A 57,671-nucleotide genomic window follows, 5' to 3' on the forward strand; every position below is an offset into this window, starting at 1 on the left:
GGATTAAATGATAAAAGCCCTGGCGTACGACGCACAGCAGGTGATTGCCTTAGTGATTTAGGCTTTAAACAAGCATTACCAGAAATGGAAAAGGCACTAGATGATCCACAGAAAATAGTACGCTGGAGAGCGGCAATGTTTTTATTTGATGAAGGTGGACCAGAACAGTTAGATAGCTTGAAAGCACACATCGATGATAATGCCTATGAAGTTAAATTACAGATTGAAATGGCTATTTCTCGTATCGAAAATGGCGATGAGGCACTTGGTTCTGTATGGAAGCAGATTGCCAATAGAAACAATAAATAGCACGCAAATCTTATTATTATTTTAAACTTAGGAGTGTATTAATATGAACGCTTATGAAGCATATATGAATGAGTTAGCGACACAAATGCGAGAAGAATTAACTTCTCATGACTTTGTTAGTTTAGAAACACCAGACGCAGTTAAAGAACATATGGATAATGTACCAGAAGATGAAACGACATTTGTCGTAATCAATTCAACTTGTGGTTGCGCAGCGGGATTAGCACGACCTGCAGCAGTTACTGTTGCTGAGCAAAATGACAATAAACCTCAGCACAAAGTTACTGTTTTCGCCGGTCAAGATAAAGAAGCGACTCAAGAAATGAGAGATTATATACAACAAGTACCTTCAAGTCCATCTTATGCACTATTTAAAGGGACTGAACTTAAACATTTTATTCCGAGAGAACATATTGAAGGTCGCGACATACAAGATATCTGCATGGATATTAAAGATGCATTCGATGAACATTGTTCATAATAATTAAAAAATTAAATTATTATAATAATTTTTCGCGATTGGCAAGTAAAGTCAATCGCGTTTTCTATATAATTACTTTAAATCGATGACAATATGCAATATTATTAATACTAAGTAGCTTATTATTGAGAGGAGCGTGAATTTAAATGTTAAATGCTTTTGACAAAGCTTATCATGATTTGTGTGAAGAAGTATTAGAAATAGGAAAATCAAAAGATGATCGAACACATACGGGTACAATTTCTAAATTTGGACACCAGTTACGTTTTGATTTATCAAAAGGTTTTCCGTTATTAACAACAAAAAAAGTATCATTTAAATTAGTTGCTACCGAATTATTATGGTTTATTAAAGGTGATACGAATATAAAATATTTACTACAATATAAAAACAATATTTGGAATGAATGGGCATTTGAAAAATACATTAAGTCAGATGACTACCATGGTCCAGATATGACAGATTTTGGGCATAGAGCTCAAAGTGATGAAAACTTTAACGCGCTCTATAAAGAAGAAATGGCAAAATTCAAACAACAAATATTAGAAGATGATACATTTGCTGAAAAATACGGGGATTTAGGTAACGTGTATGGTAAACAATGGCGTGATTGGCAAGATAAAGATGGGAATCATATTGATCAATTAGCTAATGTTATCGAGCAAATTAAGCAAAATCCTAATTCACGTAGACACATTGTTTCAGCTTGGAATCCTGCAGAGATTGATACAATGGCCTTACCACCATGCCATACAATGTTCCAGTTTTATGTGCAAGATGGTAAACTGAGCTGTCAATTATACCAACGAAGTGCCGATATCTTCTTAGGCGTACCATTTAATATAGCAAGTTATAGTTTATTAACACATTTAATTGCAAATGAATGTGGTCTCGAAGTAGGCGAATTTGTTCATACTTTCGGTGATGCACATATTTATTCTAATCATATGGATGCAATAGAAACACAACTCGAGCGTGATAGTTTCGCTGCACCAACGATTAAAATTAATAGCGATAAATCTATCTTCGATATAAATTATGAAGATTTGACGCTTGAAAATTATGAATCACATCCTGCAATAAAAGCACCCATAGCGGTTTAACAATAGTAATTAAACATTTATAAAGGAGGATATTATGACACTTTCGATATTAGTAGCCCATGACCAACAACGTGTTATAGGTATAGACAATCAATTACCATGGCATTTACCCAACGATTTAAAGCATGTTAAAAAATTGTCTACTGGCCATACACTCGTAATGGGTAGATCAACATTTGAATCTATTGGCAAACCGTTACCAAATAGAAAAAACGTTGTATTAACTAGAAATACTTCATTTGAAGCTGAAGGTGTAGACGTTATACATTCCATTGATGAAATCTATGATTTAACCGGTCATATTTTCATCTTTGGAGGACAAACTTTGTTCGAAGAAATGATTGATGTCGTTGATGATATGTATATCACCGTTATAGAAGATAAATTTAATGGCGATACATTTTTCCCTCCATACACTTTTGAAGACTGGGAAGTTGAATCTTCAGTAACAGGTACACTAGATGATAAAAATACAATACCACATACATTTTTACATCTAGTTCGTAAGGCACAATAAGGAGGATAAACTATGGCAAAATTAAAAATTGTGACAGATTCGACTTCTGATTTATCTAAGCAATATCTTGAAGACAATGATATACACGTTGTCCCACTTAACTTGACGATTGATGGAGAATCTTATATTGATCAAGTTGATATATCCTCCGAACAATTTATTGAAAAAATAGAGGCTGATGCTGATGTTAAGACAAGCCAGCCTCCTATCGGTAAATTTATAGAATTATATGACGAACTTGGTTCAGACGGTTCTGAAATTATTAGTATCCATATGACTTCTGGTTTGAGCGGAACGTATCAAACTGCTGTGCAAGCAAGTCAAATGACAGAAAGTAAAGTTACTGTCATTGATTCAAAATCTATCTCTTATGGCCTAGGCTATCAAATTAAACAAATAGTAGAGTGGAAACGTGAACAATTAGCCGTTGCAGATATTGAAAAACAAGTCATTGAATTACAAAAAAATATTAAACTCTATGTAGTCATTGGCCAATTACACCAGCTAATAAAAGGTGGTCGAATAAGTAAAACAAAAGGTTTAATCGGAAATATGATTAAAATCAAACCAGTGGGTACTTTAATTGATGGCAAAATTGAATTAGTCCATAATTCACGCACACAAAATTCAAGTATTCAATTCTTAAAAAAAGAAGTTGCGCAATTTGTTGAGAATCATAATATTAAAGCAATTGGTATAGCTCACGCTAATATTATGCAATTTGTTGATAAAATAAAAAAACATTTTTCAGAAGAATTCGATTTTAGTGATTTTGATGTAAATACCACTACACCTATTATTTCTGCACATACAGGACAAGGTGCAATTGGATTAGTCGTATTGAAATCTTAACTATTATATATTGATTAAAGGCTATTTCTTCAAACATTTTAATAGCAAATTTCTTAATTTATTGTTAATTTTATGACAAGATATATTTTAGGAGGCTTATTATGGCATATGCAACATTAGCCGGAGGATGTTTCTGGTGTTTAGTTAAACCATTCACATCATACCCAGGCATAAAAGATGTAGTCTCAGGATATAGCGGTGGAAACATTGATAATCCTACCTATGAACAAGTAAGTACAAATCAAACTGGTCACGTAGAAGCAGTGCAAATTACTTATGACGCAGACATTACAACATTTGAAAATATTTTAGATATATATTTCAAAACATTTGATCCAACGGATAATACCGGCCAGTTTTTCGACCGTGGTGAACATTACGAACCCGTTATTTTTTATCATGATGAGGAACAGAAAAAGGCTGCAGAACATAAAATTCAACAATTAAATGAGCAGCAAATTTTCGATAAACCGGTTATTACACCAATCAAACCATATAAAAACTTTTATCCAGCAGAAGATTACCATCAAGATTATTATAAAAAGAACCCGTTACATTATGAACAATATCAACGCGGTTCCGGTAGAAAAGCGTTTATAGAAAAGCATTGGGGGGAACAAAATGATTAAGAAAAGTAAAGATGAATTAACAGAAATGGAACATTTAGTAACACAAGAAGATGGTACAGAACCACCATTTCAAAATGAATATTGGAACCATTTTGATAAAGGCATTTATGTAGATAAATTATCTGGTAAACCATTATTTACTTCTGAAGAAAAATTTGAGTCGGATTGTGGTTGGCCAAGCTTTTCAAAAGCTTTAAACGATGAAGAAATCATCGAACTCGTTGATAAATCAATGGGCATGATTAGAACTGAAGTTAGATCAGAAGATTCTAATAGTCATTTAGGTCATGTCTTTAATGATGGACCTAGAGAGTCTGGTGGTTTGCGCTACTGCATTAACTCTGCGGCAGTACAATTTATCCCTTATGATAAATTAGAAGAATTAGGCTACGGAGATTTGTTACCACATTTTAAAAATTAAGGAGCGGATTAATTATGTTTAAAAAATTATTTGGTAAAGGTCAAGAAGCTAAAAAAGAAATTGAAATTTATGCGCCTATTACAGGTGAATATGTAAAAATAGACGATATTCCAGACCCTGTTTTCGCACAAAAAATGATGGGTGAAGGTTTCGGCATTAAACCAAGCGAAGGTGAAGTTGTATCTCCAATCGATGGTAAAATCGACAATGTATTCCCAACAAAACACGCAATTGGCTTAAAAGCTGAAAACGGCTTAGAGTTATTAGTGCATATCGGTTTAGATACAGTTCAATTAGATGGCGAAGGTTTCGAAATATTAGTCGAAAGTGGCGACACTGTAAATGTAGGTGACCCAATTTTAAAATTTGATAAAGACTTTATCCAAAACAATGCTAAATCTACAACATCTCCTATTATTATTACAAATTCAGATCAAACAGCATCTGTTAACTTTGCAGAAGCTACGAACGTAGTAAAAGGTGACACTAAAATTGTAGATGTGACAATGAAATAATGAAAAATTATTCATTTTACCAATTCGCATTAACAGTTAGAGGACGTAAAAATGATAAAGGCGAATTAGCAGAACAAATTTTTGATGATTTGTCTTTTCCAAAACACGAAAAAGATTTCAATATTCTTTCGGAATACATTGAAACTCACGGGGATTTTACAGTATCTATGTCTGTTTTTGATGATTTATATGAAGAATATTTAGAATGGTTACAATTCTAAATAGCGATATTATTTGAGATTTACATTATATTTATACTATTATATTACAGTAGAATAATTGGGGCTGGGGTAAATCTATTTAGGTTCTATCCCAGCCACTTTTATTTTTTAGCAAATTTATGTTTAATATACATAAGCCATTAGGAAGTGATGAAATGACAGAAAATAATGAAGAACAACAATCTGCTAAACAGCAAAAGAAAAAGGTTAATTTTAAATTAAGTTCTTTTATATTAATGTTAATAGGTATAGTCGTATTAACAGTCGTTATTACTGTTTTTGCCACGATAGCTATAAGTCATTGGGCAAGTGGACTAAATAGCGAACAGCGTGCTTCTGTTAAAAAAATAGAGCAAGCATACAAAACATTAGATAAAGAATATTATAAACCTACAGATTCAAAGAAACTTTCAGATGCAGCCATAAAAGGAATGGTAAGTAAATTACATGATCCATATTCTGAATATATGACGAAAGAACAAACCAAATCATTCAACGAAGATGTATCTGGTGACTTTGTAGGTATTGGTGCAGAAATGCAAAAGAAACATAATACAATACAAATTACAAGTCCGATGAAAGATTCACCTGCAGAAAAAGCTGGTATCAAACCAAAAGATGTCGTTACTAAGGTCGACGGTAAATCAGTTGAAGGTAAACCATTAGAAGATGTAGTAAAGAAAGTACGCGGTAAAAAAGGTACTACTGTAACGTTAACGGTTGAACGTAACGGTCAATCACATGATATTAGTATTAAACGCGATACGATACATGTTAAAAGTGTAGAATATAACAAGCATGGAAATGTTGGCGTATTTACTATTAATAAATTCCAAAGCGGTACTGCTGCAGAACTTAAATCGCAAATTATTAAAGCACATAAACATGGTGTGAAAAATATCGTGTTAGATTTAAGAAATAATCCTGGTGGTTTACTTAATGAAGCAGTTAAGATGGCTAATATCTTTATTGATAAAAATAAAACTGTAGTTTCTTTAGAAAAAGGCAAACATACTGAATCGATTAAAGCACCTAATGATGCACTAAAAGAAGCAAAAGATATGCACGTAGCTATTTTAGTGAATAAAGGTTCAGCCAGTTCGTCTGAAGTCTTTACAGGTGCGATGAAAGATTATCATAAAGCCAAAGTTTATGGTACTACGACGTTTGGTAAAGGTATTGTTCAAACAACGAAAGAATTTAAAGATGGTTCTTTACTCAAATACACAGAGTTAAAATGGCTAACACCACACAAACATTATATTCATGGAAAAGGTATAAAACCTAACGTTGAAATTAAAGAACCTGCCTATCAGTCTCTTACTGTAATTCCAAATAATACTACTTATCAACTTAATGATGATAATAAAAATGTAAAATCATTAAAAATTGGTCTCCAAGCTTTAGGTTATAATGTAGATAATAAATCTACAAAATTTGATTCTGAGTTACAACAAGCTGTTAAATCATTCCAAGAAAAGAATAATTTATCTACGACAGGTAAGTTTGATAAATCAACCAATGATAAATTCACGCAGCAATTAGTTCAAAAAGCTAATAAAGATGATTCTGTATTAGATAAAGTAATCAAACAATTGAAGTAAAATATATAATAGTGAGGTGTAACAATATGATTAGAACTGCAACAAAACAAGATTTAGATAGTGTTATGTTACTAGTAGAGGATGCTAAATCCGTGATGCAACAAGATAATAATAATCAGTGGGATGAACATTATCCTTTATCCGAACATTTCGTTGACGATATAAATAATGAATCATTGTTCGTCCTTGAATCAAACGATAAAATATATGGCTTTATTGTGGTCGACCAAAATCAATCTGAGTGGTATGATAAAATTGAATGGCCAATTAATAGAACGAATGCATATGTTATACACAGATTGGCGAGCTCTCCCGATTATAAAGGTGGCGCCACTGAATTATTCGATTTTGCCGTTAATTTAGCTGAAGACCACGGTGTTCATATGTTAATCACTGATACTTTTGCATTAAACTATCGTGCACAAAGTTTATTCAGAAAATTTGGCTTTACTAAAGTAGGAGAAGCAGAAATGGATTATCATCCTTTTAATAAAGGCAAACCATTTTATGCATATTATAAAAAATTAGAAGAATAGAGGTTGTATTATGTCAAAGATTGCATTTACCGGTGGCGGTACTGTTGGACACGTTTCAGTCAATTTAAGTTTAATTCCAACTGCAATTGAAAAAGGTCATGAAGCCTTTTATATCGGTTCTAAAAACGGTATTGAAAAAGAGATGATCGCATCACAATTACCTAATATTACTTATCATAGCATCTCTAGTGGTAAGTTAAGACGCTATATTTCTTTAGAGAATATTAAAGACGTATTCAAAGTATTAAAAGGTGTGCTTGATGCTCGTAAAGTATTAAAAAAAGAGCAACCTGATTTATTATTTTCGAAAGGTGGATTTGTATCTGTACCTGTTGTAATAGCAGCTCGTTCTCTTAAAATACCCACAATAATCCATGAATCAGATTTAACACCAGGATTAGCGAATAAAATCGCCTTAAAATTTGCCAAGAAAATTTATACTACATTTGAGGATACAGTTAAATATTTACCTCAAGATAAAGCAGATTTTGTCGGTGCAACAGTGCGTGAGGATTTAAAAAGTGGTAATAAATCAAGAGGTTATCATTTAACTAACTTTACTAATGACAAAAAAGTGTTACTTGTTATGGGTGGCAGTTTAGGTAGTAGAAAGTTAAATGACATTATCCGAGGCAATTTAGACGGTTTATTAAAAACTTACCAAATTATTCATTTAACTGGTAAAGGATTACTTGATGAACAACTACAAGACCGTGAAGGTTACTGTCAATTTGAATTTGTTAAAGATGATTTAACTGATTTGTTAGCTATTACTGATACGGTTATTAGTCGTGCTGGAGCAAATGCGATTTATGAATTTTTAACATTAAAAATACCAATGTTATTAATACCACTTGGTTTAGATCAATCTCGTGGCGACCAAATCGATAATGCGAAAAACTTTGCCAAAAAAGATTTTGGTAGCTACATTATGGAAGATGAGTTAACAGAAGATAAATTAACTAAACAATTAATTAATATTGAAAATAATAGAGCTACAATTATAGAACAAATGAATTCCTATAAAGAAAGTTACACAAGACACGACTTATTTGATAAAATCATCAAAGATGCATTGCAATAACTCAGGGAGGGAAGGTGCATAACAATGTCACGCTGGAAACGTATTTCATTACTAATTATTTTCACTTTAATATTTAGCGTGATTGCATTTTTCCATGAATCACGACTGGGTAAATGGATTGATAATGAAGTTTATGAGTTCATTTATTCATCTGAGAGCTTTATTACAACGACGATATTATTAGGATTTACAAAAGTCGGCGAAGTTTGGGCAATGGTATGCTTATCATTATTATTAGTAGCATACTTAATGTTAAAACGCTACAACATCGAAACGCTATTTTTCGTTATAGCGATGAGCTTATCTAGTACTTTAAATCCACTACTTAAAAATATTTTTGACAGAGAACGTCCAACGTTATTACGTCTAATTGATATTTCTGGTTTCAGTTTCCCAAGTGGACACGCTATGGGGGCAACAGCTTTTTTCGGTAGTGGCATTTATATCGCTAATCGTGTCATGAAAGATAAAGCAAAAGCTTTTACAATTGGTTTATGCGCTTTATTTATAATTATGATTTCGGCATCACGCGTGTATCTAGGCGTGCATTATCCTACTGATGTAATAGCTGGCATAATTGGTGGGACTTTCTGTATAGTATTAAGTACACTTATATTAAGACATAAACTGCAAATATAATGTTATATTATTAACACGCACACAGATGATTGAAAATCTGTATGCGTGTTTTTTTATAAAACTATATACAATAGAAAATAACTAAAGACAATACAAAAAACCGGTTTTACCGAGGTAAAACCGATTATATGTTACGTTGACTCGCAACGTTAGTCTTTTACGGGCATATAAAAGGGGATATTTCTGAAAATGATCATTCCATCAAAGAACGAAATGTGTGGGGGGAATGTCTTTTCGGAATTGATAATCATTTTCAATTACATTATACATCATTGAGAATCATTGTCAATTAAATTTCAGTAATTTTTTTAAAACTTTTTATCACTATAATGGCTAGTCGTAATTCACCTTCATTGAAATTAATAAGTTACTTCAAATTAAGTTCATAAATTGATAATATATGATAGATATAACCTATTATTAAATAACAATTTTCCTAATATCATAGATAAGGAGTTAGTTGCATGACAAAAATTTTAATTGTTGAAGATGAGCAAAATTTGGCACGTTTTATAGAATTAGAACTACAACACGAAAACTATGACGTTGACATCGAATATGATGGGCAGCAAGGCTTGGATAAAGCTTTGAGTAATACATATGATTTAATTTTATTAGACTTAATGCTACCTAGCATTAACGGTTTGGAAATTTGTAGACAAATAAGACAATCTCAAAATACACCCATTATTATTATTACAGCCAAAAGTGATACCTATGATAAAGTAGCTGGATTAGATTATGGTGCAGATGATTATATTGTAAAACCTTTTGATATTGAAGAGTTACTTGCTCGTATACGTGCTATGTTACGACGACAGCCTAAAAAGGACGAAATTAATATAAATGGTTTGGTTATTAACAAGGAGGCTTTTAAAGTTACAGTAAATGGTGAGCCATTAGGCTTAACAAAAACTGAATATGATTTACTGCTATTGTTAGGAAATAATATCAATCATGTGATGCAACGTGAACAAATCTTAGACGATGTTTGGGGTTATGATAGTGAAGTTGAAACAAATGTCGTAGATGTCTATATTCGCTATTTGCGTAATAAATTAAAGCCTTATGGTATGGATAACTATATTGAGACGGTTAGAGGCGTAGGTTACGTGATAAGACGATGACTAAAAGAAGACTAAAAACCCAATGGATGATAATAACGACGACGATTACTTTTTCAACAATATTAATCTTTAGTATCATCATCATATTTTATGTCAGCAATGCACTAAGACAAAATGAGATTGCAGAAGCCGAACGCAGTTCTAATGACATCAATAATTTATTCGAAACGAAACCCATTGATCATATTTCACCTTTAGATCTAAACGCTTCTTTAGGAAATTATCAAAAAGTTATGCTTTTTAATAATAATGAAAAATTAAAACTAGAAACATCTAATGATAATTCGATTAATTTTTCACCCGATTTACATGTACATAGTTTCCATCATCAAGAAATAAAATCTGACCACGGTGTCAATTATTTAATTATTACTAATAAAATTGATTCTCAAAGCTTTAGCGGTTATAGTGTCATTGTTCATTCATTAAAAAATTACAATGCCTTGGTGAATTCATTATATTTATTCGCTCTAACATTTGGCATTATTGCTACTCTATTAACTGCGATGATCAGTTACATTGTTTCTTCACAAATAACAAAACCACTGATAACTATGTCTAATAAAATGAGACAAATACGCCGTGATGGTTTCCAAGAAAAATTAGAATTACCGACTAGTTACGAAGAAACCGATCACCTTATCGACACATTTAATGCCATGATGGCGCAATTAGAAGAGTCATTTAACCAACAGCGACAATTTGTTGAAGATGCTTCACATGAATTGCGTACACCGTTACAAATTATTCAAGGGCACTTAAACTTAATTCAAAGATGGGGCAAAAAGGACCCTGCAATTTTAGAAGAATCATTAGATATCTCACTAGAAGAGATGTCACGGATTACAAAATTAGTAGAAGAATTATTATTATTAACGAAGGAAAATAATTCAGTTAATGATAGAGAAATTGAAAGTGTCGATATTAATAAAGAAATCTATTCTAGAATTAAGTCTATGGAACACTTACATCCAGATTATACTTTTAACTTCGAACCTTTTGATAAACCATTAAATATTAAAATAAATCGTTACCAATTCGAACAAATATTAATAATTTTTATTGATAACGCCATTAAATATGACCAAAATAATAAATTTATTCAAATTCAAACTAATTTAAAAAACAAACAAATTTCTATAGAAGTCACCGACCACGGTATGGGTATTCCAAAAGAAGATATTGAATTTATCTTCGATAGATTTTACAGAGTTGATAAATCACGCGCGCGTAATTTAGGCGGCAATGGCTTAGGATTATCAATAGCTAAAAAAATAATTGAATATTATAACGGTACGATACAAGTTGATAGTGAAGTAGGAAAATATACTACTTTCAAAATCACTTTTTAGTTTAGACAATAATTGTTACAATACAAATATAATGTTGTGCACTAGTTATAAGCAAAGCTTGTAAGTACAAAAATGTTAAATAAACCATTATTTATTAATAATTAATGGTTTATTTTTTATGACAATTTTATAGGTGTTATAAAATTATATCTCAAACTATTTTTTTATATTTTACAGGCTTTTGGTGCTTTTATTTCAATAGATTTAATGCTATTATTGGTGTGTAAGCGTTTCAACTATTTTGTGGAGGGTGTAAAATGAGCAACGAAAGACAGGTTTCCGAGGCACCTGTAAATTTCGGGACAAATCTTGGCTATGTACTTGATTTGTACGACATCTATTTAGAAGATCCATCTGCAGTTCCTGAAGATTTGCAAGTCCTTTTCAGTACAATTAAAAACGGTGAAGCAGACATCGTAACGAAAGCAAGCGCCGATCGAGGCGATGCAAAAGGTGATAGCACGATTAAACGTGTTATGAGATTAATTGATAATATTAGACAATACGGGCATTTATTGGCAGATATTTATCCGGTTAATCGTCCTGAAAGAAAACATGTACCAAAGCTAAACATTGAAGATTTTAATTTAGACCAAGAAACATTAGAATCTATCTCGGCCGGTATTGTTTCAGAGCATTTCAAAGATATTTATGACAATGCATATGAAGCAATTGATCGTATGGAAAGACGTTATAAAGGGCCAATAGCTTTTGAATACACGCACATTAATAACAACAAAGAACGTGTTTGGTTAAAGCGTCGTATAGAGACACCTTATAAAGCCACACTAAATGAAAACCAAAAAATTGAATTATTCAAAAATCTTGCACATGTTGAAGGTTTTGAAAAATATTTACACAAAAACTTTGTAGGTGCTAAACGTTTCTCTATAGAAGGCGTTGATACACTAGTACCTATGCTACAACAAACTTTAAGATTAGCTGGCGATGAAGGAATTCAAAACATTCAAATTGGTATGGCACACCGTGGTAGATTAAATGTGCTAACTCACGTGTTAGAAAAACCATATGAAATGATGATTTCTGAATTCATGCACACTGATCCAATGAAGTTCTTACCTGAAGATGGTAGTTTGCAACTAACTAATGGTTGGTCTGGAGACGTTAAATACCACTTAGGTGGCGTTAAAACTACAGACTCATATGGTATCGAGCAACGTATATCATTAGCTAACAACCCAAGTCATTTAGAAATTGTTGCACCAGTAGTCTTAGGTAAAACGAGAGCAAGCCAAGATGACACTGAACAAGCAGGGTCTGTAACGACAGATTTCCATAATGCGATGCCAATTCTTATTCATGGTGACGCTGCTTATCCAGGTCAAGGTATTAACTTTGAAGCAATGAACCTTGGTGGTTTAGAAGGCTATTCTACAGGTGGTACTTTGCATATCATCACGAATAACCGTATTGGATTCACTACTGAGCCAGAAGATGGCCGTTCAACTACTTATTCTTCTGATATTGCTAAAGGTTACGATGTGCCAATTATGCATGTTAATGCCGACAATGTAGAAGCAACTATCGAAGCCATCGAAATCGCTATGGCATTCAGAAAAGAATTTCATAAAGATGTAGTAATTGACTTAGTAGGTTACCGTCGTTATGGCCATAACGAAATGGATGAGCCATCAATTACTAATCCAATACAATATCATGAAATTCGCAAGCATGATCCAGTAGATGTATTGTACGGAAAACAATTAGTTGAAGATAAAATTTTATCTGAAGATGAAATGAATTCAATTATGGATGAAGTACAAAAAACATTACGTTCAGCTCACGATAAAATTGATAAAAGCGATAAAATGGACAATCCTGATATGCAACGTCCAGAAAGCTTGGAAAATCCATTACAAGGTGACGACAAAGAATTTAGCTTTGACCATTTAAAAGAAATCAACGATGCAATGTTAAATTATCCATCTGGTTTCAATGTGATGAAAAAGTTAAATAAAGTTTTAGAAAAACGTAGAGAGCCATTCGAATCAGAAGAAGGCTTAGTAGATTGGGCACAAGCTGAACAATTAGCATTCGCAACAATTACACAAGATGGTAAACCAGTACGATTAACTGGACAAGACAGTGAACGTGGTACATTCAGTCATCGACATGCAGTATTACATGACCCTGAAACTGGTGACACTTATACACCATTACACAATGTTCCAGATCAAAAAGCGACTTTTGAAGTGTATAATTCACCACTATCAGAAGCAGCTGTCGTTGGATTTGAATATGGTTACAACGTACAAAACAAAGACTGTATGACTATTTGGGAAGCACAATATGGTGACTTTTCAAATATGGCACAAATGATTTTTGACAACTTCTTATTTAGTTCAAGAGCTAAATGGGGTGAAAGATCAGGATTAACTTTATTCTTACCTCATTCATTTGAAGGTCAAGGTCCTGAACACTCTTCAGCAAGATTAGAAAGATTTTTACAACTTGCTGGTGAAAATAATATGACTGTTGTTAACTTATCTAGTGCTAGTAACTATTTCCATTTATTACGTTTACAAGCAGCTAACTTAGGTACACAATCAATGAGACCACTTGTAGTAATGTCACCTAAAAGTTTATTACGTAATAAAACTGTAGCTGACCCAATATCAAAATTCACTTCTGGAAAATTCGAACCAATCTTACCAGAGGAACATGATAAATCAGCTGTTAAAAAAGTTATTTTAGCATCTGGAAAAATGTTTATTGATTTGAAAGAATATTTAGCTGATAATCCAAACGAATCCATTTTAATCGTTGCAGTAGAAAGACTATATCCTTTCCCTGCTTCAGAAATTGAAGCGTTATTAGACGATTTACCAAACTTAGAAAATGTCGCTTGGGTACAAGAAGAACCGAAAAACCAAGGCTCATGGTCATTCGTTTATCCTTACTTGAAAGAGTTAACAATTGATAAATATGATTTAAGCTACCATGGTCGAATTCAACGTTCAGCACCAGCTGAAGGTGATGGAGAAATTCATAAACTCGTACAAAATATGATATTAGAACAAAGCACAAATAATAACTAGGGGGAAGTTAGGCATGCCAGAGGTAAAAGTTCCAGAATTAGCAGAATCAATCACAGAAGGTACCATTGCAGAATGGTTAAAACAAGTAGGAGATAGCGTAGATAAAGGTGAAGCTATCTTAGAATTAGAAACAGATAAAGTTAACGTAGAAGTAGTTTCAGAAGATGCGGGCGTACTTCAAGAAACTCTTGCTAACGAAGGCGATACTGTTGAAGTAGGTCAAGCAATTGCTGTTGTAGGCGAAGGTGAACCTTCAAATAGCGGTAGTAGCGAATCACAAGGTTCTTCAGATAAAGAGGCAAGTGCATCTTCAGATGACAAAGCTGAAGCTTCTAACGATCAACAACCTGCAACTTCTGAAGTTTCAGAAAGCAGTAGCAGTGACAATGGCCAACGCGTAAATGCGACACCATCTGCTAGAAAATATGCACGCGAAAAAGGTATTGATTTAAACGATGTTGCTTCTAATTCAGGCGATGTTGTGAGAAAAGAACACATCGACCAAAGTCAAAACAAACAAGCTTCATCAAGTAATGCAGCTGATTCAAGTAAAAAAGAAGAAGCAAAAGCACCAGCAAATCAAAACCCTTCAAAACCAGTTAGAAGAGAAAAAATGTCTCGTCGTAAGAAAACAGCTTCTAAAAAATTATTAGAAGTATCTAACAACACTGCAATGTTAACTACATTCAATGAAATCGACATGACAAATGTTATGAACTTACGTAAACGTAAAAAAGAACAGTTTATTAAAGATCATGACGGTACAAAACTTGGATTTATGTCATTCTTCACAAAAGCAGCAGTAGCAGCATTGAAAAAATATCCAGAAGTTAATGCTGAAATCGATGGCGATGACATGATTACAAAAGAATTCTATGATATCGGTGTAGCAGTTTCAACTGACGACGGATTACTAGTACCTTTCGTTAGAGATTGTGACAAGAAAAACTTTGCTGAAATCGAAGCTGAAATTGCTAACTTAGCAGTTAAAGCTCGCGACAAAAAATTAGGATTAGATGATATGGTTAACGGATCGTTCACGATTACTAATGGTGGTATCTTTGGTTCAATGATGTCAACACCAATTATTAACGGTAGTCAAGCAGCAATCCTAGGCATGCACTCTATCATCACACGTCCAATTGCAATTGATGCAGACACAATCGAAAACCGTCCAATGATGTACATTGCATTAAGCTATGACCACAGAATTATCGACGGCAAAGAAGCAGTTGGATTCTTAAAAACAATTAAAGACTTAATCGAAAACCCAGAAGATTTATTATTAGAATCTTAATTCACAAATAAAATAGTTTATTAATCGAAAACACAACGGCGCGCAACGTCGTTGTGTTTTTTATGTATTTATTCATTTATCTTAATTTCTCCCAAAATCCCCCCAAAGCATGATTTTTAATAAAGAAGAAATTTTAACCCAAATAAAAAACCGTTATACGGTATACTGCAAAAATGTTATATAATGTGGCACTTATTCTTTTATAAGATATGACAATACACTTATGTATCGTCATAACGTATTAAAGTTACTGAAAAAACAGTAAATTCATTCTGAAAATGGTCAGAGTATATAGCTATTAATCAAAAAAGACTAATAGCAATAAGGAGGGCTGAATATGAAAAACAACGGGACGTTAGAAAATATTAAAGTAGAATTAAAAAACGGTAAGTGCTTATTTTATAACGTACGCTTATACGATACTGAAGTAGGACGCGTAAACCACAATGAAGCTATCGAAGTTTTACCGTATCTAAAAAAATTAGACGAAAATATAATGATTTGTTTAGATATTAGCAATAGAGATTTAAGACAATTAGGACTTAACGCAAGACCTATGGTAGAGCCAATGCCTGCATTTGCAGAGCATAAAAAACGTAAGTAAGGAGTGTTTGTTTGTGGCAAGAGGTAAAACCAATTCCGAAATATTAAATAACAAAGCGTTTAATGAGCCTATCGAAGTATCTTATGGCAAAGATATAGATAACACGAAAATAAAACTGAATCACAGAACGCCTATAAGTCCACCTACAATATTGGATAATAGCAATCAAACGCAAGTCATTTACGATAAATAAAAAAGGCGAATAAATGGAATATATTAACGCCCTCAGAAGAAGCAACGTTACGCAAACGTTTGCGAGAGCAAAGCCGTAACACACGCCAACAAGAAAGCGCGAAAATAGAGCGTGGCAATGGTACAAAAAAGCAAATTACGACTCGTAAGATATAAGTTATTGCCCTGCATTAAAAATTAGTGCAGGGCCGTTTTGTCACTATATTTTATATGTGAAAATTAATTTATCCAATAAATGACAATTAATGAATTCTTACCTATATTATATTATTAATTAAAGAATTTGGTTATACTAATATTAGAATAGATGCTAAAGGAGCTTATAAATGATCCAAGAAACATTAGAAATATTTAAGCGAGGAACAAAAATTTTAAATATCCTTCAAGATGAAAAAAGACAACAAATTCTTGTTTTATTGTGTAGAGAAAAACAATTAACAGTTAACCAGATTACTTTATTATTACCCATTTCACGTCCAGCTGTTTCTCACCATTTGAAGTTAATGTTAGATGCAGGTATTTTATCTGTCAGTCAAGTAGGACTTGAGAGATACTATAGTTCAGATTTAGAAGATACTTTAGATTGGTTAAAAGAATTAACTTCTTCTCTCGAAGCAGATCTTGCAGATTAGTTTAAAATTTTGAGCATTATGTTTAAATGTTTAAACATATGGATATATATATTAGTATTATTCCTTATTGGAATGTAAACTTAGCAGTAAAGGAGATTTATTATGAATAAAAAAATAGTTTTAGAGTCTGCCGCACAAAAATTTAGTGATGCTAACAAGCCACATCCACGCATTTATGAATTAGCCCCTGAAGATGGTCGAAATTTACTAGAAGAAGTACAAACATCCCCAGTGGAAAAATATGATGTAGATATTGAAGATACAAATTTTTCAACTGAAAAATGGGGGGATATTCAAGTCCGTTTTATTCGCCCGAAAGGAAATAAAGATAAGCTTCCAATAATATATTATATACATGGAGCTGGTTGGGTTTTTGGCAGTGCAAAAACACATGACAAATTAGTAAGAGAATTAGCTGTAAGAACAAACTCTGTAGTAGTATTCCCAGAATATACACGCTCTCCAGAAGCTAAATACCCAACAGCAATTGAACAAAATTATGATGTATTGCAACAACTAAAAGACGTATCTGAAAAGAAAAATTTTGATATCAATAAATTAACAGTTGCAGGTGATTCAGTTGGCGGTAATATGGCTACTGTAATGACTATCATGACAAAACAATACGGTGGATTGCCAATAAAACAGCAGTTGTTATATTATCCTGTAACAAATGCAGAATTTGATACAGAATCATATAACCAATTTGCTGAAAATTACTATCTTACTAAAGAAGGTATGCAATGGTTTTGGAATCAATATACAGCGGATTCTAAAGAAAGAGCAGAAATCACTGCATCTCCGTTACGTGCTTCTATTGAAGATCTTAAGGGACTACCGCCTGCTATGATTCTAAATGCAGAAGCTGATGTATTACGCGATGAGGGCGAGGCTTATGCAAATAAATTAAGAGAAGCTGGCGTTGAAATAGCTCAAATACGTTTCCAAGGAACAATTCATGACTTTGTTATGGTGAATGACTTGGATCAAACCAGTGCAACTCGAGAAGCTATGGATATTTCAACATCTTGGATTAATAAGAAAAACAATTATTAATATTTCTATTAAAACAAATGATTAACGTGCATTCCTTGCATTATCATTTAGTGAATCAACAATATGTTGATTCACTGTTTATATAAAAATAAGAGATTAAAGGAAAGAGTATATAGTGCAGACAATACTAGGAAGTAATGGACAAATTGGACAAGAAATTGCTAAAGAAATTTATAGTAAATATACTAAAAACATACGGTTGGTAAGTAGAAAACCTAAAAAAATACACGATACTGATGAAGTGGTCCCAGCAGATTTGATGAAATATGAGGATACTTATAAAGCTATTGAAGGCAGCGATATTGTTTACTTTGCTGTTGGTTTACCATCTAATTCAGAAATGTGGGAAAAACGGTTTCCTATAATTATGGAAAATGTTATTAAAGCATGTCAAGAAACGAACAGCAAATTAGCGTTCTTTGATAATACTTATATGTATGAAAAAAATGATAATGTGCAAGTAGAAAGTAGTCCATTTAAAGCAAAAGGACGTAAATCAAAAGTACGCGCTGAAATGGCTAACATGTTATTATCAGCTATGAAAGATGAAACAATTGATGCAGTCATTGGTCGCGCACCAGAATTTTATGGGCCAGATTTAACTCAAAGTATAACGAACTCTATGATTTTTAATCGCGTTAAAGAAGGCAAACGAGCAATTGTTCCATTGAGTGATTCTGTTCTACGTACACTTATATGGACGCCTGATGCTAGTCGCGCATTAGCATTGCTTGGTAATACACCTGATGCTTATGGAGAAACTTGGCATTTACCTACAGATTCTAGCATTACCTATAGAAATCTTATAAATAAAGTTGAAAATATTATTAATAAAAAAGTTAACTATACTGTGCTTCCAATGTGGATGTTTAAAGTAGGAAGCCTATTCAATAAACAAGTTAAGGAACTTGTTGAACTTTTACCTAGATATAAGTATGACAATATATTCAAATCACAAAAGTTTAAAAAACAATTTCCTGATTTTAAAACAACAACATTTGATGAAGGTATCAATCAAGTATTTTCCAAAAAGTAATTTTGTTTAAAAACAAAGGATTTTAATAATGAAAAAGATAATGATTGTAAACACAAGTAGTAATCAGTTTAGGGATAGCAAGAAATCTACTGGATTGTGGTTTGGAGAACTCGTTCATTTTTATGACTGTTTTAACAATAACAATTATGCAATTGACATATTTAATATAAAAGGTGGCGACACTCCTATTGACCCAGTGAGCTTAAACACATTCATGTAAGACCGTGTAACCAAAAAGTATTACAAAGATCAACATTTTATGAATTTGTTAAAAAATGCGCAGTCAATTGCTTATGCAAATTCTAAAGAATATGATGTTATTTATTTTACTGGTGGTCACGGTGTTATGTTTGACTTTCCTGACAACCAATTTATACAAGCTGCAATAAATGAAGTATATAATCATGATAGTATATATTCTAGCTAAACCCAGAAGATTTATTATTAGAATCTTAATTCACAAACAAAATTGTTTATTAATCGAAAACACAACGACGTGCAACGTCGTTGTATTTTTATATATTTATAGTAGTGTTATTATTTTAATTAAGGATTTTAAGTAGTCATTAGACTTTAAAATGCTATAAATAAGATATAATAATTTTGATTTCTTTGAAGTGAATTTTCATTAATTAACAAAGGGGATTTGACGATGAACGAAATAAAAGTTGTTTATGGCTTAGTTAAAAATGAAAATGGTGAAATATTATCAGTTCATAACATAAAGCATAATACATGGAGCTTACCAGGTGGCGCTGTTGAAAAAATGAAAGTTTGAAGGATGCAGTAATTAGAGAATTTTTTGAAGAAACAGGTTTCGATATAGAGGTGGAAAATATAGTTGCAATTAACGAAGGTAAAATCTTGAACCATAATAATCATGCTTTATTTATAACATTTAGTTGTAAAATAGTAGGTGGGACTTTAACTAATAATTCCCCAGAAGAAATATCAGAAATAAAATGGCTAAAAAGTAATGAAATTGATAATTATATCAAATATTATCAATCTAATATTATAGAGTTATTTAATAATAAAGCTGATTATTTTTATGAAGGTGAATTCGAAATATAATATTTCGAATTCAAAAATTTTGTAAAAAAATGACTGAGTTTTTAAATTTTTTCTGTGTAGAATCTCTATCTGATACTAATCCCAGGAAAGTATCCGCATAAAAAAACTGCCCACAAAGTTCAATACTTTGTCGACAGTCTGAGACAACGAGTGCATCGACTCACTGTCTTTTATATATTAACCAATAAAAATTAAAACAATACCTGCAATAAGTAATATAATAGAAAGTAACTTTTGACTTCGTTGAACTAAATCACTTAATAATACTAAAGCGATACCGACAACTAATAACTGATTATTAAATGTTGTTATTCCCATAAAATCACCGATCATCATAATAACACCGTAGACTAATACACCGACTAGTAATACAGTACATACTATTGATAAAACCTTTGCGAATTTCATAATAAAACTCCTTCATATTTATAAAAGACAAAAACCAATATTTACAAACAATATTATAACTTAATTACTATCGATACTTCTAATCATTAGATTAACATTTGGAAGTTCATAATTTGTTAGATATACTCAATACATAATTCGATAAATGATAGCAGAGAAGGTTTAATATGACACAACATTTAATAGCATTTCACAATGTTTCTAAAACAATAAATCGTACTACGATAATTAAAAATTTTTCATTAACCATTCCGCCAAATTCCACTACCTACATACAAGGAACTAATGGCATCGGTAAAAGTGTAACTTTAAAATTAATCGCTCAATTAATTAAACCAACTAAAGGAAAATTAAAAGTACACGGTACAATAAGTTATATGCCAGATGTTTTTCCTAAAAATAACAAAGTTACAGTTAATGAGTTTTTAACTACAATCTACAAAATCGAAAACGCTAAAAGCGTACATAATATGGATAAAGCACTCGCTTTCTATTATGACAAATTGAATTTAAGTCAGTTTAAAAATAAAAAGTTAATCGACTTATCAAAGGGGACATTACAAAAAGTAAATATAATCCAAACCTTATTAAAAGATGCTGATATTTATATTTTTGATGAACCATTTAATGGATTAGACCAGCAAACGCTAAATAACTTTGTTCAATTACTTAAAAAATTAAAGGCAAATAAGGCTCTAATATTAACGTCTCATGAATATGACATTGCTAATGACTTAGCAACACATATTTTAAATTTAAATAACGCTACATATACTGCAAATCAATCATTTCATCAATCTAATGTTAAATACGTAACAATACCTTATGCTAATCATTTACCACAAGAGTCACTTCAATATATTGAATTTAGCGAAACCTACGACAATAAAATGACGCTCACAGTAAAAAGTGCTGATAGTAATACATTATTAGATATATTGATAAAAAATAATCACACAATACTAGAAGTTAGGGAAGAAAGCTTATGTTAATGTCTTTTTTATCGTATCAAAACAAAAAATTTTTACGTTCTTATCATTATATTGCTCCGTCACTTTGTTATTTTATTTGGTTAATGATCAACTATATGTATCGTAATTTACCAATTTTACCAAGTTATGCAATAAGCATGATTGTCTTAATGCCGATTATGACATGGATTACCATAGTCTGTTTTAACAAAGATTCAATAAATGAGCGTTATTTATTTCAAATTCATTTGTCTTCAAAAATAAAATATATACTGTTTAAAAGTATTTATTTGTTGCTATTTAGTTTAATATTTATCATTATTGCCATAATTTTACCAATTATTTTAGGTTCATTTATACATAAGATTACTGTAACTATAATTGTAATTAGTTTTTTAGTACATATATGGGCAGCTGTCTTTGGTATTTTGATAGGTCTAATAGTCCAAAATTGGTTTTTAATGGGGAAAAAATATGCATGGCTCATAACTATTTTTATATTACTAATTACCATACTTAAAACTACATTAATAGAAAAATTTTCTGCACTTAAATGGGTCTTATGGATTTTCCCACCCCTCAATAGCTTTATGACACAATTAAAGAATGGCACGTTAAATTTATTTGAACCACATTTTATACTATTAAATATATATTGTTGTGTATATACTTTGATAGTAACCTTAATCATTGTATTCACTTATAGAAAGAACGGCTGAAACAATTATTAATTAAACAGGAGTTTTAACACTGAAACATATAATTTGTAAAGATTTTGCTTCGTGCTGACGCCTGAGGGAATCGTATGAGTGAGAGACTACAGGCTCGAACCGTACTATACTAAATCAAGGCAAGCATGCACGACAAAATCGTAGATTATAAAAAATAACACCTCATTTTTACTAAATAAATCAGTAGAATGAGGTGTTACTTAATTTGAGTTAAGAATTATGTCCAAACTCTTATTTCGAGAATAGATATTATGAATTTGCAAATACAATAATTTCTATAATTGCTATGACTAAAAACACTACGAAAATAATGCCATATACTTTTTTGTTAGAAGCTTTATTAGCATCATTAGTGCGTTTTTGAGACTTGTTTGGAGAAGCCGTTATTAACACAATGAATGAGTACACGGCTATTAATACCGTTATACCGAATAGAATCCAAAAGCCCATGCTAAATACCTCCCTAGACTTATAAATGCTCAATTATAAGTTCTTATACTTTATTCATAACTATATTTTAATACAATTATTCTATATAGCCAATTTGTTTATTAATATTTTTAAAAGAACTAAAATCAAAAACACTTGACCGTATAAATCAGCGTTAAAATGCGTTATAATAAAATGAAAACAATTGTATAGAGGTGTCTTATTAATGAATGGTCTTAGAAGTGTTACTACAGGTACTAATGATTTACAAAAAACCAAAACATTATTTAGCGATATACTCGGACTTAGCGTAGAAGAAAAAAATGGCGCATTAAGATTTGGTGACGCTGAACTTAATTCGGGAACACGCATACATTTTGTAGAAATTCCTAACTATCATTGTACAAATAATCATATTGATAGTATTGGCTTACGTATACCTACTGATGAAGGTATTGCAGAATATCAATCAATATTAGATAATGCAAACATTGACTATAGTGCTACGACAGATTTAAATGGACACCAATATTTTCAATTTAAAGACCATAATGGTCAATCATTTGAAATTTATTCAAATGAGCATAATACGGGCACTCCACTTGGTATGCCGACATTTGACAGTGTTGTTAATCCTTTACACCAAATCCAAGGCTTAGGACCTGTTATAGTAAAAGTAAACGAGCTTGTTTTAACACAATCTATTCTAACTAAAGTTTTCAGTCTAGAACATTTTGCTGAATATTTACCTTATGACGATGCACCACAAAAGATTCAAGTCTTTAAAATTGGTGATGGTGGCTTAGGTGGGGAATTGCACATATATTCAGCCGAAGATGATGTTAAAATGCCGGAACACGGTATAGTAGAACAAGTAGAATTTGCAACTGAGTCGCCAGAAATATACCAAAATGCAGTTCAACAATTAGAAATAATTGGTATTCCGTATCAAACTCTAGATCAAGGCGAATCAAAATCTTTAAGAATATCAGAAAATAGCGGTATTACATTTATCTTAACGCTAGAAAACATTAAATAATGAAAGGAACTTTTTTATGTTACATGAAACTTGGAAAGACAATACACCATTAAAAACTGTAGAGGTTGTTCATACTGATGCACAAAAATTTAAAGTTTCTAATATGTTAACTATCGGTAAACAATACGATGTAATCAATGAAACAGAAGAATATTATCAAATCGTTGATAATTCAGGTCTTGTCGGTGGTTATTACAAAGAATATTTTAAAGAAGTGTAATCTCAACACTATCAATTTATAAATTTATACAGACTAGGGCAGAACATTCATGTATTTGCCCCAGTCTATTTTTAATTTTTAAAGCTATTTAAGAAAGGAAGGAACAACATGACAAATATGCAATATATCAATGCAGACGAAAGTGTATATAACGACGCATTATCATTATTGAAATTAAATAAAAATTTATTATTAAAAGGACCAACTGGTTCTGGTAAAACAAAATTAGCCGAAACATTAAGTGAAACGTTAGAACAACCAATGTATCAAGTGAATTGTTCCGTTGACTTAGATGCTGAAAGTTTATTAGGTTTCAAAACGATTAAGACAAACGATGACGGCCAACAAGAAATTGTGTTTATTGATGGACCAGTAATTAAAGCGATGAAGGAAGGTCATATCTTATATATAGATGAAATCAACATGGCTAAACCTGAAACTTTGCCCGTATTAAACGGAGTATTAGATTATCGTCGTAAATTAACAAACCCATTTACTGGTGAAGTGATTAATGCAGCGCCTGGTTTTAATGTAATAGCAGCTATAAACGAAGGTTATATTGGTACATTGCCAATGAACGAAGCATTAAAAAACCGCTTTGTAGTTATTCAAGTTGATTATATTGATGGTAATATTTTAGGTGATGTCATTAGACAACAAAGTCAATTACAAGACGAAAAATTGATTACTCAAATCATAAAATTCAATGAAGATTTACGTACGATGACAAAGCAAGGCCAAATATCTGAAGAGGCTGCGAGTATTAGAGCTTTAATTGATTTAAGTGATTTGGCAACGGTTATGCCTATCGAAAGAGCAATTAAACGTACAATAATAGATAAATTAGAAGATGAACGTGAACAACAAGCTATTATCAATGCGGTAGAATTAAATTTTTAGTGAGGGATAAATATGAGCGAGCGTTTTATTAAATTTAATGATGAACAATTAGACGCAAAGCAAGTCATGATGCTACAAGACTTAGCACGTTTACTACTTAAAAGTGAACAAACGCAAGTTAAAATACAAAAGTTCCCTTATTATGATCCACAAAATGACACGCTAATTACGAGTTCATTTTGGTCGCATCGACCTAAACAAATTGAAACTACAGGCTTAAAAACTGACGTCATATTAGCGGCATATGGTTATAAGCTGATGGATATAGACGTAGTAAATGATGTCATCCGTGATACAAACTTTACTCACACTAAATTTTATCAGCAATTATTTAAATTGTTAGAAGATAAACGTGTGATAAGTGAAATAGTGAAACAACGGCCTACTACAGAAAAAGCATTGTCATTAAGAAATGAGATTCGTACAAATTATATAAAGTCTCAAATCAATGTCTATAAAACAAAAACAACTTATACCGATTTGTTATTTTTAAATCTAACTTATTCAATACTTACGGAGAATTTTTATGATGTTCCTCAAATACATCCTTCTATAGATGATATTTTATTAAATATGTATCAATACTTGCCTAATGTATTTAATTGTGAAAGCTCTGAAGATAATCAATTTTTAGCACAGCGTATTATGTTTCAAATCGATGATATTTTAAAAGAAGATATGTTAAATGAATATTATCATCTACCTAAACAAGTATATGCGGCAATGGAAACGATGACTTTCGATGAGTTGAAAAGAACTGATGCGAGTAAAGTAGATGGAAATAATAATGAGAGCGATGAAGAACCTGAAAGTGAAGAAATTGAAAACAAAGCAGCAGATAGTCAATCTTCAGGTGGTGCTTATTTAGAAATGGAGCTGCACGAAGGTGAAAATAGCGACACTGCAAGCGACAATGACACCGATCGTGAAGGTGATGCTAGTGATGATATGACAGATATGCAAACCAAAAAGGGTAAAGGTACAAATAACACTATAGATAATTCAGAAGGAAGTGCTTTAGGTGCTAAGAGTCCATTTGCTTTAACTGGTATTAATGAGAACGTTGAGATTGATTGGCGTGTCCCAGATATTAGACCAGAATACGTAAAAACTTATCATGATGTAGAACAATCAGTGGGTATTGAGACAAAAGATTTAATTCAAATTATCAAAAAAGCGATTGATCGTGAATATACTGATGAGCGAAACAACCTGACTAAAGGACGATTACAAAAGAATTTATTAAATTGGTTTGTCGATGATCAATATAAATTATTTTATAAGAAACAAGATTTAAGTCAGACATTTGATGCTACATTCACATTACTCGTTGATGCGTCCGCAAGTATGCAAGATAAAATGGAAGAAACGAAAAAAGGCGTCGTATTATTTCATGAAACATTAAAAGCATTGAATGTAAAACATGAAATATTAGCATTTAATGAAGATGCTTTTGAAGCTGATGATAGAAACCAACCAAATATTATCGATGAAATCATTCATTACGATAAGTCTACTTATGTTAATGATGGACCTAGAATTATGGCTCTAGAACCCCAAGACGATAATAGGGATGGCGTCGCAATTAGAATTGGGAGTGAGCGATTACTACAACGTTCACACAAGCAGAAATTTTTAATCGTCTTTTCTGATGGTGAACCTTCTGCATACAATTATAGCCAAGATGGTATTCTTGATACTTATGAAGCTGTTGAAACAGCTAGAAAACTGGGCATTGAAGTCTTTAACGTCTTTTTAAGTCAAGACCCAATTACAGAAGATATAGAACAAACTATCCATAACATTTATGGTCAATATTCTATCTTTGTGGAAGGGGTAGAACACCTGCCTAGTCACCTTTCACCGTTACTTAAAAAATTATTATTAAAATCATTTTAAACATATCTACTTATAATTTAAAATATTCTGAAAGTTATATAGACTAAATGTCTACAACCATGATAGAATAATGAATATTATATTTTTGGTAAACTGAAGGAGTATTAATTATGAACAAAAATACATGGATAATAGGTTTCACGTTATTTGCAATGTTTTTTGGTGCGGGTAACCTTATTTTCCCCCCAAACCTAGGTTTGGATAGCGGTCATTACTTTTGGCCATCAATTTTAGCATTTTCACTAACTGGTATTGGTTTACCACTATTGGGAGTAATCATTGGAGCTGTAGATAAGCAAGGTTATATCGGCTCTTTAAATAAAATATCACCTAAATTTTCTGTTATCTTTTTAATTGTCATTTATTTAACAATTGGACCGTTATTTGCAATACCACGTACTGCATCAACGTCTTTTGAAATGACAATTACACCGATCGCACATACAAGTAGTAATCTAGCATTATTTATTTTCACTGCTATTTATTTCTTAGTCGTTTTATATTTATGTATCAATCCTAATAAAATGGTTGACCGAGTTGGTTCATTATTAACACCAATACTATTACTAACTATTTTAGCGATGATTATTAAAGGCTTTGTTGATTTCGGTGGAAATGGTCCAAGTAAACCAGCTGAAGCTTATACTTCAAATCTTGCAGGATTCTCACAAGGTTTTACAAATGGTTATTTAACGATGGATGCTATAGCTGCTATCGCATTCTCAATGATCGTTGTAAATGCTGTAAAAGCAACAGGTGTTACGCACGCTAACAAAATTTTAAAACAAACTGTTATGGCTGGTGTTATCGCTGCCGTTGCATTACTATTTATTTATATCTCACTTGGTTTCATTGGTAACCATATGGATGTATCTCAAGCTAAATTAGACAGCTTGGCTGCTAAAGACCAAAACGTCGGTACATACTTATTAACTACAATTGCAGGCGTAGGTTACGGTGTATTTGGTAAATATTTATTAGGTATTATTGTTGCACTTGCTTGTTTAACTACAGCATGTGGATTGATTGTATCAGTATCTGAATACTTCAATCGAATTTTCCCAAAAATTCCATACAAAGCTTATGTAATTATTTTTACAATCATTAGTTTTATATTAGCAAACCAAGGATTGAATTCAGTAATTAAGATGTCAGTACCAGTATTGAGCGTTGTTTATCCGATTGCCATTACTTCTGTACTTTTAATCTTACTTGCTCGACTATTCCCAACAAAACCCATCGCTCAACGTATACCAGTTGCAGTGGTAACAATTGTAGCTATATTAAGCATAATAGACAGCCAAGGTTGGATTAAAATAGGCTTTATCCAAGCATTGCCTCTTAAACAATATTCATTAGAATGGTTCCCAGTAGCCGTAGTATTTACAATTATTGGTTATATTGTTGCTGTATTTGTTAAAAATGAAAAACAAATCGTTTACGAAAAAGAATAATGTAATATGCTTTTATATAACAAACTAAGAGAGTTAAGCCATATTATGGTTTAACTCTCTTTTTTATAATTGTATTTAATTAATTGACATGTAACGTAAGGGGAGAGTGAGTTAAAAAATAAATTATAGTCGCACAATATTGAATAATTTGTTAAGATTGCAAACCAAAATTAATTACCACATTAAAAAGCCATTCGAAAATATAAATATCGAATGGCTTTTATATTGCTAATATATTATTGCTGTTTATTATCTTTTAAGTCTAACAACTGTTGTTTTAATTCGCCTTCAAGTTCAGATAGTTCACCTTCAGCTTGTTGGCGTTTTTGACGTCCTTGTTTTTGAATTTGTAAAGTTTGTTCAATTGTTTCTATAATGTCGCTTTGCGTTGTTTTTAATGTTTCAATATCTACCACGCCACGTTCATTTTCTGTAGCAGTGTCTACAGCGTTTTGTTTAAGCAATGAGGAGTTCTTAAGTAATAAATCATTCGTAGTATCAGTAACAGCTTTTTGAGCCGATACAGCGTTTCTCTGACGCATGAGTGTTAAAGCGATAGACATTTGATTTTTCCATAAAGGGATACTCGTTAATATTGAACTTTGAATTTTTTCTGCCAGTGCTTGGTTCACATTTTGAATCATACGAATTTGTGGTGCGGTTTGGAGCGCAATTTGGCGCGATAGTTGTAAATCATATATACGTTTATCAAGTCGTTCGACAAATTGACTCAAATCAGCTGCTTCTTGAACATCCATTTGATTCGTAGATTGCTTTGCTTTTTCTTGTAATTTTGGTAAATCATGCTGTTCAATTGCATGCTTTTTCTGTTTTGCTGCTTCAATATATAAGGTTAAATCATCAAAATAGTCTTTGTTTTGATTATATAATTCGTCTAACATCTCAATATCTTTTTTAAGATTACCTTTATGCTTATCTAATTCAATTGAAATACGATCTATTTGTGAGCCCACAGACTGCATTTTTGAAAAGACTTCGTTTATAGACGCTTTTGTTCTTTTAAAAATTCGTTTTAATTTGGATTGATTTTCAGGATTCAATTCATCAGGGTTCACTGATTTCAATTTAGACATTAAACTATCTAATGTATCACCTACAGGCCCTACGTCAGAAGTTCGCACATCGTTTAATATACGATGTGAAAACTGTGACATATTGGATTGCGCTTCCGTTCCAAAATTTAATAATGCGTCATTATCCATAGGCGTAATCGATTGGCTTAACTTTTGAATTTTCTGTTGTTCTACTTGAGAAAATTGTTGTTGTTTACTAGTGAGGATTTCATGTTCATTAGTTGTTTGCTCATCGATATATGAGTCAAACGGATGAGCATTAATATAATCTTGTTCTCTAGACATAATAGTTCGCTCCGTTTCTAAATATTACAGTCATTAATTATTTGCGTCTTTTTTGTTCCATTTTATTTAATTCCATCTCTATATCTAACTTTTGATAATCATCTTCATTAATTCTTTTCAAATCTGCTATCAATGTACGATTAACTTCATCCAATGTGATACGTGTTTGTTCGAGTTTTTGCTTTTCTTCCTGTGATTTTTTAGGAGATTTAGATAGTCTTGTATAAGATTCTATTAAGTTTAAAGCATTATCTATATGAGAGTAAAAGAAACTTTCTACCAAGAAGAATTTTGCTGGTTGTTGTTTGACAGCAAAATAAATTGCTCTCGAGATGCGATATATATCACTGACTTGTCGGAAGTCTTTAATAGATCTTACGTTAATAAAAACCTTTAATATACGTCTAATTTTATCCTGTGCATGGTTTAGTTGATTATTGACATAATGATAATCTCTGCGAGACAACCCAATTTCATGCAAGTATTTTCTAGAAGAGATGCGTTGGGTAGGGAAATAAATCCCAAAGAAAGCAGCAATTGAAATTAACAAGTCAAAAATAAATTGTATATCTAGAGCAAAGATACAAACAAACCATACAATAACAGCAATCGGAAAAGCGACAACAGTCCCCAAGACACGAGAAATATTGTATCTCAAATTTCATCTTCCTTTTTAATTTTATATTGTTTTAAATTTTTTCAAATCATGATCTATATCTAAGTCTTCAATGTTGTAGTCATCAACTTGGGAAGAAGGGGAAGCACCTTTAATTACAGCTTCTGTAAATGCTGCAATATCTTCCTCATCGCCTTGAGCATAGATGTCTACAAAATCTTCGACATTTTGAACTGTACCGGTAATATTATATTTTAGTGCTATTCGTTCTGTATAAAAACGAAAACCAACACCTTGTACTATCCCAAATACTTCAATGTGTTTACGTTGCATACAAAATCACCTCTTAATGCTATTATACGCAATTTAAGCTCACAAAACTAATATTTAACATGCACGCTCATATCTTTATCGGTCAAAAGTATGAGACGTAAAACTTGATTTTAGACGTGATAAAGTTAGAATATTACACACGAGATAATTTTCTGGAAGTATACTTATTTACTTTTGGTTAATAAATCATTCAGATAATAAATTCATTATATTTACAAGCTTTGTTTAAGTTTGTTGTAATTATAAATGTATTAAAGTCATCGTAATGGGAGGGATGCATGACATGTGGTCGATAACTAAAATAAGGGCTGATTATGAAGGTTGGTGGCTATTTAGTGATTGGACTGATAATATAGTAGAACGTGATGATTTTGAAACTTATGATGAAATGATAAATAAATATCAACATACAATTCGTAAATGCAAAGAAGATTATGATAATTATTTAATAGGTAAATACAATATACATGCATTTTATAATAATTGTGATTTAGGTTTTTGTGAAGATTGTGATGAAAACTTACAAATATTCTATAGTTTTATTGTATTAAATAATAATAATGTTTATTATGATCTTCCAATAATTCATTGAATCGATTTTTTCAATAATGTATTGCATTTTAAATTAAATTCACGTATACTAGCAATTAAGCAATAGTTTTATTCCATATTGCAAAGAATATTGTCTGTACAGCAACAACTGTGAAACCGTATTTTTTGTAATATGCGAATAACGCATATTGAAAGAATTTTAGTCTTGGAGGTTTCACAATTATGAAACAAGGTACAGTTAAATGGTTTAACGCTGAAAAAGGATTTGGTTTTATCGAAGTTGAAGGAGAAAACGACGTATTCGTACACTTCTCAGCTATTAACCAAGAAGGTTACAAATCATTAGAAGAAGGTCAATCAGTAGAATTTGAAGTAGTTGAAGGCGACCGCGGTCCTCAAGCTGCAAACGTTGTAAAACTATAATCATAGATTTAGTTTATTGACTAATTAAAGAACCTTGTTGATAAGGTTCTTTTTTTTGCTATTTTTATATAAAAAAGAGTTAAAAAAACCGTTACTTTTAAATTAAAAGTAACGATTTTTTTATTATTTAGTATCATTAATAATTAATTGTCTTAATGATTGTCTTTTTATAACTTCTCTTGCTTTCCCATCTTTTAAGAAAAATACAGAAGGTTTTTGCATTTGATTATAATTTGAAGCCATAGAATAATGGTAAGCACCTGTTGATAAAATGGCTAAGTAATCTCCTCTTTGAACAGAAGAAGGTAATTTGGCATCTTTAATAATGATATCTCCAGATTCACACAATTTGCCTGCAAGCGTTACTGTTTCATCTGCCTCCTCATTTCTATTTACTAACAATGCTTCGTAACTAGCGTCATATAAAGCAGTTCTAATGTGATCGCTCATACCTCCATCTACAGAAACATACTTATTTACATTAGGTATATCTTTAATAGTACCAACTTCGTATAATGTAATACCCGCTTCACCAACGATAGAACGACCAGGTTCTATACCAATTTCAGGAATAGGGTAGTTTACTTCTTTAGCAATTGTTTTAATTGCAGTCGTAATTTCTGCGATACCGTCTTCAATAGGGAAGCTTACATCTCCCTCAACGTATTTAATACTAAAACCGCCACCTAAGTTTATTAGTTCAACTTTAATATCTTGTTCGCTTAACCAATTTATAACCATTTTAGCAGTTTCAATCATGGCTTCGGTACCTTCAATTTGAGAACCGACATGGAAGTGAACACCTTTTAAATTTAACTTATCAGCATTATTTACCGCTTCCACACCTTTAATTGCTAAGCCATGTTTAATAGATAAACCAAATTTACTATCTTCTTGACCAGTTTGAATAAACTCGTGTGTATGAGCTTCTACACCAGGATTTAAACGTAATACTACATTGACTGTTTTAGAGGCATATTTATTAATAATATCAATCTCATCTAATGAGTCAATAACGATATAACCAACTTTATTTTCTAGTGCATATTGAATTTCTCGCTTTGTTTTATTATTGCCGTGAAAATGAATATGACTAGGATCAAAACCAGCTTCAAGTGCTGTATATAATTCTCCTTCAGATACTACGTCTAATTCTAAGTTTTCTTCTTCAACGAGTTTAACCATTTGAATACAAGTAAATGCTTTTGAAGCATATGAAATATTATATTTTAAACCACTTTGCTTAAAAGCTTCATGATAGCGTTGCATCTGTGTTCTAATTTGTGTTTCATCGTAAACAATAGTAGGCGTGCCAAAACTTTGTGCGACAGTTTTAAGGCTCGTGCCTCCCATCGATAGTTCACCGTATGCGTTATATTCTACAGTCATAATTATCTATACTCCTTTATTAATGAATCATGGTTCATTGCGCTTAATTGTTCTGAGTTTGCCCCCACACCTTTAAACGTAAATTCATCGACACGTATATCATTATTATATAGTATTACTTCATCTTGTGCATTTATCGTCTCATCAACTTCTACAAACATATGACTCATCATTAAAGCTCTAATAGGATATCGTTTACCATTTATAATTGCTTCATGCTGTGCACGTGCTTTTAATATTCCGTCGCCATAACCGATATCGACAACTGCAAGCTTAGTATTATCCTTAACTGCTTCAAAAGCAAAACTATAGCCACAATATTGTCCTTGTTGCACTTCTCTAATTTGAATTACATTTCCTTTAACGGTTAACGATTGCACAATGTCTTGTTCAGACACGGTACTATAAGGTCTAGAACCATATAACGCAATTCCTACTCTTGCATGCGTATGTTGCGGTAATATACCGTCTTCACGGTAATAACTAGCACTGTTTTGTGCGTGTATCATATTAAATGAATAACCTGCAGCAAGCACAGTATCTACGACTTGTAACCAGGCTTCTTTTTCTTGTTCGTAATCGGGAACGCCGAATTCATCAGCGTAACCAAAGTGAGTCCACAGACCATTAATAATCATTTTCTCAGTATTTGTATTACTGTGATGATGTTCTAACACTTCAATGATCTCATTTATATTTTTCAATCCAGAACGGTGTAATAAATTTTCATATTCTAAATGAATTTTAATACCTGCTAAATCTTCATAATGATCGTAATAATACGCTAGGGAAGGTAAAGTCATTTCAATATCATATGTTCTTAATGGTTCAAATTCATAGACGGCATTCATTAAAAATATCGTTGCATTAGGTGCGATTTTTCTCACTCTAATAGCTTCTTTCAATGAAGTGGTACTAAAAGTGTCAATACCTGCTTTTAAAAATTGCTCCACAGCAAATTCTAATCCATAATGGTAAGCGTTATTTTTAACGACTGCCATAATATTATTTTGTTGTTTAACAGTTTGGACATTATTTAAAAATGTTTGTTTATCTACAGACCAAATTGCCGTCATCTCTTACACCTCATCATAATTAAATAGTATTTGTTGATAATAATCAGCGACTTTAATTAACATATATTCATTAAAATTTAAATGTGAAGTATGTAAGCCGGTTACATAACCTTTAACTTCATCTTTAGTTCCAACAAACACAAAATAACTTGGTGCTAATTGACTATAGAAACTAAAATCTTCCCCAAAAAGATAAGGTGTTGTTTTATCTATAACTTTTAATTCAGCATTTTTTAATGCATTTTCTACGTTATTTCTTAATTTAGGGCTATTATAAGTAGGCGGGTAACCTTCGGCAAAGTCTACTTCGCATTCAACATTAAATAATAATTTTACACTTTCCGCTATTTTAAGCATTTGTTGTTTAACAATAGCTAAATCATTTTCATCGTATGTACGAATTGTACCTTCTAAATAGCCATTACTCGGTACAGTATTAATCGCTTCACCGGCTTCGAATCGACCCATATGTACTATATTTCTTTTCAATCCGTTTAAATGATATTGCTGAATATTACCAACTTGAGCTAAAACATGTTGTAACGCTTCACCACAAGAATGACCTTGTTCTTTATCGGCAACATGACTTGATAGACCGTTTAAATAAAAACGATATTCTGTAGCACTTGCCGTTATTTCCTCATCTCGAATCGCAACTGAACCTTCCTCAACAAATGGCATTACGTGAACACCAAATACAGCTTCAATAGGGTAGTTTTCAAATGCATTAGCTTTGATAAGTCTATTGGCACCACCGCCAGTTTCTTCAGCCGGTTGGAAAATAAAGACTACGTTTTGAGGTAGTTGTCCTTGATCTGACCATTCTTTACAACGACGAACAAATAACATTAATGCAGTCGTATGACCATCGTGTCCACATGCGTGCATAACATTGTCATTCAAACTTCTATAATCAACATCATTTTCTTCAAATATAGGTAGGGCGTCTATATCAGCACGGAAGGCGATTGTTTTAGCACCATTACCAGGTAAATAGGCAATTAACCCCGTTTCTAAGGGACGCTCATACGCTACGCCTAGTTCATCTAAAAAAGAGGCAATATATTTTGTCGTTTCAAATTCATGTAAACTTAACTCTGGATGTTGATGTAGATAACGTCTATGTTTTGTTACAAATTCTTGTTCATTCATCATTATCATTTCCTTTATAAATAAGTTAGTCTCATTCTGTAAATAATTATATGTATAAAATTTTATAATAAAAAGAGGAGGTAGAAACAGTCATTTTATAAGATACATAGTGACTTTATTGTCAATGTATCTTATAGTATCAGTTACTGACGTGTCTCAGTCCTCCTATTAAAGCTAATAACTATAAATTAGTTATTTAAATTTCTTAAAGCAGATACGATTTCACGTTTTGAATCTTCTACTTCACTTGTTTGTTTAATTACTTTTGCTGGTGTTCCAGCTACTACAGCTCCTGCAGGCACGTCTTGTGTTACGATAGCACCAGCTGCAACAATTGCGCCTTGTCCAACTGTAACACCTTCAAGAATTACTGCATTAGCACCAATTAACACATCGTCTTCAATGATAACTGGAGAAGCACTTGGTGGCTCAATAACACCTGCTAGCACTGAACCAGCGCCAACGTGTACATTTTTACCAGTCGTTGCTCTGCCACCTAAAGTAGCGTTCATATCAATCATTGTACCTTCGCCAACAACAGCGCCAATATTAATTGTAGCACCCATCATTACGACAGCACCATCTTCAATAGTAGCTTGTTCTCTAATAAATGCACCTGGTTCAATACGCGCATTTGTGTTTGTTAAGTCTTTTAATGGAATAGCTGAATTACGACGATCCATTTCAATTTCTAATTCTTCTATGCTGTCTTTGTTATTGTCGTAAAATGTTTTCCATTCGTCTGCTTCACAAAAAATCACTTTTGAATCTTCTGAACCGAATACTTTAAATGATTCAGGGAAAGTTGTATTCGCAAAGTTACCATTTGCATATACTTTTAAAGGTGTTGATTTTTTTGCGTCACTAATATATTGAATAATTTCTTCTGCTGATAAATTTTGTACCATAATGTTATAAGCTCCTTAATGTTTATAAATTATCAAATGTATAGAAGTCATTTGACTTGTTGATTAATCTTTCCGCTGCACTAATGGCTCCATTAGCAAAAATATCTTTTGACTGCGCACGATGAGTAATTTCGATTGTTTCATCGATGCCAGCAAATAATACTTCGTGTTCACCTACTATAGTACCACCACGTTTGGCATGAATGCCAATTTCTTCTGGCTTTCTTTTTTCTGTGTTTTCATGGCGGTCATATACAGGCGTCGTTTTATCTCTTAATGATTCAATGACATCATATAATTTAACTAAAGTGCCACTTGGCGCATCCACTTTTTTATTATGATGTGCTTCTGTTAATTCTATATCATAGTCTTGTAAGAGCGGTACTGCCGCTTCTAAAATTTTAGTAAGTGCATGTACACCGTAGCTCATATTAGCACTAAAGAATACAGGCATTCGTTTACTTAAGTCTTGTAATTTATTAATAATAGTCTCTTTTTCACCAGTAGTTGCAATAACTAAAGGCAGTTCAAAAGAATCATCTAATAATGGTAATAATAATTCAGGATTTGAAAAATCAATGGCTACATCAGCATCAGTTGCTTCTGAAATTTTGTCAAAAGTAGGGTAGGGATAAGATTTACTGCTGTCCCTAACTACAACACCAGTGATTTCATGTCCTTTTTCTTCAGCTAATCTTGCTACACGTTCGTTCATAGCACCATAACCGATTAGAAGTATCTTCATGCGTTGTCACCTGCTTTGTATTGATTATATGCATCTTCTAGAGCTTTTCTATCATCATCCTCTAAAGTAACTAAAGGAAGGCGTACTTCATAATTTCCAAATCCTTCAACAGTTGTTAAAACTTTGATAGGGATTGGGTTTACATCAACAGCAAGTGCATCTAATAGTGTGCCAATAGGTTGATATAATGCTTCAACATCGCCATTTTGTTGACTTGTTTCGTATAAATTTTGAATAGCTTTAGGAATAACGTTAGCGATTACTGAAATAACACCGTGACCGCCACCATTGAAATAACGAACGATATTATCATCATTACCACTATATAAAGCAAAATTATCTAAGTCTAATTTTTGTTGCAATGTTGCTAAATAGTCAAAATCATTTGTTGCATCTTTTAATGCTACAATATATTCATTTTTGCTTAATTCAACTATTGTGTCTGCTTCGATTGTCATATTCGTACGAGAAGGGACATTGTATAATACGACTGGCAATTTCGCTGCATCAGCAATAGTTGTAAAATGTTTAATTAATCCACGTTGATTTGTTTTGTTGTAATAAGGTGTGATTAACATAATCGCATCAGCACCAAGTTCTCTCGCTTTAACAGATGCTTGTATAGATTTTTGTGTGTTATTTGTACCTGTACCAGCTATGACAGGAATGCGGCCATTAACTGTATTCACAACTTCTTCTAATACTTGGTTTTTTTCTTCTTCAGTTAAAGTAGGGTTTTCTGCTGTAGTACCGTTAACCACGATTGATTTTGCATCGTTATCTATTAAATAATTCACATGTTTTCTAAGGGCGTTATAATCAATTTCATTATGTGTGAATGGGGTAGTTAAGGCTACACCTACACCTTCAAAAATATGTGCCATATTATTTAACTCCTTTCAGACTCATTACTTGTTCTAAAATTTGTACGGCATTAAGTGCTGCACCTTTCAATAAGTTGTCTGAAGTACACCATACATGGAAAGTATTATCTAACGTATCATCTTTACGAATACGTCCTACGAAAACTTCATCTTTACCTGTAGAATGAATGGCTAACGGATATTCGTTGTTTGCTGGGTTATCTACAAGTACCACACGATCATCTTGATCGAATAACTGTTGAATTGCTTCTACTGAAGTTTCTTTATTCAATGTAACGCTCATATGCACGCTATGACTATCTTGTACTGGGACACGTACACAAGTTGCTGTAACTTTTAATGCGTCATCTTTTAAAATTTTGCGTGTTTCGTCGATCATTTTTTGTTCTTCTTTAGTATAACCATCTTCTAAAAAGACATCGATATGTGGTAAAACATTGTTATAAATTGGGTGTGGATATGCTTCAGGATCTTTACCATTCGCACCTTCAGCTAAATCTTGTTTACCTTTAACACCAGAACCTGATACAGCTTGATAAGTTGTATAAGCAACTCTTTCAATACCATAAGCATCTTGTAATACTTTTAAAGGTACGACTGATTGGATTGTTGAACAGTTCGGATTCGCGATAATTTTACGATTTAAAACAGGTTCATTAACTTCTGGCACGATTAAATCAATACCTTCAGTCATTCTCCATTGACTTGAATTATCTATTACAATTGCTCCTGCTTGTTCGATAATAGGAGAGAAGTGGGCGCTTGTACTTCCACCTGCACTCATTAATACGAAATCAAAATGTTCGCTCGCCGCTTCTTCAGTTAATTCTTGTACAATGTATGTTTTACCTTGAAATTCAACTTCAGCGCCAGCTGATCTAGCTGATGAAAATAATACTAATTCATCAAAAGCTACATTTTTTCTATCAAGTGTTTCTAACATTTTTCTTCCTACTAAACCTGTTGCTCCTGCTACTGCTAATTTTGTCATATTATATACACTCCAGTATTTTAATTTTGTAAAAATTCTGTATCATTTTATTATTTAAATATCGAATGCTTCATATAAATTTGCAACTGCACGCTCACCATTAAAGGCGTCGATAACATAAGAAATACTAATTTCAGATGTTGTCGTTTGGTAAAATGGAATATCGTTTGCAATCAATGTCATAAATGCTTTTGAAGCAACACCTGACATGTCTCTCATTCCAGAGCCAATTAATGAAATTTTAACGTATTCTTCATTTATCTTGAAGTCTAAAGCGTTAAAATCTTCTGACAACTTCTCTAGAATGTTCGTAATTTGAATTGCGTCTGTATCTTTAATTGTAAATGACATCTGTAAACCTTCTAAGTTTACGATTTGGGATATCATATCTACATTAACAGAACCTTCTTCTAGTTTAGTAAATAATTGTGTTAATAATTTATTGTCCGGTAGTGGGTAACTAATTGTTACGTGCATCATATGTGTATCCAATGCCACGCCTGTTACTGCTTTTTTCTCTAATAAATCTGATTGTGCCATAATCCATGTTCCTTTCACATTAGATAAAGTTCTTCCTAAATAAATAGGTATATCATAATTGTTTGCAAGTTCTACACTTCTTGTCTCTAATACACCTGCACCAAGCGCGCTCATTTCCATCATTTCTTCATAAGAAACGTAAGAAAGACGTTTGGCTTGTTTATAAACTCTTGGGTCAGTAGCATAAACACCGTCAACATCAGTGTAGATTTCGCAAGGAGTTTGATTACTCGCCGCTAATGCTACAGCAGTTGTATCTGAACCACCACGACCTAACGTCGTTAATTCAAATGAATCATTGATACCTTGGAAACCTGCTACCACAAGTACATCGTTCGTTTCGAACGACTTGTTAAACGTTTCAGGATTAATTTCTGCTATACGACTTTTCAAATGATGGCCAACGGTTTTTATACCTGCTTGATAACCAGTCATCGCCTTAGCATTTACGCCTAAATCGTTTAGCATCATGGAAAGGTATGACACTGTTTGTTGTTCACCCGTAGTTAATAACAATGCCAATTCTTCATCTTTAGGGTTTTCAGTAACTGCACTGACATTTTCCATTAATTGATCAGTGGTTTTACCCATGGCACTTACGACAACAATAAGTTGTTCACCGTTATCAACTCTATGTTTCAACATTTCCGCAATATTTCTAATTTTCGTAAAATCGCTGACGGACGAACCGCCAAACTTTAAAACACTTCTATTCACTTACTTTATCCTCCTCAAATGACTAGGGGAGAATCACAAATCATATAAAAAAAGAACAAGTTCGGAATGCGAACTTGCTCGTAATTTATATACAAGTGATGCACTCCATTATTTTAAAATAATGACAGACTCTTAGCTCTTAACCATAAAGTCCAATGAACGATAAGCTGCTATTATCGTCACTTCGGCATCTCACCCTTTCAAAATTAGCTACTAGCAGGTAGTTTGTTCTAAGATTTACTAATGATTGATGCGCCTCATCTAATTCTTATTAAATTGGTTATGTTTCACATTATACATATAACGTTAATAGCTGTAAACCGCCAACTGTGAATTTTTTTAATTTACTGATAATTTAAATCTATTAGACAATCCAAACCTTCAATAAAATTAAAATTTTACGCTATTTTTAATTAAAACTCTTCATATTCAGCAGGATCTTGGTCTTTACGTCTACCATCTTCTTTAGAAAGTAAATCTATTTGTGTTAAATCTTCACTTTCTAAATAGAAATCAAATACGTCTATATTTTGTAACTGTCTAACATTTGACGCTGATTTAGGAATAGGGACTACACCATTTTGAATATGCCATTTTAAAATAACTTGTACTGTCGTTTTATTGTATTTATCAGCTATTTGTTGAATAACTTCATGATTCATAATATTAACATCTCTACCTAGAGGACTCCAAGCTTCGACGATAATGCCTTTTTCTTGATGATATTCAAGTACGTCTTTTTGGTTAAAGAATGGATGAAGCTCGATTTGGTTTACTGTAGGTAATACACCAGTTTCTTTTTCTAATGTATCAATATGTTCTGGTAAGAAGTTACAAACACCAATCGACTTAACTAAACCAGCTTTTTGTGCATCGATTAATGCGCGCCAAGCTTCGACGTATTTGCCTTGTTTAGGGTTAGGCCAATGAATTAAATATAAATCAATATAATCTACATTTAGACGATAAATAGATTCTTGAATTGCCACCATCGCAGAATCATAATCATGATAACGACCTGGTAATTTAGATGTAACTATAATTTGGTCTCTAGATACGTGACTATATTCTATCGCTTTACCAACAGTACCTTCATTTTCATAATTATAAGCAGTATCTAATAAACGATAACCATTATTTAATGCATTTACAATTGCATGTACACCTTGAGTTCCGTTTAACTTATATGTACCAAAACCTAAAACCGGTAATACTTGTCCATCTAACATATTTAAATTTTCCAATGTATCGTCCTCCAATATTCAAGTTAAAAGTTATTATATAATTATATTTTTAAAATTGAAACTAACTTGCTTTTATACTTATCTTTTTATAAAAGCAAGTGGGGGAGAAAAAATTCAAATACATCTAAAAACAATGATACACCAACTAAAAAAGCGAGCAGGTCAAAAATCTTAATTTTATAAGAAGTTTTTTGTAGACCTGCTTTAACTAGGATGACTAAAGTTAAAATCAGCTTGATACAAGTGAATTTTAAACTCATTTTACAATATAAAATAAAAGAAATTAAGATTAGCACTGCAATGATTTTATATCGTGCTGACGCCTTGGGGAAGCGTATGAGTGAGAGACTACAGGATTGAACCATACCTCAGGCAAGCATACACGACAAAATCGTAGGGAGAGGGACAAAAATCTTATTCTTATAAGAAGATTTTGTAGTCCCACCACTGCAATGATAACTAGAATTGAAAAAGCTTGATATAAGCCCATTTTCAATTTAGACATCTATTGCCAATAAAAAATGAACCTGAAGACAATGTAATGTCTCAGGCTCCTATAATTAAATATATTAAGCGTTCTTTAATACGCCAGTTTCTTGTAAATATGCTTCATATGAAATTTCTTTTGAAAGTCCACCAGGTTGATTTAAATCAATGACACGATTTGCAATTGTGTTAATGAATTCAAAGTCATAAGAAGTAAAGATAATTGAACCTTTAAATGATTTCAATCCATCGTTTACTGCTGTAATACTTTCTAAGTCTAAATGGTTTGTTGGTTCATCTAATAGCAATACATTTGCACTAGATAACATCATTTTACTAAGCATACAACGGACTTTTTCGCCACCAGATAAAACACTAGCTTTTTTCTTAACTTCTTCACCACTAAATAACATACGGCCAAGGAAGCCACGTAAGAATGTTTCAGTCTGTTCATCTTCAGGTGCATATTGTCTTAACCAATCGACTAAATTCATATTTACGTTCTCGAAGTACTCTGAGTTATCTTTAGGGAAGTAACTTTGTGAAGTTGTTACACCCCATTTAACAGTACCTTCGTCAGGTTCCATTTCACCAGCTAAAATTTTCAATAATGTAGTTTTAGCAAATTCACTGTCCCCAATTAACACGGCTTTATCATTAGGATTCATAGTGAATGAAACATTGTCTAAGACTTTTTCGCCATCAATTGTTTTAGAAACATTGTCGACAAATAGTAAATCATTACCAATTTCACGTTCTGGTGTGAATTTTACAAATGGATATCTACGTGAAGAAGGTTGAATATCATCTAATTCGATTTTTTCAAGTTGTTTCTTTCTACTTGTAGCTTGTTTTGATTTAGATGCGTTGGCAGAGAAACGTGCTACGAAATCTTGTAGTTCTTTAATTTTCTCTTCTTTTTTCTTGTTTTGTTCTTGTGCCATTTTCATTGCTAATTGGCTTGATTGATACCAAAAATCATAATTTCCGACATAGACTTTAATTTTACCGTAGTCTAAGTCCGCAATATGCGTACATACATTATTTAAGAAGTGTCTATCGTGAGAAACAACAATAACAGTGTTATCAAAATTAATTAAAAAGTCTTCTAACCAACTTATTGCTGGAATATCAAGACCATTGGTAGGTTCGTCAAGAAGTAATACGTCTGGTTCACCGAATAAACTTTGTGCTAATAGGACTTTTACTTTTTGATTGTTTTCTAATTCAGACATATTTTTATCTTGTAAGTCTGCGCTTATACCTAAACCTGAAAGTAGGGAACCTGCATCCGCTTCAGCATTCCAACCGTTCATTTCGGCAAATTCACCTTCAAGCTCAGCTGCTTTAATACCGTCTTCATCACTAAAATCAGGTTTCATATAAATTTCGTCTTTTTCTTTCATAACTTCGTAAAGTCTTTCGTGACCTTTAATTACAACATCTAAAACACGTTCATCTTCGTATGCGAAGTGATCTTGTTTTAATACTGCTAGACGTTCATTTTTTCCCATTGAAACATGACCCGTTTGAGCATCTAATTCTCCAGATAGTATTTTAAGAAATGTTGATTTACCAGCACCATTTGCGCCAATTAATCCGTAGCAATTGCCTTCTGTAAATTTAATATTTACATCTTCGAATAGTTTACGATCGCCAAAACGTAAACTTACATCAGTAACTTGTAACATGCGCTTACTCCTTTTATCGTTATTCTAACGGACAAATTATAACATACTTAATCACTAGTTTCGACCTTTGTTAAATGTGTTAATGCTTGATTATCGATACCATGTTATAATGTATAAGAATAAATATGTGCGAAGGAGACAAATATGGCACGAGACGAAAAAGATATAGTAGGCACGATTGAATTTTTAGAAGTTGTCGGCTTACAAGGTTCTACTTATATGTTAAAAGGACCTCACGGTGAAGAAGTTAAATTAAACCAATCAGAAATTAACGAAGAAGACGAATTAGAAGTAGGTGAAGAATACAGTTTCTTCATTTACCCAAACCGTTCAGGTGATTTATTCGCCACTCAAAATATGCCTGACATTACGACTGATAAGTATGATTTTGTCAAAGTATTAAAAACAGATAGAGACGGTGCACATGTCGATGTAGGCTTACCGAGAGAGGTATTAATCCCATGGGAAGATTTACCAAAAGTTAAATCTTTATGGCCTGTGAATGGCGATCAATTATTCGTTACATTGCGTATTGATAGCGAAAATAATATGTTTGCACGTCTTGCTACGGAAACAATAGTAGAAAATACATTTACCCCTGTAAATGATGATAGTAAACAGAACGAAATTATTGAAGCACGTCCATATCGTTTATTAAGAATTGGTAGCTTTTTACTTTCTAAAGATGGTTATAAAATTTTTGTGCATGAATCTGAACGTAAATCAGAACCACGTTTAGGTGAATTAGTAAAAGTTCGTATTATTGGTCATAATGATAAAGGTGAACTCAATGGTTCATTTTTACCATTATCACATGAAAGACTCGATGAAGATGGTCAAATCATCTTTGATTTATTAGTAGAATATGACGGGGAACTGCCATTTTGGGACAAATCAAGCCCTGAAGCTATTAAAGAAGTCTTTAATATGAGTAAAGGTTCATTTAAAAGAGCAATTGGACATTTGTATAAAAACAAAATTATTAAGATCGAAACTGGCAAAATCGAATTAACCAAAAAAGGTTGGAGTAGGTTAGAGGACTAATCTATATATACTTAACAACACGTTTTTCAATATCTGAGAAGCGTGTTTTTTTGTGTTTAATAATTTATAAAATCATTTAATAAACCAAACATATAATGTTTACAAAACATTTACACTAACTAAATTTGTAATTAATAAACTACCTGTAACATAAGACTTGTAAAACAAACTAAAAGTAACTTTATCTATTTAGGAGGATGTTTCAATGAAAAAATGGCAACTAATCGGTTCAACGGTAATTGGAGCTTCGTTATTATTAGGCGCTTGTAGTGGGAGCAATGGTGCTAGTAAAGGTAGCGATGTTGAAGGAAAAGTGAAAGGCGATGGCTCTTCAACAGTAGGTCCTATCATTGAAAAACTAAATGAAAAATTTGCGAAAGATTATCCAAAGGTTACAGTTTCAAATAGTACGGCAGGTACTGGTGGTGGATTTGAAAAATTTATTGCAGGTAATACAGATTTCTCCAACGCTTCTCGTCCGATTAAAGATGAAGAAAAGCAAAAGCTTAAAGAAAAAGGGATTAAGTATAACGAATTCAAAATTGCTCAAGACGGCGTAACGATTGCCGTTAACAAAGACAATGATTTCGTCAAAGAGTTAGATAAGAACCAATTAAAAGAAATTTATTCAGGTAAGGCCAAAACATGGAAAGATGTTAATTCTAAATGGCCAGCGAAAAAAATCAAAGCATTTTCACCTGATCAATCTCACGGTACTTACGACTTCTTTACCGAAGAAATTATGAACAAAGGTGATATCAACGCAGAGAAAAATGCAGATACTAATACAATCGTACAATCAGTAACTAAAAATAAGCAGGGAATTGGTTACTTCGGTTATAACTTCTATGAACAAAATAAAGACAAGTTAAAAGAAGTCAAAATTAAAGACGCTAACGGCAAACTAACGGAACCAACTAAGAAAACAATTCAAGATGGTTCATACGCATTAAGCCGACCTTTATACACATACACAAACGAGAAAAAATTAAAAGAGAACAAAGGATTACAAGCTTTCACTAAATTCTTATTAAAAGATCAAGGTAAAGCAGCCGAAAGCGCAGGATTTGTCGCATTACCTAAAGAAAAATACACAGAACAACAAAAGGAATTAGACAAAATTATAGGTAAAGACAACGACAAAAAAGATAGCAAAAAATAAGCGCTATTAATCACGGAGATGTCATAAAGCATCTTCGTGGTTAATGCACTTTTGAGAGCACGACGGAACAAGTGAGGTGCATTATGGTAAATAATGATATATCTGTTAGAGAATTAATCGCTAAAAATAATAAGCGTAAAAAAGGGATAAGCGATAAAGTTGTTCCCGTAGTATTAGGTACGATCGCATTTATTTCAATTTTAACGACAATAGGTATCGTGTTTACGCTATTGTCAGAAACTTTCACATTTTTTTCAAGAGTTTCTTTATCTCAATTTTTACTCACTAGTGAATGGAATCCTTTTAGTTCAACGCCAAAATATGGTATTTGGTCACTAGTATTAGGTACTTTAAAAATAACTTTAATTGCTACGATTGTTGCAGTACCACTCGGCTTGGGAGCAGCGATATATTTAAGTGAATATGCTTCAAATCGTATGCGAGCTATCATTAAACCAGCATTAGAAATATTATCAGGAATACCAACAATCGTTTTTGGTTTCTTTGCTTTAACCTTTGTCACACCTTTTATCAGAGAAATCTTTCCGTTTATCGGTAGTTTCAACTCAATTAGTCCCGGAATTATCGTCGGCATTATGATTATTCCACTTATTTCAAGTATGAGTGAAGATGCAATGTCATCAGTACCACATAAAATGCGAGAGGGTGCGCTTGGATTAGGTGCTACTAAGTTCGAAGTATTAGCTAAAGTAATTTTACCTGCAGCCACTTCAGGAATTATGGCATCCATTGTCTTAGCGATATCTCGTGCAATAGGTGAAACGATGATCGTGTCACTTGCGGCAGGTAGTACGCCTTCAGCATCATTAGACCTTACATCATCCATTCAAACTATGACAGGTTACATCGTTCAAGTAGCTACAGGTGATGCTACGTTCGGTTCAGACGTTTATTACAGTATATACGCTGTAGGTTTCACATTATTTATGTTTACACTCATCATGAATTTAATTTCTCATTGGATTACGAAGCGATTTAGAGAGGAGTATTAATATGGCTTATCAAAAAAATGACCTCTACATTTCACACAATCAACGATCGCTTATTAATCAAAGCAATGTCGAAAAAAGATATGCACGCAGATTTAAAGTAAATCGATTATATAAGTGGTTTGTCTTCACATGCACGATGATTGGTGTATTGGTGTTAGCAATATTAATTATGAATACATTTTTCAAAGGCGTTAGTCACTTAACACCATCATTTTTTACAAGTTTTTCATCATCAACGCCTTCTATGGCTGGCGTAAAGGGTGGATTAATTGGAACTGTATGGTTAATGATAACAATTATTCCAATTTCTATCATTCTAGGAGTAGGTACTGCAATTTATTTAGAAGAATATGCTAAAAAAAATTTATTTACCAAAATTGTTAATATTAGCATTTCGAACTTGGCAGGTGTGCCTTCTGTAGTTTTTGGTATTTTAGGCTTAACAATTTTTGTTAGAGGTATGGGTATAGAGTTTTTAGCCCTCAGTAATTCTATTATTGCCGCAGCCTTAACTATGTCATTACTTATATTACCAATCATTATTGTAGCTAGCCAAGAAGCAATAAGAGCAATTCCAAATTCTGTGAGAGAAGCTTCTGTAGGTTTAGGTGCTACAAAATGGCAAACGACAAAAAATGTTGTCATACCAGCTGCACTGCCAGGTATACTAACTGGTTTTATTTTAGCTTTATCGCGTGCATTAGGGGAAACCGCACCATTAATTTTAATTGGTATTCCAACTGTATTACTTGCATTGCCGTCAAATATCTTTGATCAATTCCAAGCATTACCGATGAATATATATAATTGGTCAAAATTACCACAAGAAGAGTTCCAAAATGTTGCATCTGCAGGTATACTTGTATTGTTGGCCGTATTATTATTAATGAATACTATAGCTATATTAATTCGTAATAAATATAATAAGAAGTACTAAATATATATAATTAATATTTCAGTTATTTAAAGGAGCAATTTTTATGACTACTAATCCTAAAATTAAAACAATTGATAATGCTAGAATTCAAAAACAACAAAATAAAAGCATTATCAACAACAAAAGTACTTTAAAAAATCAATCAACGAATAAAGCAAACATTGTATATTCCACAACAAATTTAGATTTATGGTACGGCGAAAATCATGCATTAAAAAATATAAATTTAGATATTGAAGAAAATACAGTTACAGCTATAATCGGGCCATCAGGGTGTGGTAAATCAACTTATATCAAGACACTAAATAGAATGGTTGAGTTAACACCGGGCGTTAAAACGGCAGGTAAAATATTTTATCGCGACGAAAATATCTTTGACGCTAGATTTTCTGCTGAAAAGTTAAGAACTAATGTAGGAATGGTTTTCCAACAACCGAATCCATTTCCTAAATCAGTTTATGACAATATCACGTATGGCCCTAAAATACACGGTATAAAAAACAAAAAAGTATTAGATGAGATTGTTGAAAAATCTCTACGCGGGGCAGCTATTTGGGATGAATTAAAAGATAAGTTGGATACAAATGCTTATAGTTTATCAGGAGGACAACAACAACGTGTCTGTATAGCACGTACATTAGCTATTGAGCCTGACGTTATTTTAATGGATGAACCAACTTCCGCTTTAGATCCAATCTCAACTTTAAAAATTGAAGAACTAGTTCAAGATTTAAAAGAAAAATATACAATTATTATCGTTACACATAATATGCAACAAGCTGCACGTATTTCAGACAATACAGCTTTCTTCCTTAACGGTTACGTTAACGAATATGACAAGACAGCCAAAATTTTCTCTAATCCTGCCGATAAACAAACAGAAGACTATATTTCTGGTAGATTCGGTTAATATATAATGACAATTATTAGAAATAAATATGAGTCTGAACTTCAAGATTTAAATAAAGATTTACGTCGGTTGGGTTTACTTGTCTATCGCAATATAACGTACGCATTACAATCATTAAGTGAAACAAATAGAAACTATGCAAGACAAACCATCGGTAAAGATGTAGATATAAATGATTTAGAGACTGAAATTAACGAAAAAGTTATCATGTTAATAACAAGACAACAACCTATAGCGGCAGACTTACGCTTAATGATTGCCGCACTTAAAATCGCTTCAGATTTCGAAAGAATAGGCGATAATGCTATGAATATTGCTGAAATAAGACTCAGAACACATTTTACTGATCCATATGTACTTACACGTTTAACAACCATGGGCAAATTAGCATTACTAATGATTGAAGATTTGAATCAAGCAGTTAAAAATAAAGATATTACATTAATTTGTGAAATTATAGAACGTGATTCAGATATTGATGATTTGTACAGAAATATTGTTAATACAACGTATTTAATCGATAACGATCCATTTGTAGCTGGCCAAGCGCATTTGGCGGCACGTTATTTAGAACGTATTGGCGACCATATTAGTAATATTGCCGAGAATATTTACTATTTCCATACTGGTGAACGCTATGAAACAAATCACGATTAAAATACCAATATAAAAAGCCTGTAATAGTCACATTTAAACTATTACAGGCTCTATTTTATTTTTATGCCTCTAACTCGTCTGTTAATGTTTCAAGTTCATCTACTAATTCTCCAATATAATTAATAGTAGAACGTAACGGTTGGTCTGTACTAATATCAATGCCTGCCGTACTAGCAAGTTCGATAGGAGATTTACTACCTCCAGCTTTTAATGTTTCCAACCATGCATCAACTGCAGGTTGTCCTTCATTTTTAATTCGTTGCGCCATAACTGTGCCTATAGTTAAACCAGCAGAATAAGTATAAGAATAGAGTCCCATATAGTAGTGAGGTTGTCTCATCCAAGTCAATTCTGCTCCATCAGTTAATTTCACAGCATCTCCAAAGAATTCACTATAAACATTACGCATAATTTGATTTAATACTGGCGCAGTAAGTGATTCACCATTATCAACGCGTTTATAAACTTCTCTTTGATAAGCTGCTTCTAATAAATGCGTTACCATATTATGGTAATACGTTCTAGAAATCATTGAGCCTATAACCCAACGTTTAAAACGACTATCATTACTATTTTTAAATAAATAGTTAGACATTAACATTTCATTCATCGTAGAAGGGGCTTCAACAAAGTACATTGACGCTTCAGATTCTAAATAATTTTGGTGTTGTTGAGCTAATGTAAAATGACCAGCGTGTCCTAATTCATGCGCTAAAACGAATGTTTCTGCCATTTTGCCTGTCCAAGAAATAAAGACATAACTATGGGTAAAGTATGGACTTGCACAATATGCACCAGTATCTTTACCTTTATTTTGTGCAAAATCAATCCATTTATCTTGATATGCAGTCTCTACCATTTTTAAGTAATCATCGCCCAGAATACCTAGCGCACCATAAATATATTCTTTAGAATCTTCAATAGAAATATCAGGTTCATAGCTTGGATCAATAGAAATTTTAAGGTCTTCAAAGCGCATTACTTCTAAACCATGCACTCGTTTTAACAATTTCGCATATTTTTGCATAATCGGTGCAAGTTCGCTCATTATGACATCAATTTGACGATCATACATCTCTCTAGTAACATCTTGCTCTTGTAATAAATAATCAATTACAGAGTCATAACCACGTAAATCTGCTTCTATTTTTTCTTGTTGTACTTTCATATTGTATGTTGCTGCAGTAGTATGTTGATATTTCTTTAAGGCATTGCTAAAAGTTTCAAAACTTTTTTGTCTAAACTCTGGATTCTCATTATCTTCATACTCATTTTCAAAAGTAGCATAATCTAATGGGTAAGTCGTACCATTATGTTCAAAAGACTCAAATGGTATATCAAGCATTTTAGTAATACCATACAATTCAAATGGCGCCTCAAGAGTAGGTGATAGACTTGCTAACGCTTCTTCCACTTTAGGGTCCAATTGATAAGGTTGGCGATTTTTTAATTTAGTAATGAAGTGTGGATACTTCGTCTTTTTATTGAAATCATTTAATGTTTCTTCCGATAACTGTAAAATTTCGGATTCAACAAAAGCTAATTGACTGATAATCTTACCAAACGTCGTATTAAATTTTGAGCTTACAGTTTGAGCTGCTTCATCTGATGTATCTACACTTAAACGTAATTCAGCATAGTTTGCCATACGGTCAACTTGAATTAAAATTTGCGAATAATCATCTAAAGCATTTTCAATTACTTTAGGATTAGATAGTTGATTTTCAAATTGTTCTCTAAACTTTTTAGCTTTCTGTAACGTTTCATCAACGGTAGCATAAAATGCTTCGTCAGAAGTAAAAATATCAGTTACGTCCCATTTTTGGTTATCTGGAACATCTTTACGGAATGGTAGTGCATTACTCATTCATAATTCCTCCCCTTAATTCATCTTAAATAGTATTATACATCAATATAATATAGGAAATACAACGTTTGCATTTAAAATAGCCAACAACAGAAACAATATATATCTTAACCGTTTTACACTAAATACTGCCGAAGTCCTTTTACAACAAAGCTGATTTCATATAATATAGAGGCATGTAAAAGTAAAAAACTTTAATGTAAGGAGCAATTTTATGAGTATTTTTGATATGCCAAACTATCTTTGGATTACTATAGTGGCTGCATTACTACTTACTGTATTTTGTAATTTAGTATTAAATAAATGGTTTGCACCAGCTATTATTACATTTGTAGTGTTAGGCATTGCTGCATTTTTCATTCCAAATTTTGAAAACATTGATTATCAACCATTGCTTGGCTATGCAGCATTTCTTGCAATTGTATGTCTAATTGTTAGCTTTCTATTATGGTATTTCACACGTGATTGGCGTAGAAATCGTCGCGATAAACGACTAAATAAAGAAATTAGAAAGCGCGGGGGCATTCCTAAAGAAGAAGTTGAAGAATATACCCGTCGTAATAACAAATAAAATAAGGCGTTACAGACTGAATATTAATCTGTAACGCTTTATTTTATTTAAAGGCTTTTTTAACATCTTCCATTTGGTCTATGGTTGCTTGTACGCCACCTTCATTGAAGAACCATTTATTAGCTTCAAACAACGTAATTTCGTTATTTTTTACCGCTTTAACATCTTGGATAACTGGATTATGTAATGATTCAGGTAATTCATTTGTTTTAGCATTTTTCCCTCTATTTATCACAAATATTTTATCTGGATTTTTGCGAACTAAATACTCATAAGAAATTACAGCGCCTTTGGAATTAGCTTTCATATCTTTATCAGCATGATTAATGCCTAAAGCTTCATTTAAAAATCCGCCAAATCTTCCTGATGAACCAAATGCCTTAATGGATTTATCATCGACATTTAAAAATAACACTTTATCATTATTAATGACTTTTTTAGTTTCTGCTAACTTCTTATCGAGTCTAGTGTTGATTTTATTAACCGCATTTTCTTTGTTAAATATTTTACCTATAATTAGAGCATTATCTTTAACAGATTCAATATAATTGTCGTAGTGGGGGCTTACAAATATAATTTTGGCATTAGGCGCAGCTTTTTTCATTTCATCCAAAGTGGCGGTATGCGCTTGTCTAAATGATGCAAAAATCACTTCAGGCTTCGCTTTTGCCAAATTATCATAATTAGGGCGGCCCGGATTACCTAAATTTAAATATTTATCGTCTTTAAATTCTGCTAAACTAGTAGGTAAGAATGAACTGTTTTGACCTTTAGATATTGCAACTATTTTATCTTCTAATTTAAGTGATTTCATGGTGTCTAATGCACCATAATCCATGACTGCAACGCGTTTTGGATTGATAGGGACCTCTATCGTTTCTTTTTTTATAGTACCTCTATTATGATCATTGTTTTTGTCCTTAAATTCATATGCATGTTTAATACTTACAGTTTTTGATTTCTGTTGATCTTTTGATTGTGTAGCATTGCCACAACCTGTAATAAATATCGTTACAATCAATATCATAATTGCAATACTTAGTTTTTTCATGATGTAATCCTCCTTAAACATAATCATAACTTAATTGAAAATAGTTATCAATTAGTTTTTTTAAAAACAGAACTACATAAATGATTATACATAGTTAGATAAACGAACAAGATTCCAATAATAAATATAAAACTACAGCAAAGACTAAAATATATAAATACAACATGAGCAATTAAAAGTACTAAATATGCAACTACATAAACTAAAACTATATGCAGCGAAGTATTTAGCAAAAACGATTTATAGTTTATGAACGAAGTATTAAAGCTATAGACACAATAAGCATCACAAATATGAAAAAAAGGACATGTAACAATATATTTGTCTTCTATGGATAACTTCCTATAATATATATTATGTAAACTAAAATGAAATTCAAATATGTAGTTACTAATTAACTATGTAATAACGTCTTTATATGAAATATAAGCATGCTGCACTATATACAGCTATTTAAAACTGTGATTAGCAAGTCTTCATTGATTAACTTATTATATAGTTTATAGCAACTAACTTATTTACAGAGTTCTCTTATAGATCACATTTAAGTAAAATATCTACACAATTTACGACTTATGTATTTAGCGTATTTATGGTTCCATTTATATACGTTACATATGTGTAACTTTAATGGATAAGTATCCACGATCTAAACTTTAAATGCTCAGAAATCAAAATCTCAGTGTCTTAAAATTATTTTAATATCAATCATTACAGTTATTTATAATAATTAGCTACAAAAGTCATAATTGAGTATAGAATAGCTGTAAACACTAAATTATAAGCAAAAATAATAGATAAAATTATTGAAACTTTGCTTGTAATGGTTTATTTCCTTAAACAACCGAACTAATTTGCTAAAACTACAATAGTTTACATAATAAAATTACTGTTACTAATGCTATAGTGAAATACACTATACATTCTTAGTTTACATAACATATTTATACACTACTATATAAAAAAGCACTCACTTTTGTAGTGAGTGCTTTTTTATATTTAACGCTTTAATTTCTTACGTACATTGTTTAATGTATTAAATAACTTATATTTCGTTTTCTTAATCGGCTTGTAAAAGTCTCCAATTAACTCTTCTATTTGTACATTAAAGCCACGTTTAAATCTGTAAACACCGTAGTCTTCACTATTTTCAGTGAAATCTCCAGACAGTCCATAGAAATTATAACGGTCGTATCCATGGTCAAAGCAATAGTTTATCATAAACCAATGCATCATATATGGACCCATAAAACGGTTATATTTTTCAGAAGAACCACCAGAGAAATAGTTAACTTCATATGCATTTGCAAAAAATACGCCCGAAGCTAAGTTTAAAATAGCACCATCAGTTTGTCTTAACTCACTATTTTGTAATAATTCTTTTTTATCATGCTCTATTTGTCTATCTAATTCAGCAATTTTTTTCAATTGTTTGTCAGATTTTTGTTCTTTTTCCATCATTTGATCACGACGGTTTTCTTTTTCAGTTAATGCAGCTTGGATGCTATTAATATTTTCGTCTAAATCGATGTATGCTAATGGTACTAGCACTTTATCACCATAATTATCGATGAAATTATAGAAATAATCGTCAGTTTTTGATACGAAACCAGCACGCTCTTCAGTTTCTCTATAGAGTTCTAAGAAAATATGGAATTCATCTCTTTCGAGAAATCTTACTTTTATACCATTGTTAATCGCTTTATTAATATTACGTTTTCTTTGGCTATCAAATTGCTTTTTCAATGATGCTGGTGTTTCGCCGTCTAAATTTAATACACCCATCCAACGTACTTGACTAGATGTATCATATTCAGTAGTGAAACCATGATGTTCGTATCCATGTGCTTTGAACAAATTAACTAACGCATCATTATTTATTTGTTTTGATAGCGGGTTTATATCTTTATCATAAATTTGATAAATCCAATAAGGGTCCATTTTGACATATAAACAGTTATGATGCTGTAAATAATTATCTAATTCACGTAGATAATAATCTACTAAGCCTAAATCGCTATAATCCATCACTGGGCCACGATTTGAATAATAAACATAACTACCCATAGTAGGGATTTTTGAGAAAAGACTAGCCGCGATAACTTGATTATTATCATCTTTTAAGCCTAATAGGACAACTTGGAACCCATCTTCTTCCCTCGTAGCAATACTTTCCTTCACTTGAAAATAATGGCTTTCTAAAGATGGATTTTGTACAAAATTGTCGTATTCTTTAACAGTTAACTCTGTAAATTTCATACTAGCTTAGTTCCCTTCTAATTAGTGTTTACTTGTTTCTATCTTTTAATTTTTTTAGCATAGAGTATATTTTATACATAGGTTTATTGATTGGTTTAATAAAGTCACCTACATATTCAACAACGTCAGCATTAAAACCTTTTTTAAATTTAACTACGCCGGCATCTTCAGCATCTTCAGTAAAGTTACCGCTAATTCCGTAGAAATTATAACGATCAATGCCATGTTCTAGTGCATAGTTAATCATCTTCCATTGAATAGCATAACTGCCCGCAAAATGTCTAAATTCATTAGACGTACCACCTGCATAATATACAACTTCAAATGGGTTAACAATAAAGAACGCAGCAGAAATAGGTAATTCATTACCGTGTTTAGCTTGAAGTGATTTTGCTTCTTCAATTTTTTGTTCATTTGCTTGTACTTGTTGTTCTAAATTCTCTTTTTTATTATGCGATTTTTTATTATCTGGGCGTTTTTCTATATCTTTAAGTGCTTTATTTAAATCTTTTTCTAACACATTACCTTCTGATTGAAGTTCAGCAATGTAATCATCAAAGTCTATGTAAGCTAACGGAACTAATACACGATCTTTATAATGTCTTAATCGGTTATAATAGAATTTATCTTCTCTATCAAAGAAATCTTTAGATTCAGAAGTATCTTCCATAAATGAACGGAAAATAGGTAATTCGTCTTCCCCTAGGAATCTTACTTTAACACCATTTTTTTGCACTTTTTTAGTATTACGTTTACGTAAACTATCCATACCATTCAAAACATCTTTTGCTGTTTTGTTTTTTAAATCCAATACTGAATGGAAACGGATTTGGATAATTGGATCAAAACCAGTCATAAATCCTTGATGCTTATATCCTAGTTGTTTAAATTTATCGAAAATCCAATTATTGCCCGCGTTTTCAATAAATTCACCGTCATGGTTTAAATATTGATATGGTAAGTAAGGGTCTACTCTAAAGTATAATGCATTGTTTTTCTTTAAGTATTTGTCTAGCTCGTTAAAGAAATAATGTACTAATTCTTTGTTATCAAAGTCTATTACCGGTCCACGGTTAGAATAGAAATATTTGAAGAATTTCATTACAGGCACTGCTGTTAATAAACATGCAGCAATAACTTCATTATCATTATTTTTAACACCAACTAAATGTGTTTCTGTACCTTCAGCGATTTTAAGTTCATAATTACCCACCATCTGTGTAAAGTGGCTATTATTCATTTTATCTGCAAATGCGCCAAACTCAGTTGACGTTAAATTGGTAAATTTCATATTTGTTTACTCCTAATTCATCATTAATTCATCCAAGTGATTCTTTTAAATCTTGTTTATTATACAATATTAATAAATAAAACAAAATTAATACCACGGATTTTCACTGAACTAATTTTAATTTTTTAATATATATGTAATGTACATTCACTATTTTCATTATACCATTTATATAAGCTTAACAAACAAAAAGAGTTGGATTCAAAAATCCAACTCTTAAAAATTAAATTATTTTTGTAATGCATCTCTAAGTGCTTCCCCTAAAGCTTCACTTGATTGAGGGTTTTGACCTGTAATAAACAAGCCGTCTTCTTCTACGTGAGACACGAAATTATCTTTAGTTATAAATTTCGCACCTTGTTTTTCAAGTTCAGTTTGAGTTAAGAAAGGCACTTTTTCTTCAAGGCCCATTGCTCTCTCTTCCTCATCAGTAAATGAAGTAAGTGTAACGCCATTTACTAAGAAGTTACCACTATTATCTTTCGCACCTACAAATGCGCTTGGTCCGTGGCATACAGAAGAAATAAATTTATTTTGATCTTTAAAATCAGCGATTAATGATGCCAATGCTTGATTGTGACCAAAGTCAAATACTGTACCATGACCACCAGGTAAATAAATCGCGTCGTAATCTTCAACTTTTATATCTTGAATACTTGGTACATCTTTAATCTTCTCAACAAAGCTTGCATACTTATTTAATTCATCGTTTTGAGTAGAATTGTCATCTATTGGTACAGAACCACCTTCGATAGATACTAAGTCTACATCAATGCCCGCTTCAGTTAATACTTCATAAGGTACACTTGCTTCTTCTAACCAAAGACCTGTTTGTGAACCATCATCATAATGGCTTCTACTCGTTAGTACAAATAATGCTTTTTTACTCAAATTAAGTCACCTCTATAATTGACATATATTTTATGGTTCTTAATTCTACAGCGTACGGTATCATAAATAAAATATTATGCTTATTGGTCTAACGTGTTTCGTATACTTTGTAAATAGTTAACCGTATTATCAAGATTGTCATTTTCAAAACGTCTCACAATTTCACTACCGATTACTACACCATCTGCCACTTCCGCAATATCTGAAACATGGTCCGGTGTTCTTATACCAAACCCAGCTACCACAGGTACGTTGGCAATTTCTTTAAGACGTTGAATTTTTTCTTTTAATTGTGGATGAAATTTACCATTTTCTCCGGTTGTCGCATTCATCGTTACGGTATAAATAAAACCTTCGGCACTCGCTGCAATTTTATTAATTCTTTCATCAGCTGTAGTCATCGCCACTAAGGAAATGACTTTCACTGAACTATCTTTATGTCTCGCCTTAATTTGTTCAACTAATTCGTAAGGTAAGTCTGGAATAATTAACCCGTAAACG

The 57,671-nt window shown here is 32.1% G+C and carries 61 protein-coding genes and 1 riboswitch (2 of these 62 only partly in view); of the genes, 40 read left to right on the plus strand and 21 right to left on the minus strand.

Features of this window, described 5'->3' with window-relative positions; genetic code table 11:
- From C7J89_RS08650 to C7J89_RS08765, 25 genes are all read left to right on the plus strand, one after another.
- A protein-coding gene (locus tag C7J89_RS08650) for a conserved virulence factor C family protein (protein WP_061854675.1) crosses the window boundary here: on the plus strand, window positions 1–309 show its end. It extends 810 nt beyond the left edge of the window; only the last 309 of its 1,119 coding nucleotides appear in the window; its start codon lies beyond the left edge, outside the window; its stop codon occupies window positions 307–309.
- Between the two features lie 43 nt (window positions 310–352).
- The gene (gene brxA, locus C7J89_RS08655) at window positions 353–790 is read left to right on the plus strand and encodes a bacilliredoxin BrxA (RefSeq protein WP_061854676.1); all 438 of its coding nucleotides are present in this window, start codon (window positions 353–355) and stop codon (window positions 788–790) included.
- A gap of 146 nt (window positions 791–936) precedes the next feature.
- Window positions 937–1,893, plus strand: coding sequence for a thymidylate synthase (locus tag C7J89_RS08660; RefSeq protein WP_061854677.1), 957 nt, complete (start codon window positions 937–939; stop codon window positions 1,891–1,893).
- Window positions 1,894–1,927: 34 nt separating this feature from the next.
- A complete protein-coding gene (locus tag C7J89_RS08665; protein ID WP_061854678.1) occupies window positions 1,928–2,410 on the plus strand; it encodes a dihydrofolate reductase in 483 nt (160 codons plus the stop codon).
- Between the two features lie 12 nt (window positions 2,411–2,422).
- A complete protein-coding gene (locus C7J89_RS08670) occupies window positions 2,423–3,262 on the plus strand; it encodes a DegV family protein (RefSeq protein ID WP_061854679.1) in 840 nt (279 codons plus the stop codon).
- Window positions 3,263–3,363: 101 nt separating this feature from the next.
- On the plus strand, window positions 3,364–3,891 hold the full coding sequence (msrA, locus tag C7J89_RS08675) for a peptide-methionine (S)-S-oxide reductase MsrA (protein WP_103295798.1): 528 nt from the start codon (window positions 3,364–3,366) through the stop codon (window positions 3,889–3,891).
- Window positions 3,884–4,312 (plus strand): peptide-methionine (R)-S-oxide reductase MsrB, encoded by a 429-nt coding sequence (gene msrB, locus C7J89_RS08680; protein ID WP_061854681.1) that lies wholly within the window; start codon window positions 3,884–3,886, stop codon window positions 4,310–4,312. Before msrA ends, msrB begins: the two co-directional genes overlap by 8 nt.
- A 14-nt stretch (window positions 4,313–4,326) precedes the next feature.
- On the plus strand, window positions 4,327–4,827 hold the full coding sequence (locus C7J89_RS08685; RefSeq protein ID WP_103295797.1) for a PTS sugar transporter subunit IIA: 501 nt from the start codon (window positions 4,327–4,329) through the stop codon (window positions 4,825–4,827).
- Window positions 4,827–5,048 carry a YozE family protein gene (locus tag C7J89_RS08690; RefSeq protein ID WP_061854683.1) on the plus strand — a complete coding sequence of 74 codons (222 nt, stop codon included), beginning with the start codon at window positions 4,827–4,829 and terminating at the stop codon, window positions 5,046–5,048. The genes C7J89_RS08685 and C7J89_RS08690 overlap by 1 nt, the downstream gene beginning before the upstream one ends.
- Window positions 5,049–5,203: 155 nt before the next feature.
- Window positions 5,204–6,652 carry a S41 family peptidase gene (locus C7J89_RS08695; protein WP_103295796.1) on the plus strand — a complete coding sequence of 483 codons (1,449 nt, stop codon included), beginning with the start codon at window positions 5,204–5,206 and terminating at the stop codon, window positions 6,650–6,652.
- Window positions 6,653–6,678: 26 nt separating this feature from the next.
- The gene (locus tag C7J89_RS08700) at window positions 6,679–7,188 is read left to right on the plus strand and encodes a GNAT family N-acetyltransferase (protein ID WP_103295795.1); all 510 of its coding nucleotides are present in this window, start codon (window positions 6,679–6,681) and stop codon (window positions 7,186–7,188) included.
- Window positions 7,189–7,198: 10 nt separating this feature from the next.
- Window positions 7,199–8,272 carry an undecaprenyldiphospho-muramoylpentapeptide beta-N-acetylglucosaminyltransferase gene (locus tag C7J89_RS08705; RefSeq protein ID WP_103295794.1) on the plus strand — a complete coding sequence of 358 codons (1,074 nt, stop codon included), beginning with the start codon at window positions 7,199–7,201 and terminating at the stop codon, window positions 8,270–8,272.
- Between the two features lie 24 nt (window positions 8,273–8,296).
- Window positions 8,297–8,911: a phosphatase PAP2 family protein gene (locus C7J89_RS08710; RefSeq protein WP_061854687.1), complete on the plus strand. Its 615-nt coding sequence runs from the start codon at window positions 8,297–8,299 to the stop codon at window positions 8,909–8,911.
- A gap of 464 nt (window positions 8,912–9,375) precedes the next feature.
- Window positions 9,376–10,038 (plus strand): response regulator transcription factor, encoded by a 663-nt coding sequence (locus C7J89_RS08715; protein ID WP_061854688.1) that lies wholly within the window; start codon window positions 9,376–9,378, stop codon window positions 10,036–10,038.
- Window positions 10,035–11,390, plus strand: coding sequence for a HAMP domain-containing sensor histidine kinase (locus C7J89_RS08720; RefSeq protein WP_103295793.1), 1,356 nt, complete (start codon window positions 10,035–10,037; stop codon window positions 11,388–11,390). The genes C7J89_RS08715 and C7J89_RS08720 overlap by 4 nt, the downstream gene beginning before the upstream one ends.
- 257 nt (window positions 11,391–11,647) lie before the next feature.
- Complete coding sequence (locus C7J89_RS08725) at window positions 11,648–14,449, plus strand: 2-oxoglutarate dehydrogenase E1 component (protein WP_103295792.1); 2,802 nt, start codon at window positions 11,648–11,650, stop codon at window positions 14,447–14,449.
- 13 nt (window positions 14,450–14,462) lie between these two features.
- Complete coding sequence (gene sucB / locus C7J89_RS08730) at window positions 14,463–15,746, plus strand: dihydrolipoyllysine-residue succinyltransferase (RefSeq protein ID WP_103295791.1); 1,284 nt, start codon at window positions 14,463–14,465, stop codon at window positions 15,744–15,746.
- A gap of 337 nt (window positions 15,747–16,083) precedes the next feature.
- On the plus strand, window positions 16,084–16,350 hold the full coding sequence (locus C7J89_RS08735; RefSeq protein ID WP_103295790.1) for a hypothetical protein: 267 nt from the start codon (window positions 16,084–16,086) through the stop codon (window positions 16,348–16,350).
- A gap of 13 nt (window positions 16,351–16,363) precedes the next feature.
- Window positions 16,364–16,543, plus strand: coding sequence for a hypothetical protein (locus C7J89_RS08740; protein WP_061854692.1), 180 nt, complete (start codon window positions 16,364–16,366; stop codon window positions 16,541–16,543).
- Window positions 16,544–16,868: 325 nt separating this feature from the next.
- The gene (locus C7J89_RS08745) at window positions 16,869–17,174 is read left to right on the plus strand and encodes an ArsR/SmtB family transcription factor (RefSeq protein ID WP_061854693.1); all 306 of its coding nucleotides are present in this window, start codon (window positions 16,869–16,871) and stop codon (window positions 17,172–17,174) included.
- A 102-nt stretch (window positions 17,175–17,276) separates the two neighbouring features.
- Window positions 17,277–18,230 (plus strand): alpha/beta hydrolase, encoded by a 954-nt coding sequence (locus C7J89_RS08750; protein ID WP_103295789.1) that lies wholly within the window; start codon window positions 17,277–17,279, stop codon window positions 18,228–18,230.
- Window positions 18,231–18,345: 115 nt separating this feature from the next.
- Window positions 18,346–19,266, plus strand: a complete 921-nt coding sequence (locus tag C7J89_RS08755; protein ID WP_103295788.1) for an NAD-dependent epimerase/dehydratase family protein — start codon at window positions 18,346–18,348, stop codon at window positions 19,264–19,266.
- A 259-nt stretch (window positions 19,267–19,525) separates the two neighbouring features.
- Window positions 19,526–19,693: a type 1 glutamine amidotransferase family protein gene (locus C7J89_RS13520; protein ID WP_158260862.1), complete on the plus strand. Its 168-nt coding sequence runs from the start codon at window positions 19,526–19,528 to the stop codon at window positions 19,691–19,693.
- Window positions 19,694–19,918: 225 nt separating this feature from the next.
- Window positions 19,919–20,044, plus strand: a complete 126-nt coding sequence (locus C7J89_RS13315) for an NUDIX hydrolase (RefSeq protein WP_115206186.1) — start codon at window positions 19,919–19,921, stop codon at window positions 20,042–20,044.
- Complete coding sequence (locus C7J89_RS08765) at window positions 20,041–20,340, plus strand: NUDIX domain-containing protein (protein WP_106884407.1); 300 nt, start codon at window positions 20,041–20,043, stop codon at window positions 20,338–20,340. Before C7J89_RS13315 ends, C7J89_RS08765 begins: the two co-directional genes overlap by 4 nt.
- A gap of 177 nt (window positions 20,341–20,517) precedes the next feature.
- Here C7J89_RS08765 and C7J89_RS08770 read toward each other — a convergent pair whose 3' ends face one another.
- On the minus strand, window positions 20,518–20,748 hold the full coding sequence (locus C7J89_RS08770; protein WP_103295927.1) for a hypothetical protein: 231 nt from the start codon (window positions 20,746–20,748) through the stop codon (window positions 20,518–20,520).
- 167 nt (window positions 20,749–20,915) lie between these two features.
- On the opposite strand from C7J89_RS08770, the gene C7J89_RS08775 reads away from it, so the two are divergent.
- Window positions 20,916–21,740 carry an ATP-binding cassette domain-containing protein gene (locus C7J89_RS08775; RefSeq protein WP_103295928.1) on the plus strand — a complete coding sequence of 275 codons (825 nt, stop codon included), beginning with the start codon at window positions 20,916–20,918 and terminating at the stop codon, window positions 21,738–21,740.
- Window positions 21,741–22,699: 959 nt separating this feature from the next.
- Here C7J89_RS08775 and C7J89_RS08785 read toward each other — a convergent pair.
- On the minus strand, window positions 22,700–22,900 hold the full coding sequence (locus C7J89_RS08785) for a Mid2-like cell wall stress sensor domain protein (RefSeq protein WP_103295930.1): 201 nt from the start codon (window positions 22,898–22,900) through the stop codon (window positions 22,700–22,702).
- A gap of 205 nt (window positions 22,901–23,105) precedes the next feature.
- Here C7J89_RS08785 and C7J89_RS08790 point away from each other — a divergent pair, with 205 nt between their 5' ends.
- From C7J89_RS08790 to brnQ3, 5 genes are all read left to right on the plus strand, one after another.
- Entirely contained in the window at window positions 23,106–23,918 is an 813-nt protein-coding gene (locus tag C7J89_RS08790; protein WP_103295931.1) for a VOC family protein, read from the plus strand.
- A 16-nt stretch (window positions 23,919–23,934) separates the two neighbouring features.
- A complete protein-coding gene (locus C7J89_RS08795; protein ID WP_061854701.1) occupies window positions 23,935–24,138 on the plus strand; it encodes a DUF6501 family protein in 204 nt (67 codons plus the stop codon).
- A 108-nt stretch (window positions 24,139–24,246) separates the two neighbouring features.
- The gene (locus C7J89_RS08800; RefSeq protein WP_103295932.1) at window positions 24,247–25,038 is read left to right on the plus strand and encodes an ATP-binding protein; all 792 of its coding nucleotides are present in this window, start codon (window positions 24,247–24,249) and stop codon (window positions 25,036–25,038) included.
- A 12-nt stretch (window positions 25,039–25,050) separates the two neighbouring features.
- Complete coding sequence (locus tag C7J89_RS08805; RefSeq protein ID WP_103295933.1) at window positions 25,051–26,937, plus strand: vWA domain-containing protein; 1,887 nt, start codon at window positions 25,051–25,053, stop codon at window positions 26,935–26,937.
- 110 nt (window positions 26,938–27,047) lie between these two features.
- Window positions 27,048–28,391, plus strand: a complete 1,344-nt coding sequence (gene brnQ3, locus C7J89_RS08810) for a branched-chain amino acid-like transporter carrier protein BrnQ3 (protein ID WP_103295934.1) — start codon at window positions 27,048–27,050, stop codon at window positions 28,389–28,391.
- Window positions 28,392–28,627: 236 nt separating this feature from the next.
- On the opposite strand, the gene C7J89_RS08815 is transcribed toward brnQ3, so the two are convergent.
- Genes C7J89_RS08815 through C7J89_RS08825 form a run of 3 tightly spaced genes read right to left on the minus strand, consistent with a single transcriptional unit; the run spans window position 28,628 to window position 30,719 of the window.
- Window positions 28,628–29,770, minus strand: coding sequence for a toxic anion resistance protein (locus C7J89_RS08815; RefSeq protein ID WP_103295935.1), 1,143 nt, complete (start codon window positions 29,768–29,770; stop codon window positions 28,628–28,630).
- Between the two features lie 37 nt (window positions 29,771–29,807).
- Window positions 29,808–30,428: a 5-bromo-4-chloroindolyl phosphate hydrolysis family protein gene (locus C7J89_RS08820; RefSeq protein ID WP_061854706.1), complete on the minus strand. Its 621-nt coding sequence runs from the start codon at window positions 30,426–30,428 to the stop codon at window positions 29,808–29,810.
- A 21-nt stretch (window positions 30,429–30,449) separates the two neighbouring features.
- Window positions 30,450–30,719, minus strand: coding sequence for an acylphosphatase (locus C7J89_RS08825; protein WP_103295936.1), 270 nt, complete (start codon window positions 30,717–30,719; stop codon window positions 30,450–30,452).
- A 283-nt stretch (window positions 30,720–31,002) separates the two neighbouring features.
- Between C7J89_RS08825 and msaA the strand changes: the two genes are divergently transcribed.
- Window positions 31,003–31,311 (plus strand): regulatory protein MsaA, encoded by a 309-nt coding sequence (gene msaA / locus C7J89_RS08830; protein WP_061854708.1) that lies wholly within the window; start codon window positions 31,003–31,005, stop codon window positions 31,309–31,311.
- Between the two features lie 182 nt (window positions 31,312–31,493).
- The gene (gene cspA, locus C7J89_RS08835; protein WP_001831260.1) at window positions 31,494–31,694 is read left to right on the plus strand and encodes a cold shock protein CspA; all 201 of its coding nucleotides are present in this window, start codon (window positions 31,494–31,496) and stop codon (window positions 31,692–31,694) included.
- 123 nt (window positions 31,695–31,817) lie between these two features.
- On the opposite strand, the gene lysA is transcribed toward cspA, so the two are convergent.
- The 10 genes from lysA to C7J89_RS08885 all read right to left on the minus strand — a co-directional run bounded on the left by lysA (window position 31,818) and on the right by C7J89_RS08885 (window position 43,517).
- Window positions 31,818–33,083: a diaminopimelate decarboxylase gene (lysA, locus tag C7J89_RS08840; RefSeq protein WP_103295937.1), complete on the minus strand. Its 1,266-nt coding sequence runs from the start codon at window positions 33,081–33,083 to the stop codon at window positions 31,818–31,820.
- 2 nt (window positions 33,084–33,085) lie between these two features.
- Window positions 33,086–34,159, minus strand: coding sequence for an alanine racemase (locus C7J89_RS08845; RefSeq protein ID WP_103295938.1), 1,074 nt, complete (start codon window positions 34,157–34,159; stop codon window positions 33,086–33,088).
- A 3-nt stretch (window positions 34,160–34,162) separates the two neighbouring features.
- Complete coding sequence (locus C7J89_RS08850; RefSeq protein WP_103295939.1) at window positions 34,163–35,311, minus strand: amidohydrolase; 1,149 nt, start codon at window positions 35,309–35,311, stop codon at window positions 34,163–34,165.
- Window positions 35,312–35,499: 188 nt separating this feature from the next.
- Window positions 35,500–36,219, minus strand: coding sequence for a 2,3,4,5-tetrahydropyridine-2,6-dicarboxylate N-acetyltransferase (gene dapD / locus C7J89_RS08855; RefSeq protein ID WP_103295940.1), 720 nt, complete (start codon window positions 36,217–36,219; stop codon window positions 35,500–35,502).
- A 22-nt stretch (window positions 36,220–36,241) separates the two neighbouring features.
- Window positions 36,242–36,964 (minus strand): 4-hydroxy-tetrahydrodipicolinate reductase, encoded by a 723-nt coding sequence (gene dapB, locus C7J89_RS08860; protein WP_103295941.1) that lies wholly within the window; start codon window positions 36,962–36,964, stop codon window positions 36,242–36,244.
- Window positions 36,961–37,848 carry a 4-hydroxy-tetrahydrodipicolinate synthase gene (gene dapA / locus C7J89_RS08865; protein WP_103295942.1) on the minus strand — a complete coding sequence of 296 codons (888 nt, stop codon included), beginning with the start codon at window positions 37,846–37,848 and terminating at the stop codon, window positions 36,961–36,963. The genes dapB and dapA overlap by 4 nt, the downstream gene beginning before the upstream one ends.
- A gap of 1 nt (window position 37,849) precedes the next feature.
- Window positions 37,850–38,839 (minus strand): aspartate-semialdehyde dehydrogenase, encoded by a 990-nt coding sequence (locus C7J89_RS08870; RefSeq protein WP_103295943.1) that lies wholly within the window; start codon window positions 38,837–38,839, stop codon window positions 37,850–37,852.
- A 54-nt stretch (window positions 38,840–38,893) separates the two neighbouring features.
- Window positions 38,894–40,096, minus strand: coding sequence for an aspartate kinase (locus C7J89_RS08875; protein WP_061854716.1), 1,203 nt, complete (start codon window positions 40,094–40,096; stop codon window positions 38,894–38,896).
- 90 nt (window positions 40,097–40,186) lie between these two features.
- A riboswitch (Lysine riboswitch) is annotated at window positions 40,187–40,365 on the minus strand.
- 144 nt (window positions 40,366–40,509) lie between these two features.
- Entirely contained in the window at window positions 40,510–41,340 is an 831-nt protein-coding gene (locus C7J89_RS08880) for an aldo/keto reductase (RefSeq protein ID WP_103295944.1), read from the minus strand.
- Window positions 41,341–41,909: 569 nt separating this feature from the next.
- A complete protein-coding gene (locus C7J89_RS08885) occupies window positions 41,910–43,517 on the minus strand; it encodes an ABC-F family ATP-binding cassette domain-containing protein (protein ID WP_061854718.1) in 1,608 nt (535 codons plus the stop codon).
- Between the two features lie 144 nt (window positions 43,518–43,661).
- Between C7J89_RS08885 and cvfB the strand changes: the two genes are divergently transcribed.
- The 6 genes from cvfB to phoU all read left to right on the plus strand — a co-directional run bounded on the left by cvfB (window position 43,662) and on the right by phoU (window position 49,240).
- Complete coding sequence (cvfB, locus tag C7J89_RS08890) at window positions 43,662–44,561, plus strand: RNA-binding virulence regulatory protein CvfB (protein ID WP_103295945.1); 900 nt, start codon at window positions 43,662–43,664, stop codon at window positions 44,559–44,561.
- A 205-nt stretch (window positions 44,562–44,766) separates the two neighbouring features.
- Window positions 44,767–45,723 carry a PstS family phosphate ABC transporter substrate-binding protein gene (locus tag C7J89_RS08895; protein WP_103295946.1) on the plus strand — a complete coding sequence of 319 codons (957 nt, stop codon included), beginning with the start codon at window positions 44,767–44,769 and terminating at the stop codon, window positions 45,721–45,723.
- Between the two features lie 83 nt (window positions 45,724–45,806).
- The gene (pstC, locus tag C7J89_RS08900; protein WP_061854721.1) at window positions 45,807–46,736 is read left to right on the plus strand and encodes a phosphate ABC transporter permease subunit PstC; all 930 of its coding nucleotides are present in this window, start codon (window positions 45,807–45,809) and stop codon (window positions 46,734–46,736) included.
- Window position 46,737: 1 nt separating this feature from the next.
- Window positions 46,738–47,673 carry a phosphate ABC transporter permease PstA gene (pstA, locus tag C7J89_RS08905; RefSeq protein WP_061854722.1) on the plus strand — a complete coding sequence of 312 codons (936 nt, stop codon included), beginning with the start codon at window positions 46,738–46,740 and terminating at the stop codon, window positions 47,671–47,673.
- Window positions 47,674–47,716: 43 nt separating this feature from the next.
- Window positions 47,717–48,583 carry a phosphate ABC transporter ATP-binding protein PstB gene (pstB, locus tag C7J89_RS08910; protein WP_103295947.1) on the plus strand — a complete coding sequence of 289 codons (867 nt, stop codon included), beginning with the start codon at window positions 47,717–47,719 and terminating at the stop codon, window positions 48,581–48,583.
- Window positions 48,584–48,589: 6 nt separating this feature from the next.
- Window positions 48,590–49,240, plus strand: a complete 651-nt coding sequence (phoU, locus tag C7J89_RS08915) for a phosphate signaling complex protein PhoU (protein WP_103295948.1) — start codon at window positions 48,590–48,592, stop codon at window positions 49,238–49,240.
- Between the two features lie 61 nt (window positions 49,241–49,301).
- Here the strand turns inward: phoU and pepF are convergent, their stop codons facing one another.
- Window positions 49,302–51,107 (minus strand): oligoendopeptidase F, encoded by a 1,806-nt coding sequence (gene pepF / locus C7J89_RS08920; protein ID WP_103295949.1) that lies wholly within the window; start codon window positions 51,105–51,107, stop codon window positions 49,302–49,304.
- Between the two features lie 214 nt (window positions 51,108–51,321).
- Between pepF and C7J89_RS08925 the strand changes: the two genes are divergently transcribed.
- Window positions 51,322–51,678 (plus strand): hypothetical protein, encoded by a 357-nt coding sequence (locus C7J89_RS08925; protein ID WP_061854726.1) that lies wholly within the window; start codon window positions 51,322–51,324, stop codon window positions 51,676–51,678.
- 43 nt (window positions 51,679–51,721) lie between these two features.
- Here C7J89_RS08925 and C7J89_RS08930 read toward each other — a convergent pair whose 3' ends face one another.
- From C7J89_RS08930 to trpA, 5 genes are all read right to left on the minus strand, one after another.
- Window positions 51,722–52,729: a siderophore ABC transporter substrate-binding protein gene (locus C7J89_RS08930; RefSeq protein WP_103295950.1), complete on the minus strand. Its 1,008-nt coding sequence runs from the start codon at window positions 52,727–52,729 to the stop codon at window positions 51,722–51,724.
- A 999-nt stretch (window positions 52,730–53,728) separates the two neighbouring features.
- Window positions 53,729–54,988 carry an aminoacyltransferase gene (locus tag C7J89_RS08935; RefSeq protein WP_061854728.1) on the minus strand — a complete coding sequence of 420 codons (1,260 nt, stop codon included), beginning with the start codon at window positions 54,986–54,988 and terminating at the stop codon, window positions 53,729–53,731.
- Window positions 54,989–55,016: 28 nt separating this feature from the next.
- Window positions 55,017–56,279: an aminoacyltransferase gene (locus C7J89_RS08940; protein WP_103295951.1), complete on the minus strand. Its 1,263-nt coding sequence runs from the start codon at window positions 56,277–56,279 to the stop codon at window positions 55,017–55,019.
- A gap of 228 nt (window positions 56,280–56,507) precedes the next feature.
- Window positions 56,508–57,170 carry a type 1 glutamine amidotransferase domain-containing protein gene (locus C7J89_RS08945; RefSeq protein ID WP_061854730.1) on the minus strand — a complete coding sequence of 221 codons (663 nt, stop codon included), beginning with the start codon at window positions 57,168–57,170 and terminating at the stop codon, window positions 56,508–56,510.
- Between the two features lie 80 nt (window positions 57,171–57,250).
- Window positions 57,251–57,671, minus strand: partial view of a tryptophan synthase subunit alpha gene (trpA, locus tag C7J89_RS08950; protein WP_103295952.1) — the 3' portion only. Its footprint extends 308 nt past the window's final position; only the last 421 of its 729 coding nucleotides appear in the window; its start codon lies beyond the right edge, outside the window — the gene reads right to left on this strand; its stop codon occupies window positions 57,251–57,253.

Source organism: Staphylococcus kloosii (assembly GCF_003019255.1).
In the GTDB taxonomy this organism is placed as follows: domain Bacteria; phylum Bacillota; class Bacilli; order Staphylococcales; family Staphylococcaceae; genus Staphylococcus; species Staphylococcus kloosii.

Coding starts and splice junctions, on each gene's coding strand:
- C7J89_RS08895 (WP_103295946.1), top strand. CDS start 44,767: ATGAAAAAATGGCAACTAATCGGTTCAACGGTAATTGGAGCTTCGTTA.
- pepF (WP_103295949.1), bottom strand. CDS start 51,107: ATGAGTAATGCACTACCATTCCGTAAAGATGTTCCAGATAACCAAAAA.
- dapA (WP_103295942.1), bottom strand. CDS start 37,848: ATGGCACATATTTTTGAAGGTGTAGGTGTAGCCTTAACTACCCCATTC.
- C7J89_RS08745 (WP_061854693.1), top strand. CDS start 16,869: ATGATCCAAGAAACATTAGAAATATTTAAGCGAGGAACAAAAATTTTA.
- C7J89_RS08775 (WP_103295928.1), top strand. CDS start 20,916: ATGACACAACATTTAATAGCATTTCACAATGTTTCTAAAACAATAAAT.
- pstC (WP_061854721.1), top strand. CDS start 45,807: ATGGTAAATAATGATATATCTGTTAGAGAATTAATCGCTAAAAATAAT.
- brxA (WP_061854676.1), top strand. CDS start 353: ATGAACGCTTATGAAGCATATATGAATGAGTTAGCGACACAAATGCGA.
- C7J89_RS08735 (WP_103295790.1), top strand. CDS start 16,084: ATGAAAAACAACGGGACGTTAGAAAATATTAAAGTAGAATTAAAAAAC.
- C7J89_RS08790 (WP_103295931.1), top strand. CDS start 23,106: ATGAATGGTCTTAGAAGTGTTACTACAGGTACTAATGATTTACAAAAA.
- cvfB (WP_103295945.1), top strand. CDS start 43,662: ATGGCACGAGACGAAAAAGATATAGTAGGCACGATTGAATTTTTAGAA.
- C7J89_RS08720 (WP_103295793.1), top strand. CDS start 10,035: ATGACTAAAAGAAGACTAAAAACCCAATGGATGATAATAACGACGACG.
- C7J89_RS08815 (WP_103295935.1), bottom strand. CDS start 29,770: ATGTCTAGAGAACAAGATTATATTAATGCTCATCCGTTTGACTCATAT.
- C7J89_RS08925 (WP_061854726.1), top strand. CDS start 51,322: ATGAGTATTTTTGATATGCCAAACTATCTTTGGATTACTATAGTGGCT.
- C7J89_RS08870 (WP_103295943.1), bottom strand. CDS start 38,839: ATGACAAAATTAGCAGTAGCAGGAGCAACAGGTTTAGTAGGAAGAAAA.
- C7J89_RS08850 (WP_103295939.1), bottom strand. CDS start 35,311: ATGAATGAACAAGAATTTGTAACAAAACATAGACGTTATCTACATCAA.
- sucB (WP_103295791.1), top strand. CDS start 14,463: ATGCCAGAGGTAAAAGTTCCAGAATTAGCAGAATCAATCACAGAAGGT.
- msaA (WP_061854708.1), top strand. CDS start 31,003: ATGTGGTCGATAACTAAAATAAGGGCTGATTATGAAGGTTGGTGGCTA.
- pstA (WP_061854722.1), top strand. CDS start 46,738: ATGGCTTATCAAAAAAATGACCTCTACATTTCACACAATCAACGATCG.
- C7J89_RS13315 (WP_115206186.1), top strand. CDS start 19,919: ATGAACGAAATAAAAGTTGTTTATGGCTTAGTTAAAAATGAAAATGGT.
- dapB (WP_103295941.1), bottom strand. CDS start 36,964: ATGAAGATACTTCTAATCGGTTATGGTGCTATGAACGAACGTGTAGCA.
- phoU (WP_103295948.1), top strand. CDS start 48,590: ATGACAATTATTAGAAATAAATATGAGTCTGAACTTCAAGATTTAAAT.
- cspA (WP_001831260.1), top strand. CDS start 31,494: ATGAAACAAGGTACAGTTAAATGGTTTAACGCTGAAAAAGGATTTGGT.
- msrA (WP_103295798.1), top strand. CDS start 3,364: ATGGCATATGCAACATTAGCCGGAGGATGTTTCTGGTGTTTAGTTAAA.
- C7J89_RS08845 (WP_103295938.1), bottom strand. CDS start 34,159: ATGACGGCAATTTGGTCTGTAGATAAACAAACATTTTTAAATAATGTC.
- C7J89_RS08750 (WP_103295789.1), top strand. CDS start 17,277: ATGAATAAAAAAATAGTTTTAGAGTCTGCCGCACAAAAATTTAGTGAT.
- C7J89_RS08795 (WP_061854701.1), top strand. CDS start 23,935: ATGTTACATGAAACTTGGAAAGACAATACACCATTAAAAACTGTAGAG.
- C7J89_RS13520 (WP_158260862.1), top strand. CDS start 19,526: ATGAATTTGTTAAAAAATGCGCAGTCAATTGCTTATGCAAATTCTAAA.
- C7J89_RS08885 (WP_061854718.1), bottom strand. CDS start 43,517: ATGTTACAAGTTACTGATGTAAGTTTACGTTTTGGCGATCGTAAACTA.
- C7J89_RS08715 (WP_061854688.1), top strand. CDS start 9,376: ATGACAAAAATTTTAATTGTTGAAGATGAGCAAAATTTGGCACGTTTT.
- C7J89_RS08725 (WP_103295792.1), top strand. CDS start 11,648: ATGAGCAACGAAAGACAGGTTTCCGAGGCACCTGTAAATTTCGGGACA.
- lysA (WP_103295937.1), bottom strand. CDS start 33,083: ATGACTGTAGAATATAACGCATACGGTGAACTATCGATGGGAGGCACG.
- msrB (WP_061854681.1), top strand. CDS start 3,884: ATGATTAAGAAAAGTAAAGATGAATTAACAGAAATGGAACATTTAGTA.
- C7J89_RS08705 (WP_103295794.1), top strand. CDS start 7,199: ATGTCAAAGATTGCATTTACCGGTGGCGGTACTGTTGGACACGTTTCA.
- dapD (WP_103295940.1), bottom strand. CDS start 36,219: ATGGTACAAAATTTATCAGCAGAAGAAATTATTCAATATATTAGTGAC.
- C7J89_RS08665 (WP_061854678.1), top strand. CDS start 1,928: ATGACACTTTCGATATTAGTAGCCCATGACCAACAACGTGTTATAGGT.
- C7J89_RS08690 (WP_061854683.1), top strand. CDS start 4,827: ATGAAAAATTATTCATTTTACCAATTCGCATTAACAGTTAGAGGACGT.
- C7J89_RS08670 (WP_061854679.1), top strand. CDS start 2,423: ATGGCAAAATTAAAAATTGTGACAGATTCGACTTCTGATTTATCTAAG.
- C7J89_RS08825 (WP_103295936.1), bottom strand. CDS start 30,719: ATGCAACGTAAACACATTGAAGTATTTGGGATAGTACAAGGTGTTGGT.
- C7J89_RS08940 (WP_103295951.1), bottom strand. CDS start 56,279: ATGAAATTTACCAATTTAACGTCAACTGAGTTTGGCGCATTTGCAGAT.
- C7J89_RS08695 (WP_103295796.1), top strand. CDS start 5,204: ATGACAGAAAATAATGAAGAACAACAATCTGCTAAACAGCAAAAGAAA.
- C7J89_RS08660 (WP_061854677.1), top strand. CDS start 937: ATGTTAAATGCTTTTGACAAAGCTTATCATGATTTGTGTGAAGAAGTA.
- C7J89_RS08685 (WP_103295797.1), top strand. CDS start 4,327: ATGTTTAAAAAATTATTTGGTAAAGGTCAAGAAGCTAAAAAAGAAATT.
- brnQ3 (WP_103295934.1), top strand. CDS start 27,048: ATGAACAAAAATACATGGATAATAGGTTTCACGTTATTTGCAATGTTT.
- C7J89_RS08770 (WP_103295927.1), bottom strand. CDS start 20,748: ATGAAATTCGCAAAGGTTTTATCAATAGTATGTACTGTATTACTAGTC.
- C7J89_RS08785 (WP_103295930.1), bottom strand. CDS start 22,900: ATGGGCTTTTGGATTCTATTCGGTATAACGGTATTAATAGCCGTGTAC.
- C7J89_RS08800 (WP_103295932.1), top strand. CDS start 24,247: ATGACAAATATGCAATATATCAATGCAGACGAAAGTGTATATAACGAC.
- C7J89_RS08930 (WP_103295950.1), bottom strand. CDS start 52,729: ATGAAAAAACTAAGTATTGCAATTATGATATTGATTGTAACGATATTT.
- C7J89_RS08710 (WP_061854687.1), top strand. CDS start 8,297: ATGTCACGCTGGAAACGTATTTCATTACTAATTATTTTCACTTTAATA.
- pstB (WP_103295947.1), top strand. CDS start 47,717: ATGACTACTAATCCTAAAATTAAAACAATTGATAATGCTAGAATTCAA.
- C7J89_RS08935 (WP_061854728.1), bottom strand. CDS start 54,988: ATGAAATTTACAGAGTTAACTGTTAAAGAATACGACAATTTTGTACAA.
- C7J89_RS08700 (WP_103295795.1), top strand. CDS start 6,679: ATGATTAGAACTGCAACAAAACAAGATTTAGATAGTGTTATGTTACTA.
- C7J89_RS08805 (WP_103295933.1), top strand. CDS start 25,051: ATGAGCGAGCGTTTTATTAAATTTAATGATGAACAATTAGACGCAAAG.